The organism is Candidatus Binatota bacterium (genome assembly GCA_012960245.1).
GTDB lineage: Bacteria > Desulfobacterota > Binatia > UBA1149 > UBA1149 > UBA1149.
Map to the genome: position 1 here is coordinate 1 of DUBO01000036.1, position 57362 is coordinate 57362.

56 protein-coding genes, 4 tRNA genes, 2 rRNA genes and 1 pseudogene (1 of these 63 running past the window's edge) are annotated in these 57362 nt (G+C 59.9%); 48 read left to right on the forward strand and 15 right to left on the reverse strand.

Annotation, left to right across the window (positions count from 1 at the left end; translation table 11 throughout):
* The 7 genes from EYQ35_05720 to EYQ35_05750 all read left to right on the forward strand — a co-directional run.
* Positions 1-376, forward strand: a 23S ribosomal RNA gene (locus tag EYQ35_05720); the annotation flags it as partial.
* Between the two features lie 169 nt (positions 377-545).
* Positions 546-659, forward strand: a 5S ribosomal RNA gene (gene rrf / locus EYQ35_05725).
* Between the two features lie 223 nt (positions 660-882).
* A complete protein-coding gene (locus EYQ35_05730) occupies positions 883-2649 on the forward strand; it encodes a hypothetical protein (protein ID HIF63636.1) in 1767 nt (588 codons plus the stop codon).
* A 71-nt stretch (positions 2650-2720) separates the two neighbouring features.
* Entirely contained in the window at positions 2721-5021 is a 2301-nt protein-coding gene (locus EYQ35_05735; protein ID HIF63637.1) for a nitrite/sulfite reductase, read from the forward strand.
* 11 nt (positions 5022-5032) lie between these two features.
* Complete coding sequence (locus tag EYQ35_05740; protein HIF63638.1) at positions 5033-5614, forward strand: hypothetical protein; 582 nt, start codon at positions 5033-5035, stop codon at positions 5612-5614.
* 96 nt (positions 5615-5710) lie between these two features.
* On the forward strand, positions 5711-6886 hold the full coding sequence (locus tag EYQ35_05745; GenBank protein ID HIF63639.1) for an acyl-CoA dehydrogenase: 1176 nt from the start codon (positions 5711-5713) through the stop codon (positions 6884-6886).
* A gap of 10 nt (positions 6887-6896) precedes the next feature.
* Complete coding sequence (locus EYQ35_05750) at positions 6897-8009, forward strand: acyl-CoA dehydrogenase (GenBank protein HIF63640.1); 1113 nt, start codon at positions 6897-6899, stop codon at positions 8007-8009.
* Positions 8010-8020: 11 nt separating this feature from the next.
* On the opposite strand, the gene EYQ35_05755 is transcribed toward EYQ35_05750, so the two are convergent.
* The 6 genes from EYQ35_05755 to EYQ35_05780 form a co-directional block, all read right to left on the reverse strand.
* The gene (locus EYQ35_05755; protein ID HIF63641.1) at positions 8021-8653 is read right to left on the reverse strand and encodes an SCO family protein; all 633 of its coding nucleotides are present in this window, start codon (positions 8651-8653) and stop codon (positions 8021-8023) included.
* Positions 8654-8657: 4 nt separating this feature from the next.
* Positions 8658-9446, reverse strand: a complete 789-nt coding sequence (locus EYQ35_05760) for a multidrug ABC transporter permease (GenBank protein ID HIF63642.1) — start codon at positions 9444-9446, stop codon at positions 8658-8660.
* Positions 9443-10474, reverse strand: coding sequence for an ABC transporter ATP-binding protein (locus tag EYQ35_05765; protein HIF63643.1), 1032 nt, complete (start codon positions 10472-10474; stop codon positions 9443-9445). Before EYQ35_05765 ends, EYQ35_05760 begins: the two co-directional genes overlap by 4 nt.
* Positions 10411-11319: a protoheme IX farnesyltransferase gene (cyoE, locus tag EYQ35_05770; GenBank protein ID HIF63644.1), complete on the reverse strand. Its 909-nt coding sequence runs from the start codon at positions 11317-11319 to the stop codon at positions 10411-10413. Before cyoE ends, EYQ35_05765 begins: the two co-directional genes overlap by 64 nt.
* Positions 11319-12245: a hypothetical protein gene (locus EYQ35_05775; protein ID HIF63645.1), complete on the reverse strand. Its 927-nt coding sequence runs from the start codon at positions 12243-12245 to the stop codon at positions 11319-11321. Before EYQ35_05775 ends, cyoE begins: the two co-directional genes overlap by 1 nt.
* A gap of 244 nt (positions 12246-12489) precedes the next feature.
* Positions 12490-13437 (reverse strand): TonB-dependent receptor, encoded by a 948-nt coding sequence (locus tag EYQ35_05780; protein ID HIF63646.1) that lies wholly within the window; start codon positions 13435-13437, stop codon positions 12490-12492.
* Positions 13438-13480: 43 nt separating this feature from the next.
* On the opposite strand from EYQ35_05780, the gene EYQ35_05785 reads away from it, so the two are divergent.
* Together EYQ35_05785 and EYQ35_05790 are read left to right on the forward strand one after the other, a co-directional pair.
* Complete coding sequence (locus EYQ35_05785) at positions 13481-14779, forward strand: glutamine synthetase (protein ID HIF63647.1); 1299 nt, start codon at positions 13481-13483, stop codon at positions 14777-14779.
* A gap of 17 nt (positions 14780-14796) precedes the next feature.
* On the forward strand, positions 14797-15573 hold the full coding sequence (locus EYQ35_05790; protein ID HIF63648.1) for an SDR family oxidoreductase: 777 nt from the start codon (positions 14797-14799) through the stop codon (positions 15571-15573).
* 15 nt (positions 15574-15588) lie between these two features.
* Here the strand turns inward: EYQ35_05790 and cysC are convergent, their stop codons facing one another.
* The 5 genes from cysC to EYQ35_05815 form a co-directional block, all read right to left on the reverse strand.
* Positions 15589-16200, reverse strand: coding sequence for an adenylyl-sulfate kinase (gene cysC, locus EYQ35_05795; protein HIF63649.1), 612 nt, complete (start codon positions 16198-16200; stop codon positions 15589-15591).
* A gap of 121 nt (positions 16201-16321) precedes the next feature.
* Positions 16322-16504, reverse strand: a complete 183-nt coding sequence (locus EYQ35_05800; GenBank protein ID HIF63650.1) for a hypothetical protein — start codon at positions 16502-16504, stop codon at positions 16322-16324.
* A 250-nt stretch (positions 16505-16754) separates the two neighbouring features.
* Entirely contained in the window at positions 16755-16952 is a 198-nt protein-coding gene (gene rpsU / locus EYQ35_05805) for a 30S ribosomal protein S21 (GenBank protein HIF63651.1), read from the reverse strand.
* A 119-nt stretch (positions 16953-17071) separates the two neighbouring features.
* Positions 17072-17147 (reverse strand) — tRNA-Arg (locus EYQ35_05810).
* A gap of 37 nt (positions 17148-17184) precedes the next feature.
* Positions 17185-17970, reverse strand: coding sequence for an inositol monophosphatase (locus EYQ35_05815; GenBank protein ID HIF63652.1), 786 nt, complete (start codon positions 17968-17970; stop codon positions 17185-17187).
* On the opposite strand from EYQ35_05815, the gene ispE reads away from it, so the two are divergent.
* The 9 genes from ispE (at position 17955) to EYQ35_05860 (ending at position 25336) form a co-directional block, all read left to right on the forward strand.
* Positions 17955-18905, forward strand: a complete 951-nt coding sequence (gene ispE / locus EYQ35_05820; GenBank protein HIF63653.1) for a 4-(cytidine 5'-diphospho)-2-C-methyl-D-erythritol kinase — start codon at positions 17955-17957, stop codon at positions 18903-18905. The genes EYQ35_05815 and ispE overlap by 16 nt on opposite strands.
* A tRNA-Gln gene (locus tag EYQ35_05825) sits at positions 18906-18979 on the forward strand. It abuts the gene before it with no gap.
* 94 nt (positions 18980-19073) lie between these two features.
* Positions 19074-20021, forward strand: a complete 948-nt coding sequence (locus tag EYQ35_05830) for a ribose-phosphate pyrophosphokinase (GenBank protein ID HIF63654.1) — start codon at positions 19074-19076, stop codon at positions 20019-20021.
* A gap of 12 nt (positions 20022-20033) precedes the next feature.
* Positions 20034-20708 carry a 50S ribosomal protein L25 gene (locus tag EYQ35_05835; protein HIF63655.1) on the forward strand — a complete coding sequence of 225 codons (675 nt, stop codon included), beginning with the start codon at positions 20034-20036 and terminating at the stop codon, positions 20706-20708.
* A gap of 24 nt (positions 20709-20732) precedes the next feature.
* On the forward strand, positions 20733-21326 hold the full coding sequence (locus EYQ35_05840) for an aminoacyl-tRNA hydrolase (GenBank protein ID HIF63656.1): 594 nt from the start codon (positions 20733-20735) through the stop codon (positions 21324-21326).
* Between the two features lie 97 nt (positions 21327-21423).
* Positions 21424-23478 carry a sodium-translocating pyrophosphatase gene (locus EYQ35_05845; GenBank protein ID HIF63657.1) on the forward strand — a complete coding sequence of 685 codons (2055 nt, stop codon included), beginning with the start codon at positions 21424-21426 and terminating at the stop codon, positions 23476-23478.
* A 10-nt stretch (positions 23479-23488) separates the two neighbouring features.
* Entirely contained in the window at positions 23489-24112 is a 624-nt protein-coding gene (gene rpsF / locus EYQ35_05850; GenBank protein ID HIF63658.1) for a 30S ribosomal protein S6, read from the forward strand.
* 1 nt (position 24113) lies between these two features.
* A complete protein-coding gene (gene rpsR / locus EYQ35_05855) occupies positions 24114-24692 on the forward strand; it encodes a 30S ribosomal protein S18 (GenBank protein ID HIF63659.1) in 579 nt (192 codons plus the stop codon).
* On the forward strand, positions 24692-25336 hold the full coding sequence (locus EYQ35_05860; protein HIF63660.1) for a 50S ribosomal protein L9: 645 nt from the start codon (positions 24692-24694) through the stop codon (positions 25334-25336). Before rpsR ends, EYQ35_05860 begins: the two co-directional genes overlap by 1 nt.
* Here EYQ35_05860 and EYQ35_05865 read toward each other — a convergent pair whose 3' ends face one another.
* Entirely contained in the window at positions 25337-26401 is a 1065-nt protein-coding gene (locus tag EYQ35_05865) for an AI-2E family transporter (protein ID HIF63661.1), read from the reverse strand.
* A gap of 185 nt (positions 26402-26586) precedes the next feature.
* On the opposite strand from EYQ35_05865, the gene EYQ35_05870 reads away from it, so the two are divergent.
* The 9 genes from EYQ35_05870 (at position 26587) to EYQ35_05910 (ending at position 34062) form a co-directional block, all read left to right on the forward strand.
* Positions 26587-26661: transfer RNA gene (locus EYQ35_05870), tRNA-Val, on the forward strand.
* 78 nt (positions 26662-26739) lie between these two features.
* Entirely contained in the window at positions 26740-28707 is a 1968-nt protein-coding gene (gene thrS, locus EYQ35_05875) for a threonine--tRNA ligase (GenBank protein ID HIF63662.1), read from the forward strand.
* On the forward strand, positions 28704-29225 hold the full coding sequence (locus EYQ35_05880; protein HIF63663.1) for a translation initiation factor IF-3: 522 nt from the start codon (positions 28704-28706) through the stop codon (positions 29223-29225). Before thrS ends, EYQ35_05880 begins: the two co-directional genes overlap by 4 nt.
* Positions 29226-29241: 16 nt before the next feature.
* Positions 29242-29439, forward strand: a complete 198-nt coding sequence (rpmI, locus tag EYQ35_05885) for a 50S ribosomal protein L35 (GenBank protein ID HIF63664.1) — start codon at positions 29242-29244, stop codon at positions 29437-29439.
* Between the two features lie 60 nt (positions 29440-29499).
* On the forward strand, positions 29500-29856 hold the full coding sequence (gene rplT, locus EYQ35_05890) for a 50S ribosomal protein L20 (protein ID HIF63665.1): 357 nt from the start codon (positions 29500-29502) through the stop codon (positions 29854-29856).
* Between the two features lie 8 nt (positions 29857-29864).
* A complete protein-coding gene (pheS, locus tag EYQ35_05895; GenBank protein HIF63666.1) occupies positions 29865-30911 on the forward strand; it encodes a phenylalanine--tRNA ligase subunit alpha in 1047 nt (348 codons plus the stop codon).
* A gap of 9 nt (positions 30912-30920) precedes the next feature.
* The gene (locus tag EYQ35_05900) at positions 30921-33350 is read left to right on the forward strand and encodes a phenylalanine--tRNA ligase subunit beta (protein HIF63667.1); all 2430 of its coding nucleotides are present in this window, start codon (positions 30921-30923) and stop codon (positions 33348-33350) included.
* Between the two features lie 34 nt (positions 33351-33384).
* A complete protein-coding gene (locus EYQ35_05905) occupies positions 33385-33669 on the forward strand; it encodes an integration host factor subunit alpha (GenBank protein ID HIF63668.1) in 285 nt (94 codons plus the stop codon).
* 57 nt (positions 33670-33726) lie between these two features.
* Positions 33727-34062, forward strand: coding sequence for a MerR family transcriptional regulator (locus EYQ35_05910; GenBank protein ID HIF63669.1), 336 nt, complete (start codon positions 33727-33729; stop codon positions 34060-34062).
* On the opposite strand, the gene EYQ35_05915 is transcribed toward EYQ35_05910, so the two are convergent.
* Entirely contained in the window at positions 34001-34393 is a 393-nt protein-coding gene (locus EYQ35_05915; protein HIF63670.1) for a hypothetical protein, read from the reverse strand. The genes EYQ35_05910 and EYQ35_05915 overlap by 62 nt on opposite strands.
* A 291-nt stretch (positions 34394-34684) precedes the next feature.
* Here EYQ35_05915 and EYQ35_05920 point away from each other — a divergent pair, with 291 nt between their 5' ends.
* From EYQ35_05920 to EYQ35_06010, 19 genes and pseudogenes are all read left to right on the forward strand, one after another.
* Complete coding sequence (locus tag EYQ35_05920; protein HIF63671.1) at positions 34685-35902, forward strand: ammonium transporter; 1218 nt, start codon at positions 34685-34687, stop codon at positions 35900-35902.
* A 68-nt stretch (positions 35903-35970) separates the two neighbouring features.
* A tRNA-Pro gene (locus EYQ35_05925) sits at positions 35971-36047 on the forward strand.
* Between the two features lie 74 nt (positions 36048-36121).
* Positions 36122-36868: a 5'/3'-nucleotidase SurE gene (gene surE, locus EYQ35_05930; protein ID HIF63672.1), complete on the forward strand. Its 747-nt coding sequence runs from the start codon at positions 36122-36124 to the stop codon at positions 36866-36868.
* A 36-nt stretch (positions 36869-36904) separates the two neighbouring features.
* Positions 36905-37390 carry a hypothetical protein gene (locus EYQ35_05935; GenBank protein HIF63673.1) on the forward strand — a complete coding sequence of 162 codons (486 nt, stop codon included), beginning with the start codon at positions 36905-36907 and terminating at the stop codon, positions 37388-37390.
* A complete protein-coding gene (locus tag EYQ35_05940) occupies positions 37387-38208 on the forward strand; it encodes a M23 family metallopeptidase (GenBank protein ID HIF63674.1) in 822 nt (273 codons plus the stop codon). The genes EYQ35_05935 and EYQ35_05940 overlap by 4 nt, the downstream gene beginning before the upstream one ends.
* A gap of 1 nt (position 38209) precedes the next feature.
* On the forward strand, positions 38210-38725 hold the full coding sequence (locus EYQ35_05945) for an adenine phosphoribosyltransferase (GenBank protein HIF63675.1): 516 nt from the start codon (positions 38210-38212) through the stop codon (positions 38723-38725).
* A 55-nt stretch (positions 38726-38780) separates the two neighbouring features.
* Positions 38781-40330 (forward strand): annotated as a pseudogene (locus tag EYQ35_05950) (fumarate hydratase).
* 21 nt (positions 40331-40351) lie between these two features.
* Positions 40352-41533: a hypothetical protein gene (locus tag EYQ35_05955; protein ID HIF63676.1), complete on the forward strand. Its 1182-nt coding sequence runs from the start codon at positions 40352-40354 to the stop codon at positions 41531-41533.
* Between the two features lie 153 nt (positions 41534-41686).
* The gene (locus tag EYQ35_05960; GenBank protein HIF63677.1) at positions 41687-45598 is read left to right on the forward strand and encodes a hypothetical protein; all 3912 of its coding nucleotides are present in this window, start codon (positions 41687-41689) and stop codon (positions 45596-45598) included.
* A gap of 124 nt (positions 45599-45722) precedes the next feature.
* The gene (locus EYQ35_05965; GenBank protein ID HIF63678.1) at positions 45723-47021 is read left to right on the forward strand and encodes a hypothetical protein; all 1299 of its coding nucleotides are present in this window, start codon (positions 45723-45725) and stop codon (positions 47019-47021) included.
* Complete coding sequence (locus EYQ35_05970) at positions 46879-48351, forward strand: DUF1329 domain-containing protein (protein HIF63679.1); 1473 nt, start codon at positions 46879-46881, stop codon at positions 48349-48351. Before EYQ35_05965 ends, EYQ35_05970 begins: the two co-directional genes overlap by 143 nt.
* Before the next feature lie 4 nt (positions 48352-48355).
* Positions 48356-49084, forward strand: a complete 729-nt coding sequence (locus EYQ35_05975) for a ribonuclease HII (protein HIF63680.1) — start codon at positions 48356-48358, stop codon at positions 49082-49084.
* The gene (locus tag EYQ35_05980; GenBank protein ID HIF63681.1) at positions 49081-50295 is read left to right on the forward strand and encodes a dicarboxylate/amino acid:cation symporter; all 1215 of its coding nucleotides are present in this window, start codon (positions 49081-49083) and stop codon (positions 50293-50295) included. The genes EYQ35_05975 and EYQ35_05980 overlap by 4 nt, the downstream gene beginning before the upstream one ends.
* A 37-nt stretch (positions 50296-50332) precedes the next feature.
* A complete protein-coding gene (locus EYQ35_05985; protein ID HIF63682.1) occupies positions 50333-50938 on the forward strand; it encodes a glutathione S-transferase family protein in 606 nt (201 codons plus the stop codon).
* A 49-nt stretch (positions 50939-50987) separates the two neighbouring features.
* Positions 50988-51581: a 4Fe-4S dicluster domain-containing protein gene (locus tag EYQ35_05990; GenBank protein HIF63683.1), complete on the forward strand. Its 594-nt coding sequence runs from the start codon at positions 50988-50990 to the stop codon at positions 51579-51581.
* Between the two features lie 131 nt (positions 51582-51712).
* Entirely contained in the window at positions 51713-52912 is a 1200-nt protein-coding gene (gene moeB / locus EYQ35_05995) for a molybdopterin-synthase adenylyltransferase MoeB (GenBank protein HIF63684.1), read from the forward strand.
* On the forward strand, positions 52902-53549 hold the full coding sequence (locus EYQ35_06000; protein ID HIF63685.1) for a histidine phosphatase family protein: 648 nt from the start codon (positions 52902-52904) through the stop codon (positions 53547-53549). Before moeB ends, EYQ35_06000 begins: the two co-directional genes overlap by 11 nt.
* A 63-nt stretch (positions 53550-53612) precedes the next feature.
* Positions 53613-54446: a transketolase gene (locus tag EYQ35_06005; protein HIF63686.1), complete on the forward strand. Its 834-nt coding sequence runs from the start codon at positions 53613-53615 to the stop codon at positions 54444-54446.
* On the forward strand, positions 54439-55395 hold the full coding sequence (locus EYQ35_06010) for a transketolase family protein (protein ID HIF63687.1): 957 nt from the start codon (positions 54439-54441) through the stop codon (positions 55393-55395). Before EYQ35_06005 ends, EYQ35_06010 begins: the two co-directional genes overlap by 8 nt.
* An 18-nt stretch (positions 55396-55413) precedes the next feature.
* Here EYQ35_06010 and EYQ35_06015 read toward each other — a convergent pair whose 3' ends face one another.
* Positions 55414-56022 (reverse strand): hypothetical protein, encoded by a 609-nt coding sequence (locus EYQ35_06015; protein ID HIF63688.1) that lies wholly within the window; start codon positions 56020-56022, stop codon positions 55414-55416.
* 15 nt (positions 56023-56037) lie between these two features.
* Positions 56038-56520: a hypothetical protein gene (locus EYQ35_06020; GenBank protein ID HIF63689.1), complete on the reverse strand. Its 483-nt coding sequence runs from the start codon at positions 56518-56520 to the stop codon at positions 56038-56040.
* A 122-nt stretch (positions 56521-56642) separates the two neighbouring features.
* On the opposite strand from EYQ35_06020, the gene EYQ35_06025 reads away from it, so the two are divergent.
* Together EYQ35_06025 and nuoF are read left to right on the forward strand one after the other, a co-directional pair.
* Positions 56643-57149, forward strand: a complete 507-nt coding sequence (locus tag EYQ35_06025) for an NADH-quinone oxidoreductase subunit B (protein ID HIF63690.1) — start codon at positions 56643-56645, stop codon at positions 57147-57149.
* Positions 57150-57167: 18 nt separating this feature from the next.
* On the forward strand, positions 57168-57362 hold the 5' end (the start) of the coding sequence (gene nuoF / locus EYQ35_06030; GenBank protein ID HIF63691.1) for an NADH-quinone oxidoreductase subunit NuoF. The gene runs 1080 nt beyond the window's last position; the window shows 195 of its 1275 coding nt (coding positions 1-195); its start codon is at positions 57168-57170; the stop codon falls past the right edge of the window.

Sequence of the window (57362 nt, forward strand, 5' to 3'; positions counted from 1 at the left end):
AGGTCCCAAGGGTTCGGCTGTTCGCCGATTAAAGTGGCACGCGAGCTGGGTTCAGAACGTCGTGAGACAGTTCGGTCCCTATCCGCTGTGGGCGTAGGATACTTGAAAGGAGCTGTCCCTAGTACGAGAGGACCGGGATGGACACACCTCTGGTGTTCCGGTTGTCACGCCAGTGGCATTGCCGGGTAGCTACGTGTGGACGGGATAACCGCTGAAAGCATATAAGCGGGAAGCCCCCCTTGAGATTAGGTATCCCTGGGCTTTAGAGCCCCTGAAGACCCCTCGTAGACGACGAGGTTGATAGGCCGGGTGTGGAAGCGCAGCAATGCGTGGAGCTAACCGGTACTAATCGGTCGTGAGGCTTGATCTTCTTTTTTTGTTGATCAGCCGCTGTAACGAGCAGTAAGCTCGCTTGATATAAAATGCGCTTTGTCGCGCTGTCTGTGTCGCGGATTGTCTCCGCGCCGGTCGTCTGATGACGACCCTGTCTCCAGGGATTCACCTCCCGAGGGACTTGGTCTTTGAGGAAACCGGCGCGGTAGTTTTCCGGTGGCTATAGCGGAGGGGTCTCACCCGTTTCCATCCCGAACACGGAAGTTAAGCCCTCCTGCGCCGATGGTACTGCACTGCGCGTGTGGGAGAGTAGGACGCTGCCGGAATTTACTTGAGGCCCGGGTGTCATCTTCGACGCCCGGGCCTTTTTGCGTCTAGCATTTCATTCCCGGCCACTTTAATTCTCTTGATGCCCACCCATTCGGGGGGGTATTGGGCGCGGTAAGTGAGTTTTCTCTTGACGAGAGCATGGCTGAATTTCTATAGTAGCCGGAGCAGTCTGCCTGCGGGCAGTTCGGCCAGGGGCCTGTTGGCCCGGGGAGAAAAGTCATGCCGTCAATAATTCGAATAGCTTGTGCCCTTTTGGTCTCGACTTCGGTCATCGCTTTGCCGGTGCAAGCCCAGAACGGCCCTTACGATCTCCCGGACAACTATCTCTGCTACAAGAGCAAGGTTTCCAAGTTCAACCCCTCGGTGAAAAAAACCGGGCTCACTACAGCCCTCGTCGACCAGTTCGATAACTCTGATTATGGTGTGCTCAAAGAGCGCGGGCTCTGTCTGCCGGCCAGCGTTGACGGTGTTGCTGCTGAAGACGCGGTTACTCACCTGACCCCTTACCAGGTCAAAACCACCAAGGGCGCGGCCAAGCATAATAAGCAGACAGGGGTGGTGGTCGTTTCCGAATTCGGAACTGTGACGTTGGACACCAAAAAGGAAGACCGACTGCTGATACCTGCCGCGTTGAATCCTTCGGGTGGGGCGCTGCCCGCCCCGCTTTTTGGACTGCACGGCGTTGACCACTACAAGTGTTACAAGGCCAAGGAGACCAAGGGTACTCCGAACTTTTCGCCGGCGGCGGCCGCGGTGTCGGATCAATTCGAGAGCTCACGCAACTTTGGGATGAAAAAAGTGAAGTTGCTGTGCCTGGCCGTGGACAAAGATGGGGCCGGAGTGAAATCAGCTGACGGCCATTTGCTCTGCCTGCAAGCCAAGCCCGATAAGGGCGAACCCAAGCACACCAAGCGGATCTTTGTTTATACCAATGACTCGCTGATCGGGCACTTCCAGGATACCAAGAAAGAAGATATTCTCTGCGTGCCAGCCTTGGTTAATCCACCTGCCGAGTTCTGTGGCGACGGCTCCGTAAATCAAGCCGAGACTTGCGAGGCCGACGTCGACTGCGTTGGTGCCGGGGAGGTGTGCGTGGCTTGCGCGTGCAGCCAGTGTGGCAATGGCGTAGTCGATATTGGCGAGACCTGCGAGACAGATGGTGACTGCGCCATCAACGAGGAGTGCTCCGGTTGTAATTGCGCGGCGCGAGCAGCGCTGGGAACGAGGGTTTTTTCGCTCGGACCCGCTGGTGGTATGTACTCTTCGCTGGCTGGTGGAGCCAAGTTTTCTACCCCGACTGGATCGCTGACGCTTGAGGGCGGGCTTATGGACGGGGTGGGTGATGTTGCCTTGTCGTTGGCCGCGGGTGCACCGTATTTTTCCACGGTCTACGTACAACCCATCGATGAGACTCTTTGCACCGAGTACAGTTCCTGTTCCGGGACGCTCCACTGCGGTGGTGGTGTAAACGTCGATATCATAGTTGGACTCGATAGCCTCGCTCCCGCCGCAGGTGCTTGTGTGCAGGACGGCAGCGGCAACTGCCCTGGTGGTCCGGGCGACGTGTGTTGCAGTAACGCGTGTGAAGGCGTTGGTGTTGGCAGCGGAAACAGCGAGGTGGTCACAACCGGAGTCAACGTCAGCGACAGTGGCGTGGGAGCCGCTTTGCTCAGCTGCACTGCCAGGGTGACTACCGTGGCCGGCGACGGTGTAGATTGCTCGGCCGCCGACTACTCAAGTGAGGCGATCACCACACAGGTGTTTACCACTGGGGCAGCGACCACCCAGATAACCAACCACTGCGCCGGAACCGCAGCGCCGGCGGATTCAGTACCCGAATTTGCGAAACCGGGTGAGGTTTTCGATTGCTCAAACTTTAATCTCGAGGACCACGTAGGGGCGCTTGCCACGGTCCAGACAGCCGAGGAGCCCTCGGGAATTATAACGGGAGATGGGGCCCAGGCCATAGTTCTTGATGACGACTGAGTTTCGGGGGCCGGACCTGACTTGTTGAGTCGGCCTGCGGCAGCTACCATGCCTGGATTGATGGTGTGGACGTGGCCGCGGAGAAAAAGGTTAAATGGAAGGACGCGCTTGCGGGGCGGCTCGACGCGGCCCTTGCCGACGAGATAGACGCGTTTGAGACCCAGCTTGAGCTGCGCCGGCAGGACAAGGTGGACGAGAAAGTCTTCGCCGAAACCCGCTTGCGTCGCGGCGTCTACGGCCAGCGCTATGATAACGGACAACGCCATGACGGTGTGGCGGTTCGTGCCATCGAGTTTCCGTCGGCTTCCCTGACCAAGGGCCCCGACACCGCCTGGGATGCCCCAGGGATGCAGCGCATCAAGATTCCTTTCGGTGGAGTGACCCCCGAACAGCTCGAAGTGCTCGCCGATCTCGCCGAGGAATACTCGGATGGTATTCTGCACGTTACTACGCGGCAGGATTTTCAGCTTCATTTTATTCACATAGAAGACACACCGGACCTGATGCGCAGGCTGGGTGCCGTCGGCATCACCAGCAGGGAAGCCTGCGGTAACACGGTGAGGAACATCACTGCCTGTCCCATTGCCGGCGTGTGCAGTGACGAGACCTTTGACGTTACTCCATACTCGTTGGCCATGGCCGATTTCCTCCTCGGTCACCCCGACGCCCAGGATTTTGGTCGTAAGTTCAAGGTCGCTTTCTCGGGATGCGCAGGCAAGGCCTGCGGCCTGGTTAACATGCATGACCTTGGCTTCATCGCCAGGGAACGGAGCGACGAGAATGGAACCCGACGTGGGTTTGAAGCGTGGGTCGGGGGTGGCCTCGGCACGATTCCCTACGACGCCAAGCTGTTCGAAGAGTTCGTTCCCGTCGAAGAGATTCTGCCGCTGTCGCAAGCCATCGTCAGGGTCTTTGCGCGGCTGGGCGAAAAACGTAACCGCGCCAGGGCTCGCATCAAGTTTCTAATAGCCAGGATTGGCCTCGAGGAGTTCAAGCGGCTCGTAGAAGAGGAGCGCGCTGTTCTTCGCGAGGATGAAAGCTGGTCCAACTGGGTAGATGGGGCGACCGCGGAGTTCGAAGCCGAGCCAGCTGGGCCCCGCGGCGAAGTCGGGGCGGTGACGGATGTCGGGGCCGTGACGGATGTCGGCGCGGAGTACGGACGCTGGGCGAGAGACAACGTGCAGGGCCAACGCCAGCACGGCTACAGCGTGGTGACCGTCATGCTGCCGCTGGGCGATATGACTTCGCGGCAGGCCCGCCAGCTGGCCGATCTCGGTAGCGAGTACGCGAATGGTCGATTGAGAACAACCGTGGAGCAGAACGTTGTCCTGCGCTGGGTACGAGATGACGAGCTGCCGGCCCTGTACCTCGGGCTGGTGGCGGCTGGCCTGGCGACAGCCGGGGCTGGGACCATAAGCGATATTACCGTTTGCCCGGGCACGGATACCTGCAAGCTGGGAATCGCTTCTTCTAGAGGCTTGACAGCTGAACTTTCACGGCGACTTCGCGAAGCCGATGACAAGCTCGACGAGTCGATCCGGGGCTTGCACATAAAGGTCAGTGGCTGTTTCAACTCCTGCGGACAACACCACGTTGCCGATATCGGTTTCTACGGTGTCAGTCGCAAGGTGGCCGGTACCACGGTACCTCACTTTCAGGTCGTACTGGGCGGCCAGTGGGAATCCAACGGGGGTTCTTACGGCCTCGCCGTCGGCGCCGTTCCTTCGCGGGCCATTCCCTTGGTGGTCGAGCGCTTGTCGGACGCCTATCTGGCCGAGCGGGACGGTGCCCGGACTTTCAACGAGTTCATAGAAAGCATCGGCAAGAAGAAGGCCCGCGGCTTGTTGGAAGACCTCATGCCCGTACCTGCTTACGAGGACGGGCCGGAATTTTACTCGGACTGGGGCGATCCCCGGGAGTTTACGATGTCGGACCTGGGAGTCGGCGAGTGCGCCGGTGAGGTGGTCGCCCAGACTGATTTTGATCTCGCCGAGGCTGAGCGCCAGGTCTTTGATGCCCAGGTGTTGCTCGACGATAAGGACTTTGATGGCGCAGACCAGACGGCGCTGCGATCGATGCTCGAAGCCGCCAAGGGCCTCGTGCGTCTCGAGAACCCGGACCCGGGACAGGATCCCGACTCGATAGTGAGCGAGTTCCGTAGCAGGTTCTACGATACCGAGCTTTTCTTTGATCGGTTTGCTGGCGGCAAGTTCGCTCAGTATCTCTTTCACCGTTACGAGCAGGGCAGTGGTGATTCAACCGGCGAGCAAGCGCGTCGCGTGGTGGAAGAGGCCCGACTGTTTATCGAGGCTGCGCATGCCTGCCACGGTCGCATGCTCGAAAAGAAGGCGGCCGAAAGCCAGGCCAGCTGAGCTATTTCGACATGCAGTCCCTCCAGAAAATCGCGATAAAGCTACACGCTCGTGCCGGGACCGAGTTTGCGCCGGCTGAGCTGATTCCGCTGCTGCACGGCTGGATCCAGAAACGAAGCGTCGAGGGTACTCTCATCGACGTCGCCGACTATTCGCACGTACCCGACGGTCCCGGCCTGATGCTGATCGCCCACGAGGGAGTATATTCCTTTGAGGCCGGTAGTGGAGCCCCCGGGCTGGTTTACTCCAACAGCAGGGGATTGGAGGAGGGCGTCCTCGGCTCGCGCATCAAGGGCATCATGCGACTGGCGCTGGCGGCCTGCGAGCAGTACGGGCAGGACGCCGAGGCGTCTGACGGGGGAGTGTTTCCCGGCTCGTCTTGGGAGCTGATAGCCAACGATCGCTTGCTCGCCCCTGCGACCGACGCGACCTACGACGAACTCGAGCCTGTTTTGAGCAAGGTTTGCAAAGAGTTGTACGGTGAGACGAAGTTTCGCTTTGCGCGACTGGGGGGCGGCCGTGAGCGTGCCGCCTTGCGCGTGGATGTGGACGAGCCCTTTTCACCCTCCCAGTTGCTTGCGAGACTTGCTTAAACTTAACCCGGCCCTTGTCTGGGCTCTTGAAGGCAGCGACAATGCGGCAGGCGTGCGATTCGATACGCCCAGGGGTTCCTGGCTGGTCCTTGAAGCATGAAGATAACACTGGATGAAAAACAGTCGGCCTTGCGCGAAGAACTCAGGGAGTACTTTGCACGCCTGGTTGACGATGAGCTCATCGACGAGATCTCGGTCGGCGAGGGCGGTGGCCCCCTCTACCGTAAGGCTCTCGAGCAAATGGGGTCTGATGGTTGGATCGGCATCGGTTGGCCCAGGGAGTACGGTGGCCAGGAGCGATCCCCACTCGACCAGTTCCTGTTCGCCGATGAATGCCAGAGAGCCGGGTTTCCGTTGCCGTTTCTTACTATCAATTCTGTCGGTCCTACCATCATGGAGTACGGTACCGAGAGTCAGAAAAAGGACTACCTCCCTCGCATTACAGCGGGTAAGATCCACTTCGCAATCGGCTATTCGGAGGCCGACGCGGGCACCGACCTCGCCTCGCTTAAAACAAGTGCAGTGCGCGATGGTGACGAGTGGGTAATCAACGGGCAGAAAATGTGGACCAGCCTCGCCGATTATTCGGAGTACGTGTGGCTGGCTGCCCGAACAGACCCTGACGCCGAAAAGCACGCCGGCATTTCTATCTTCATCGTGGACGTACGCTCGCCGGGTTTCAGCATTACCCCCATCGAGACCATAGGGAAGATCAAGACCAACGTGACTTACTATGACAACGTCAGGGTTCCAGCCGACGCGCTCGTGGGCGAGCCGGGTATGGGTTGGACCCTCATCGTCAACCAGCTTAACCACGAGAGAGTGTCGCTGTTTACCTCTGGAACCCCGGAGCGGATCTACCTTGAGACTCTGGAGTGGGCCAGGTCTACTCGGCGGCCTTCGGGTGGGCGGGTGGTTGATGTCCCCTGGGTCCAATCGACCCTGGCACGGGTGAAGTGTCGCGTTGATGTACTGAAACTTTTCAACTGGAGACAGGCCTGGAACATGGGGCAGGGCACTTTTCGTTTCGACGAGGCGTCGACGGTAAAGGTTTACGGTAGTGAATCTTATATCCAGATTTACAGGGATCTCCTGCAGGTGACCGGCTTAACCGGCAGCTTGCCGGCGGGTAGCCCCGGCTTTATTCTTCGGGGGCGACTCGAGCGTATGTACCGAGCCATGCTCATCCTGACCTTCGGGGGGGGCACCAACGAAGTGCAGCGGGACATCATAGCCATGGCGGGGCTGGGCATGCCGCGTAGCTTGCGCTGAGAAGAACGCAGTGGATTTTTCGCTAACAGAAGAACAACAGGCTGTCGAAAAGCTGGCGGAGGAGATATTTACCGATTTCTGCGAGCCCGAGAAGCTCAAGTTGCTCGAACAGCAGCGGTGTTGGTTTGACCAGGCTCTCTGGTCGGCACTGGCCGATGCCGGGCTGCTGGGCCTGGCTATCCCCGAAAAATACGGTGGCCAGGGCCTGGGAATAATCGAAACCTGCGTGCTCCTGGAACGGCAGGGCTGGGCAGTGGCGCCAGTGCCCTTGCTCGACACCCTGGCATCGGGTGTCTTGACGCTGCTTGCGCACGCAGAAGAGGACGTGCTCGCTGATTTTCTCCCTGCTGTTGCCAAAGGCGAATTGGTGCTGAGCGCAGCCCTGTCGGAAACCTGCAGCGATGACCCCTGCGATACAGGGGTTACGGCCATCAAGGATGGTAAAAACTGGAGGCTGGACGGCAACAAGCAGCTGGTAGGCGCCGGTCAGCACGCCGCGCGAATCCTGGTACCGGCCCGCGTTGACGGCCAGGGACTGGGCTTGTTCCTGCTTGACCCGGCCGGTAGCGGAGTGGTCCTGGGCGACCAGGAAGCCACCAGTGGCGAAATTCGCAGCAGCCTGGATCTCTCTGGTGCCGTGGTCGACAACCGGTCCGCACTCGGCCCTGCGGACGGCAAGGCGGTGGCCGACCTGGTCCGCTTCTCAATGGCGGGTCTCTGCGCTACCGAGGCGGGGGTGGTCGCGAGGGCAGTTCGTATGACGGCAGATTATACTTCCACACGCGAGCAGTTCGGTAAGCCGGTGGCCTCTTTCCAGGCCGTGGCACAGAGGGCAGCCGACGCGTTCGTGGACCTCGAGGCCATAAAGCTCGCGACCTGGTACGCTGTGGGTTGCCTGGACCGAGGCGAAGCAGCCGACGAGGCGCTGGCAGTGGCCAAGTACTGGGCTTCAGAGGGCGGACACAGCGCCGTCTACGCCTGCCAGCACCTGCACGGCGGTACTGGGGTAGACAACGACTACCCGTTGCACCGCTACTACCTGTGGTCCAAGCAGATTGAGCTCACACTGGGTGGCGCCGAATTTCACCTGGCCTCGCTCGGAAAGATGCTGGCCGCGGGCTGACCACCGAACGGTCAGTGATTGCGCAACAACAGCGGCACGTCTCCTTTTAAACGCCGCATGGCCGTTTCGTCGGTGGTGTCGTAGATTCCCCGCAGGCGTGAATCTCCGTCCACGAGAAATACGTGCAGGCTATGGGCGATCGGGCCCAGCAGGTCGACTTCGTCGTCATCGAGGTCGGTGATCTCGGTGGCTGCCTCCACGAGGAAGGCCTGGCGAATGAACGGGAAGAGGCCACTTTCGTCGGCTGTGAGCAGAGCCCAGCGACCAGTGTCGATGTCGTGGGCCGTTGCATAATCGGACAGGACGCCAGGACTGTCGCGCGACGGGTCAACAGTGAAAGAAACAAAACGAAGCTGGTCGTGCTTTTTCCAGCTGTTCATCAACCTTCCCAGTTGGCCTACGAGACGTGGGCAGGGCCCGGGGCAGGTGGTGTAGAGCAGGCTTGCTAGCCAGACTTTACCCTCGAGCTCCGTGCTGCCATAGACGGCCCCGGCCTGGTCGGTGAATTCAAAAGCGGGCACCGCATTGATTACCGGAAGCTCGGGGGCGTCGGCGAGCTTGTTGCGGGCGATGAATACCAACAGGCCTAGCGCTACTAGCGCGATCAGCGTACGGCGAACTACGATAGAAGCACTCGTGGGCATGGATTTAACTGTCAGGCCCCGCGGGGCGACGGTGGGCAAGGGCAGTAGCCAACGTTACGCTTCCCAGGGCGAAAAGCCCCAGGGCTGCAGCAGAGACAGGAAGCGAGGGCAGGTTGGCGAGAGCGGGGCTGCCGGGTTCGTAAAGAGCGTAACGGAAAGTAGCCAGTCCGTAAGTCAGTGGGTTCACGGCCAGCATCGCTGCGAGCCAGGAAGGGAGACCGTTGGCAGGAAAAAAGGCGCCCGAAAGAAACCACATGGGCATGAGGAAAGCCGTCATGATTGCGTGAAAGCCCTGCGTAGAACTCATGTTCCAGGCAATCGATATTCCAACACCGGTCAACGCAATGGCTATGAAAGCCAGTACCAGCATGGCGGCGACGACCTGGCCGAGGTCTAATGGGAGGCCTGCCAGGGGCGCCAGCGCCAGCATTATCCCGCCCTGCATGAGCGCCAGGATCGTAGTACCGACCACCTTACCGGCTACCACGCTGCCTATACCGACCGGGGCTACCAGCACACCTTGGAGAAAACCCTCATTGCGGTCCTCTATGATCGAGATCGTCGAGAAGATCGACGTGAACAGAAGTACCAGCACTACCGTGCCCGGGTAAAAGTACTCGTTGTAGCCCTGACCAGCCGAGACTCCAGGGGAAAAGGATGCGCTCAGGCCCGCTCCGAAAATAATCCAGAACAGTACAGGCTGTGCGAGCGCACCGAAGACCCTGTTCTTCTGCCTGACAAAACGAACGACTTCGCGCAGCGCGAGGGTGTATACCGCCAACAATCGGTTCACGACGGGTCGACTCCCTGCTCAGACTTCCAGAAGGTGTGGCCGGTTTCGTGCACGAACACGTCGGCCAGGGTGGGCCGCTCCATGCTGAGGCCGAGTATCTTGTCGCCATGGTCCAGCAACAGGCGGGGGATCAGGGTTTCGGGCGAAATATTCTCAAGCCGCAACTGGCCCTCGACAATTAAGGGCTGCACCTTGTATTCGCGGGAGACCACTGCCGCGAAACTCTCAGGGTCCTCGCAGCGCAGCGAGAGTATTCGTTCGCCGATTCTTGAGCGCAGGCCCTGAGGTGTGCCGATGGCCACGAAACGACCGTGGTCGATGATCGCCAATCGATCGCAGGATTCGGCTTCTTCCATCAGGTGAGTCGTCAGGATCACGGTGGTTCCCTGTTCTTTTCTCAAGTCCTTGAGGTAGCGCCACAGGTCGAGACGGGCGCCTGGGTCCAGTCCGGTCGACGGTTCGTCCAGTAGCAGCAGCGGCGGTTTGTTGAGCAAGCCCTTGGCGAGCTCAACCCGCCTTGCCAGACCACCCGACAGGGTGTCGACCCTGTCATTGGATCGCTCAGTAACCCCCAGGCGTTCCAGGGCAGACTCGCTGGCTTCGGCTAGTTTTGCCCCTCGCATGCCGAGCAGGTGACCGTGGTGTTTGAGGTTTTCCTTGACAGTGAGGTTGCGATCAAGGCTGGGGTTCTGGAAGACCACACCGAGGGCTGAGCGTGCAGCCAGGCTGTCCTCTTGTATGGACCTGCCCCTGATGCAGGCGTCGCCGGTCTGTATGCGAAACAGCGTCGAGAGAATTTTAAACAGCGTCGTCTTACCGCCGCCGTTAGGCCCGAGCAGGCCGAATATCTCCCCCGGCTGTACGGTGAAGGATACATCGTCGAGGGCTACCGTGTCTCCGTATGAATAGGACAGGTTTTTAACTTCGAGCAACGGGTTTTCTTCAGTGTCGTGTGAAGGCGGCGTCACGTTGCTACCCTGTCTAACAGGTAGGACGCCAGCAGCAAGGGCAAGTAGGCCACCGAGCATAGAAGCAGGCGCCTGGCTTCCAGCTGGCTGGGGTTTTTTGCCGCGGACACCGAAGCCGCCAGGTAGGCCAGGCCGAAGACCAGGGCACAGATAAAGAAAACAGGCCCCGAGTAGCCAGCGCTTCCCACTGCCAGCGTCACTGGCAGAAGGGCCGCGGAGTAAAGAACCATCTGCCGTCCCGATGCACTCCCGTCGCTGTCGATGCCCTGCAAGGTGGGAAACCCAGCGGCTCTGTAATCGTCTCGGTGGAGAAGTCCGATGGCAAGAAAGTGGGGAACTTGCCAGAGAAAAAGAATTGAAAAAAGAAGAAGGGATTCCCGACCCAGCGCGTCGCCCGCTGCTGCGCAGCCGATCACGGGCGGAAGCGCACCCGGGATCGCGCCGATCAGGGTCGACAGGCTCGAGGATTTTTTCAACGGCGTGTAGATCGCGAGGTAAGAACCCAGGGTGATGGTGTTAACCAGTGCCGCTGCCGGGTTAACGAAGGCCAGCAGGTAACCCACGCCGACAATCGAGGTGACGAGGCCGAAAGCCATTCCGGATTTTTCGCTTATCAGCTGGGCGGGCAGTGGCCGAAAGCGGGTCCTCGCCATGAGCCCGTCACTGCTTCGCTCGAGGTACTGGTTGAGAGCGCCTGCGCCCGAGCAGGACAGACAGGTGCCGATAATTACGTGAAGCAGCGCGGCGATCTCGAAGTCGTGGAGTCCGGTGACCGCGAGGTAGCCGACCAGCACGGTCAAAACCACCATCGTGACGATGCGAGGCTTGATCAGCTCAAGGTACACCGAACCGCGGCCGCGCTCGGGGCCGGCAGACGATCCTTCTACGGCTGCTACGTTGGTCATCAGTTGATATCCGCCACCAGCCGCTCACCCCGCTGTAAAGGGAGCCTGTAGGCGTACAGCAGCCCGGTGACCGCCAGCCCCAGGGCGCCGGCACCTACCGCGACGTGCAAGGTTGGGAGCCACGAGAGTGCGAGCCCTGCGCTTCCTTGCTGACCGCCCAGCTGCAGCAGCGTGGCGGTAGCGAGACCGAGGCCAACCTGTAACCAGAGTAGCCCGCATAGTCGCCGGGTCGTTCGCCCAGCCGCTCCGCCTGTTTGGCTTGCCTGCTTGGCCAATCTGAACGAAGCGAAGAGTACGCACAGACCGATAAGCAGGTGCAGGTAAAACAAAGGATGTGCCAGCACGCCCTCCGAACCGGGCATGTGGCGAAGAGAGACCCCGATGGCCAACTGGAGGCCTATCAGGCTCAACATGATGATACCCGGAAGTTGCAGGGGGGTGTGGTCTTCCATCGCTTCATCGTTCACCCAGGAGGGGGAAGTGACCGTGACAATGGCAGCCAGAATTCCGAAGAAGGCCTGTCCAAACCAACCGTGAACCATGGCCAGGTCCAGTGACAGCCAGATTACTCTCAACCCTCCCATCAGCGCCTGGGCCAGTACGGCGGCTATGGCGGCCAGGCCGAGAATACGGGCGTATTTGCGCGTGTCGTTGCGGTACAGGGACATCCCGAGCAGGCAGGTCACGACGGCCACGGAGGCGGCAATCAAGCGATGCCCGTGCTCGGTGCGTACGTTGTCGATTTCGTACCAGCGGGGCGGGTTGACGCCGCCGTAGGAAAGCGGCCAGTCGGGCACGGCCAGGCCCGCGTCCCGGCTGGTTACCAGTCCACCCGCGACAACGAGAACAAAGGCCATCAGCAGGGCGGTTACCGCGAGTACGCGAATTTTACGGTCGGGAAGGTTGCCTGTCGATAACTCGCTCACCTTGGCCCTAACGCGCTTGGAACATCAGCGCGACGATGAGGACGATCAACACGGGGCTCAGTGTCCACGCTAGTTGCGATGGGATCTCGGGAGTGCCGGGCCTGAGTATCCGGGTCAGTATCGTGGCGGTGAGTAGCAGGAAAGCGACACAGCTGAGCGAAAAGACGGCGGTCACTTCAGCCGGCCCCGATCCACCGCGCGGTAACCCGGGCCGACCGTGGGCCGGACCGGGCTACGAGCAGGGTCAGTTCGCCCTCGCGAAGCTGAAGTCCGAACCAGCGCTTCCGCCCTCGGAAACAGTGACGCTCGCAGTGCGGGTCCCAAATTTCTCGTGCCAGGCTTCGACGGTGTAGGTTCCAGCGGGTACGTTCGCGATGGTAAAAGTACCGTCGGCTGCAGAGATCGCGAAGAATGGGTGATCTAGTACGCCGACCCAGGCAGCCATCCACGGGTGCACGTCGCACTTTACTCGCACCATGATCTCGGGCGCGGTAAATCTTTTCTTGATTTTCATCCCCTTGATCGGCATCGCGTTGTTGAACTGTTTGCTCTCTTTGGGCATTGAGTGAACGTTGTGGAGAGTCGAGTCGCTGTTGGTGATTTCGATCGTCTGCCCGACCATTGTTCCCACTATCCGCGGCGCGTACATGCAGCCATTCTGGTCGATCTTGACCATTTCGGTGGGCTTTTCGAAGGTGCCGCTCACGCCTTCTTTCAGGTAGACGAAAACGTTCTGTAGCTTGCCGTCGGCAATCAGTATCGCATCGCCGAGTCGCCCGTCGGGGTTGGCAGCATCACAGGTGGGGTCAGCAGACATCCTGATAGGCCTTCTGGAGGGGGCGTCTCCTTCAAAGCTCACGGTGCCGGTAATCGAGCCCCCGGCATCGGCGATATGCACGCCCCCGGCCAACAGCATGGCTGTTGTCACGGCAGTCACGGCTATGCTCTTAAGCAGTAAATTCATCATCTTTTCCTCTCCTGGATACTGTGGATTGCGGTTTGCGTGCCTCGCCGGACATTGCAGGCGCGGATGGCTTGCCGCGGCACCCTGATTAGCAGTTGCGGCAGTATAATCAAGCCGCTCGAGGGCTTGCAATCGCCGCGCTGACGGGCGAATAAGCCTTGTGGGCGAAACTGAAAAAGGCTGGTCAGTTGGCAGCGCTTTGAGCATAGAGACGCTTACGGGGCTCATAGAGAATGGTAGCGTAGACACGGTGCTCACGGTCTTTCCGGATATGTACGGAAGGCTGGTCGGCAAGCGCAATACCGGGCATTTTTTCCTCTCCGATATTCTCCAGGGAGGCCTTCATGCCTGCGATTACTTGTTTGCCTGTGACATGGAGATGGACCCCGTCGCGGGCTACGAGTGGTCGTCCTGGGACAAAGGGTACGGTGACGTTCACGCCACTGTGGACCTTTCGACCCTGAGGCTGGCCGCGTGGCAGGATCGCACGGCCCTGGTGTTGTGTGACCTCGCGAGTCCCGCCGACGAAGCGCCCGTGGAGATCTCGCCGCGCCGCATACTCTCAAGGCAGATAGGGCTCGCCCGCGAACTTGGCTATGACCCCCGTGCGGGTTCGGAGCTGGAGTTCTTTCTCTTGCGTGAAAGCTACGACGAGGCTGAGGCGCGGGACTTCGGTGAACCGCGTACTTCCGGCTGGTACGTGGAGGACTATCACACCATGCACGCTACCCGCGAGGAGCCGGTCATCGGAGCGATACGACGTGCAATGGACGCGTCCGGTGTGCCGGTCGAATCGAGCAAGGGGGAGTGGGGCCCGGGGCAGCACGAGATCAACCTTCGCTACACCGGTATGCTCGAAATGGCCGACAGGCACTCGATATTCAAACAAGCTGCCAAGGAAATCGCCGCATCGCAGGATGTCTCGGTTACTTTCATGGCCAAGCTCCACGAAAATCTCGCTGGCAACAGCATGCACCTGCATTCGAGCCTCTGGTCGGTCGACACTGGTGAGGCACTCTTCAGTGGTGATAACGAGTTGCCGGGAACACCGGCTCGTTGCTCCGACCTGTTCCGCTGGTATATCGGCGGCCTCGTGGCACACGCCCGCGAATGCGCGTTGTGGTACGCCCCTAACACCAACTCTTACCGTCGCTTCGTAGCGGGAACGTTTGCGCCGACCGGTGTTGGCTGGTCCTGGGATAACCGGACGGCTGGTTATCGCCTGGTGGGCAGTGGCGACGCGCTGCGCGTCGAGTGCCGGGTCCCGGGTGGAGATGCCAATCCCTACCTCGTGATGGCGGTGACCCTGGCCGCGGGCCTGGACGGCATCAGAAACCGTATCGAGCCGCCCTCGGCCCTCAGTGGGGACCTGTACCAGTCGGCCGACCACGCGACCCTGCCACTTTGCCTGGAGGATGCCATGAAAGAGTTTGCCGACAGTGCTTTTATCCTGTCTTCTTTCGGTGCGGAGGTCAGGGATCACTACCTTCGTTTTGCCGAGGTCGAACTTGAGAAGTCGAGGCCGGTGGTTCCTAACTGGGAGCGTCGCCGCTTCCTTGAACGCGGCTGACAAAAGGCAAAGAGAGTATGCAACTGGAAGGCAAGGCTTGTGTCGTAACCGGTGCGGCGGGCGGTATCGGCCGCGAAACCGTGTTGGAGTTCTGCGCCCGTGGCGCAAGGGTGGTGGCTGCCGATCTGCGGCCCGATGGCCTCGAAGAAATCGTCGCGCTTGCCGTCGAAAAGGGAGGCACTGCGATTGCGAGCCAGTTGGACGTGACCGTGGCGGCACAGGTCAAAAACACCATAGACCTCTGCGAGCAGACCTGGGGCAGGGTGGATGTTGTTTTTAACAACGCCGGGATCTTCCCCGGCGACGATGGCTCGGTGCTTGAAACCAGCGAAGAGACCTGGGCCCACGTGATGGACGTCAACCTCAAGGGAGTTTTCCTGGGTTGCAGGTACGCGGTAGCGGCGATGCTGAGATGCGGCGGCGGATCGATCATTAACACCGCGTCGTTTGTTGCGCTGATGGGCGCAGCTACTTCGCAAAGCGCCTACACGGCAAGCAAGGGCGGGGTGCTTGCCCTGACGCGTGAGATTGCGGTTGAATATGCACGCAAGGGCATCAGGGCCAACGCCTTGTGCCCGGGGCCGGTCAACACGCCCCTGCTGGCTGAGCTGTTACGCGACCCCGAAGCGAGGCAACGCCGCCTGGTTCATATCCCGGCGGGTCGCTTGGCCGAACCTGGCGAAATAGCCAGGGCAGTTGTTTTCCTGGCTTCGGACGATTCGAGTTTTGTGACGGGTACCGAGTTCACCGTAGACGGCGGAATAACCGCCGCCTACGTGACTCCGGAGTCCTGACGAGCGCTGGGCCGGTCAGGCAGCCAGGTAACCTTTTTCTTCGAGGTAGGAGAGCAGGGCCTGGAGGCAGTCTTCCTCACTCTGCGAGGTCGTGTCGACGATCAACTCGGCTTTGTCAGGCTCTTCGTAAGGCGCTGAAATTCCAGTGAATTCCGGTATCTCCCCGGCGCGGGCCTTCTTGTACAGGCCCTTGGGATCGCGTTTCTCGCATTCGTCGAGGTCGCATTTAACGTACACTTCTACAAAATCACCGTCGGACATGATCTCGCGAACCTTGTCCCGGTCTCCTTTGTAGGGCGAAATGAAGGCGGTGACATTGATGATTCCGGCCTCGGTGAAGAGGGCGGCGACTTCGCCTATACGCCGGATGTTTTCTGCACGATCTTCGGGAGAAAAGCCCAGGTCCTTGTTCAAGCCGTGGCGGACGTTGTCGCCGTCGAGCACGTAGGCACGCGCTCCGCGCTCCCAGAGCGCTTTTTCGAGCAGGTTTGCAAGGGTGGACTTGCCGGAGCCCGACAGCCCGGTGAGCCAGACGGTACAACCGCGATGGCCCGAGATCTTTTCTCGCTCGGTTTTTGAGACTGTAGTTTCGTGCCAGACAATGTTCTCGGACTTAGGCTGCGTCATGCTTGTTTTTTATCTCCGGCGTTCCGATTTTTCGGCATCGCTCACTCTGTAAGACTGCCTGCGGCGAGGCGGTCAGTTTTTATTCGAAAATCCCGATAAACGCCTGGCGGCGCTTCCGGGGCTACCTGGGACTCTCGATCTTGCGACCGAAGGTAACCTGTCCCTTATCGACCCGGATCGAGAAACCGCAGTCGGGGTTGATGCAGACCCACGCCTTATACATGACAGACGCGCCTTCAGTTCCGTAGTCGGAGAGCGGGACGAGGAGTCCGTTCTCACACTTCTTACAACTGGGCAGTTCCATCACCACATCCTCTCCGCTACCGCTGTCAGCTCCGAACATGGAACCAACTGCAGGGGTTTCGCCGAACAACAATGCCCGGCGTTTTCTCGCGTACCGTTTTCAGTCGATATTGCGCGTACTTAACGCATGTGAGCTGCCGGGTCAAGCGGTGCGGGCAGCAGGCCCGGGCAGGAGCGGGGGGCCTTTGCGGGAGGCATTGGGGGGGCTGGAGCTGTACTGCGACGCGAGGTGCTGCGAGGACGGGGTACGATCAGCGCCGAGTGCGTTGGGCGCGTCGCATGGCCTTGCGGCGCTTGCGCTCCGCTTCTTCGCGCTTTCTTTTTCGCTTGACGCTGGGCTTTTCGTAGAAAGAACGCAGCTTCATTTCCTTGAAGACACCTTCGGATGCCATCTTCTTCTTAAGGATCTTTATTGCTCGCTCCAGCGAGCCTTCGACTTGAACTTCCATAATAAGCGCTGCCCTCCCGGCGCCAGAACAGTTGAGAGTAGTCTGGAAAGGGGGATCTTGTCAACTTTCGACCAACAGCGGCAGTCCCGGGGGGGCTGGTGTCCGGGGGGCCCGGTGAGTGGTGCCCTCGACAGGACTCGAACCTGTGCAACCGGCTTCGGAGGCCGGTGCTCTATCCACCTGAGCTACGAGGGCGTTGGTCGCCTGGGGCCTGCTTTACAACGTCCGCCGGCTAACTGCCAGCAGCAATTCTGCCCATATGGGCTATGAACTCCTGCTCGATCAGTCCGTTACTGGCCAGCACGCGTGGGCTCCACGGGTCATACGCGTCGCCGTTGAAGTCGGTTACGGTACCTCCAGCTTCGGTAACAACAAGCCACCCGGCTGCCGTGTCCCAGGGTTGTAATTTCCATTCCCAGAAACCGTCAAAGCGGCCGCAGGCCAGGTAGCAGAGGTCCAGTGCGGCGGATCCGAAGCGCCTGACGTCCCTGGCATTGACCAGAAAGTGCTCGAAATAGGGCAGGTATAGACCCAGGTTTTCGCGACGGTCGTAGGGGAACCCGGTAACCAGCAGCGAGTCTTCCAGCGCTGCGGTGGGAGACACCGCTACGGGGCTGTCGTTGAGAAAGGCGCCCGCACCAGCCCGGGCATGGTACATCTCGTCTCTGAAAGGATCGTATACGGCCGACGCAACGGGTGCGCCCCGGTGCAGTAGCGCGATTGATACCGAGCAGTGTGGGATGCCGTGGACGTAGTTGATGGTGCCGTCGAGTGGGTCTACGTACCAGCACCAGTCATGGTCGGAGCGATCAAAGTGGTTTTCTTCCGCGACTATTGCGTGATCGGGAAAAGCCCGGGCTATGCCCTCGACGATGATTTTCTCGGCCTTGAGGTCAACGTTGGTAACCAGGTCCACGGCCGCTTTATGTGAGATTTCTTTTTTCAGGGGCAGCGAATCACGGATGATTTTTCCGGCTTCTCGCGCCAGCTGCCGCGCGAGTTCTGTCTGTTCAGGCATGGCGCTTGTTGTCACGGCGGCCCGAGGCGGTCAAGTTGGGGCTGGTGTCGGGGGAATCAGCAGTGAGCAGGGCGGTGAGGGCGCCTGCGAAGGTGAATCTCAGCCTGCGGGTGGTGGGCAGGCGCAGTGACGGCTACCACGAGCTCGAGTCCCTCATGGTACCCGTGGCCATATACGACGACGTCCACGTTGAGGTGCGCCCGAGCGTAAACATCGAGGTTTGCTGTACGGTGAGCGGAGACCAGGGGGTGCCGGGGGGCGCTGCCAACATCGCGGCAAGAGCTGCACAAGCTGTGCTCGAGCACCTGGATGAAACAGCGGCGGTGAGTATCCGGCTGGTAAAACGAATTCCCAGCCAGGCGGGGCTGGGCGGTGGAAGCAGTGATGCCGCTGCGGTCCTGCGGGTGTTGCCGGGGTTGCTGGGTAGGAAGTTGGCCGCGCCCACTGTAGCCCGGCTGGCGCTGGAACTGGGCGCTGACGTTCCGTTTTTTGTCTCCAGCCGGCCTGCGATGGCCAGGGGGGTGGGAGAGCGGCTCAGCTTCATAGACCTGCCTTACCGGGGCAGCCTGCTGGTGGTGGTTCCGCCGCTGGGAGTAGACACAGCGTGGGCCTTCTCCAACGCCGTGAAAAGCTTGACTTCAAGGGGGGCTGGAACTAGGCTCCTGCGTTCACTCAAGCGCGGTGCCGCGCTTGAGGGGCTGCTGGTTAATGACCTTCAAGAGGGAGTCTGCGACAGCTTTCCGGAGGTCTCCAGGTCCGTTGATTTGTTGATGGCGGTTGGCGCTTCGGCAGCGGTTATGTCGGGCTCAGGGTCAGCCGTGGTCGGCTTGTTCAGGGACGGCAGGGCCGCGCGGCGGGCCGCGTGTACTTTTGCTCGGCCTGTGAGGGTGTTTGTAACGAGGATCCTCAGACGTTCGCCGGGAGGACGTCCTTAGTGGGCGGTAGCCAAGCTGGTTAAGGCACCGGATTTTGGGTCCGGCATGCGAAGGTTCGAATCCTTCCCGCCCAGCATTGTTTTTGACCGGACCGTTTCAGACTGGACCGTAGCGCCGCGAGGCGATGGATGGATGATTTGTTTATAGAGAGGAATACCATTGGCTTCGCTGGCTAGAGACGAACTGCTTATTTTTTCTGGTAACGCCAGTCTTGGTCTGGCGTCGAGTGTTGCCGAGAAGCTGGGCACCCAGGTCGGGAACGCCGACGTGCGCCGTTTCAGCGACGGCGAAGTCCTCATCGAAATAAACGACAACGTTCGCGGTGGTGACGTCTTCGTCATCCAGTCTACCTCTACTCCCGGCAACGATCACATCATGGAGTTGCTGTTGATGCTGGACGCCTTGAAGCGCGCTTCGGCAAAGCGGGTTACGGCGGTTATCCCTTATTACGGCTACGCGAGGCAGGACCGCAAGGTTGCCCCGCGGGTACCCATAAGCGCCAAGCTCATAGCCGATCTCGTTGTCACGGCCGGGGCTTCACGTGTGATGACGATGGAGCTGCACGCCGGCCAGATACAGGGGTTTTTTGACGTCCCGGTGGACAACCTCTACGCCGCCCCGGTACTTCAGCCCGAGATCATGTCGCTGGTCGGCGACAGGCCAATCGTCGTGGTTTCTCCCGATGCCGGGGGCGTGGAGCGGGCCAGGGCTTTCGCCAAGCGCCTGGACGCTGGGCTTGCCATCATTGATAAACGCCGCGTGAGGGCCAACCAGGTCGAAGAAATGCGGCTGATCGGTGACGTTGAGGGCAGTGTGGCAGTGATCGTGGACGACATGATCGACACGGCTGGAACGGTCTGCAAAGCTGCCGACGCGATCAAGGAAGCTGGCGCTGTCGGTGTATTGGCTTGCTGTACTCACGGTGTGCTTTCGGGCGAGGCCGTGGAGAGAATTGCCTCGTCGGCACTCGAACAGCTGGTGACAACCGACACCATAGCGGCGACCGAATCAGTGCAGGGGTGTGATCGAATACGGGTCGTGTCGGTAGCGGGCCTGATCGCCGAAGCTATCCGAAGAACCCACGACGAGGAATCTATAAGCTCGCTTTTCGAGTAGACAGGAGAGGATATGCGAACCGTACAATTGGAAGTTAAACGACGCGAGGGCTCCATAAAATCGCGGCTGCTTCGGCGCGATGGCTTGATCCCAGCGGTTTTTTACGGCCAGGGCGAAAGCGAGATATCGGTGCAGGTCAACGCCAGGGAGTTCGACCGCAGCGGGCTGGCTTCGAAGGGGGCCCATCTAATCCGCTTCAACTCGGCGGACTCCAGCCTCAACGAGTCCATCGTGCTCATCAAGGAAAGTCAGCACCATCCGGTTACCGGTGAGACTTTGCACGTTGATTTTCTACGCGTTGATCTGGCTGCTCCGATCACTGCGAACGTGGCGCTGAGTTTTGCCGGCAAACCGGTTGGAGTCGTCAACGGGGGCATCCTGCAGCCGGTTGTCAGGGAAGTTGAGGTAAGGGCGTTGCCTGCAGTTCTTCCTGAATCTATAGAAGTCGACGTGAGCGCGCTGGACATTCACGACGTCCTGCACGCAGAGGACCTGGTTGTCGGCGAAGGCGTTGAGCTGCTTTTTACGGATAATTTCACCGTCGTGACCGTAAGTCCTCCCATTGCAGAAGAAGTGGTCGAAGAGGAAGCAGCGGAGCTCGGCGAAGGCGAGGGCGAAGGCGAGGGCGAAGCCGAGGGAGACGCGGCTGCCGCCGGCGAAGGCGGCGAGAAGGCCGACGATTCCTGAGGCAGGACGGGTTGGTGACGGCATATGTACTGCATCGCTGGACTTGGCAACCCGGGAGAGGAATACAAGGACACAAGGCATAACCTGGGATTCCAGGTAGTCGACACGTTCGCAGAACGTTTGTCGGCGAGCATCCGGCGCCAAAGATACGAGGCGCTGACGGTTTCCGCGAAGTCGGGCCGTACCGAGGTGTTGATCATGAAGCCCCAGACCTTCATGAATCTCTGTGGCAGGAGCGTAAGCGCAGGCTGCCACGAACTCGGTATAGCTGAAGAAAACGTGGTGGTCGTTTATGACGACGCGGACCTTCCGCTCGGCCGGTTACGGTTGCGTCAGGGAGGTGGCAGTGGTGGTCACCGGGGTGTGGAGTCGGTGATAGAGGAGCTGGGGACGACGGATTTTGGCAGGGTTAAAGTAGGCGTTGGAAAACCGGGAGACAGCGAATTGAGCGATTACCTGCTGAGCGATTTTGACGAGAGCGAGAAGGCTCTTGTGAAAAAAATCGCGGGTGTTGCTGCTGATGCGCTGTCGGTTGCCCTCGGGGCGGGCTTTGTTGTCGCCATGAACCGTTTCAACAGCGTGGACCTGGGTGGTAAGGGGAGCGATACGGGCGATTGAAATCGGCCGTTGCAGTAGAAAGTCGAACGAGAGATCGCCGGGCCAAATACCGGTGGTACGGAGTTCGACGGGAAAATGACAGGAGGAAATACTGGTAATGAATCTTTTGATTGATCTGGCATGGCTGGCGGGGGTACTGGGCCTTGGAGTGGCGGGCGTATTGTTTTTCGCCGTCAAGAAAGAAAGCCCCGGCAACGAAAAAATGGTTGAGATCGCCCAGGCGATCAAGGAAGGCTCGATCACCTTCATCAAGCGCGAATACCAGATCCTGGTTGTCTTTGAACTGGCTGTTTTTGCACTTCTATACTGGAAGCTCGGCCCCGACACGGCCTATGCCTTTGTTGCTGGCGCTGGCTGCTCGATGGTAGCGGGCCTGGCAGGAATGGCCTCGGCCACCAACGCTAACGTGCGTACGTCCCAGGCTGCCCGGGATGGCGGCCAGGACAAGGCACTGCTGGTAGCTTTTAATGGAGGGGCCGTCATGGGACTGGCTGTCGCTAGCCTGGGCCTGATAGGCGTCGGTGTGTTGTTCAGCTTCTACGGCAACCCTGAGAACGCAGCGGTGATCAACGGCTTCGCGATGGGCGCCAGTTCAATTGCGCTTTTTGCCCGGGTCGGAGGTGGCATTTACACCAAGGCAGCCGACGTAGGCAGCGACCTCGTAGGTAAGGTCGAAGCCGGTATTCCCGAAGACGACCCGCGCAACCCCGGTGTAATCGCCGATAATGTGGGTGACAACGTCGGAGACGTGGCGGGAATGGGGGCTGATATCTTTGAATCCTACGTTGGTTCGATGATAGCGACCCTGGCGATCGCGGCGACCCTATCCGCCGCCGGGGTGCTCGATATCGCTCGTGGCGCAGCCAGTGAAGAGGCCGCGAGGACTCATTTGATGATGTTTCCCCTTGCGCTGGCAGTGCTGGGACTGGCGGCTTCGGTGGTCGGTATCTTTTCGATGAGGGTGCTCAAGAGCATCGGTCCGGCGGCGGCACTGCGCTACTCCACCTTCATATCGGCGGGCCTGCTGTTGCTGGGCGCTTTTATGCTCGTCAACAGCAGTAACATCGCCACCGGGGTCTGGCTTGCCGTCGTCGTTGGATCGGTAGGCGGTATCCTTATCGGCCTGATCACCGAGTACTACACCGCGGGCCCGCCAGTGCGGCGCATCGCCGATGCGTCGAAAACCGGTGCGGCCACGAACATCATCAACGGCCTGGCGATCGGGCTGGAAAGCTGCGCTCTCCCCGTTGTGGTCATCTGCATCACCATTTATGTGGCCAACGATTTTGCCGGACTGTACGGTATCGGAATCGCGGCGGTAGGAATGTTGGCGACGGTTGGCGTGACCATGACCGTAGACGCTTACGGCCCGGTGGCTGATAATGCCGGCGGTATTTCGGAAATGGCCGGACTTGGCCCGGACGTACGAGCGATAACCGACAGCCTCGACGCCATAGGCAACACTACAGCTGCTATCGGAAAAGGTTTTGCTATTGGTTCGGCTGCGCTTACGGCGTTGGCGCTGTTTTCGGCTTACTCGATGGCTGTCAACCACGTGAGGGCGGCCCAGGGCATCGAGCCGATGTTGATCGTGATAACCGAGCCCACCGTGGTCATCGGTCTGTTCATCGGCGGTGTGCTGCCGTTCTTCGTTGCAGCCCTGACGATGACTTCGGTCGGCAAGGCGGCGGCGCAGATGGTTGAGGAGATTCGCCGTCAGTTTCGCGAAATCCCGGGCCTGCTTGAGGGCAAGGAAGGCGTCAAGCCCGACTCGGCCCGTTGTGTTGATATATCGACCCGCGCCGCGCTCAAGGAAATGGTCCTGCCGGGCGTTGTGGCGGTGGTTGCACCGGTCGCTGTGGGTTTTATCCTGGGGGCCGAGGCGCTGGGTGGAATGCTCGCCGGTGCCACTCTGGCAGGAGTGCTGTTGGCGCTGATGATGGCCAACGCCGGTGGTGCTTGGGACAACGCCAAGAAGGCAATTGAAACCGGTGCCATTGAAGGCGAACATAAAGGAACCCCCGCGCACCATGCGGCGGTCGTTGGAGATACTGTGGGCGACCCGTTTAAGGACACGTCGGGCCCGTCGATGAACATCCTCATCAAGTTGATGTCAATAGTGTCGTTGGTTATCGCACCACTGCTGGTGTGAGAGAGGAAGCATGAGAGCCTACGAAACCATGATCGTTATTTCTACCCTGCTCGGTGACGAGGCCACAGCCTTGCGCGAGCGCTTTGTTTCGGTTGTCAAGGACAACGGAGGCACCGTCGATACGGAACTCGACTGGGGAGTGCGCAAGTTGGCCTACCCGATCCAGGACCAGACCGACGGCCGCTACCTGTTGCTCGAGTACCAGGCCGAACCGGCTGTGGTGGCTGAGTTGGAGCGCACCCTGCGTATTGCTGACGGCGTGCTGCGCTATATCAGCGTACAGCAGGATCACACAGGGCTGCCCAAGGAGAGACCGGCAGAACCCCCCCGCGACCGGGATTACAGGGACGATCGCCGAGGCCGTGATGACAGGCGAAGCCCCCGCGGCGGTGATTCCTCCCCTCGTGGAGGTGAGGCTACAGCTTCAACTGCTGCCGCCCCCGAAAAAAAGAAAGCAGGGGGTGAGGCCGCCAGCAATGCTCCAGCGGCGCAGGCCGACCCTGCTCCAGCGGCGCAGGCCGACCCTGCTCCAGCGGCGCAGGCCGACCCCGCTCCAGCGGCGCAGGCCGACCCTGCTCCAGCGGCCGATGGAGAAAACGTTGAAAGCGGCGATAAAGAAGTGAGAGGCGACTGAAATGTCAGACGAGAAAAAAGAAGAAGAAGCCAAAACAAGCCCTGCCGAAGGTTCCGCGCCGAAAGCCGCAGCGCCGAAAGCCGCAGCGCCGAAAGCCGCAGCGCCTGAAGCAGCAGCGCCTGAAGCAGCAGCTCCGCCCAAAGTAACTCAGTCTGAAAAAGCCTCGGCAGAATCTGCAAGCCCCGGAAGTGGGTCCTCGGGTGGAGATCGCTCGGGTGGAGATCGCTCGGGTGGAGATCGCTCGGGTGGAGACAGGCGCGGCGGTGACAGTCGTGGCGGTGACAGTCGTGGTGGCCCCCCTTCGCGTGGTGGACGTGCCAAGGGCAGGGGCGGAAGATTTCGAAGAGGACGGCGTCATTGTATTTTCTGCGCGGACAAGGAGCTGCAGATTGATTACAAGTTCGTCGACGTACTCGAAGAGTTTGTCAGCGAAAGAGGCAAGATAGTGCCCCGACGTAGTACGGGCACCTGTGCCAAGCACCAGCGACCATTGGCCCTGTCGATAAAGCGGGCGCGTAACGCGGCCCTGTTGTCGTACACCGGCTCGGGCCTTCAACAGCGTGGGGAGGGAGATCGCTAATGGAAGTAATCCTCAGAGAAGACGTGCCCCAGCTCGGGGTGATAGGCGACGTTGTCAAGGTAAAGGCAGGCTACGCCCGCAATTACTTGCTGCCTAAGGGTAAAGCCGTTACGGCGGACCGTCGCAGCCTGCGCAGCCTTGAGCACGAGAAGGCCCTCATCCAGCTCAAGAAAGAAAATGAGATGGGCGATGTCGACACCCGGCAGAAAGCTTTTGACGGTGTGGCGGTCGAAATCGAAGCCCGCGCTGCAAAGAGTGGCCACTTGTTCGGCTCGGTTACCGCTTCCGATGTGTCCCGGCTTCTCGAAGAGCGGGGCCTGGTCATAAACAAACACGATGTTCAGCTCGTCACCCCGATTAAGGAAGCAGGAACTCACGAGGTCCCGGTACACGTAGGCCATGGTGTCGTTGCAAACATCAAGGTCTCGGTGATTGCCATCGGCGGTGGCGAAGATGATGCAGGCGAGGAAGGCGCGGTGCCCGAAGAGGCGGTGGTCGATGAGCTTTCGGCCGCGACGGACGAAGTAGAAACAACATCTTCCGGGTCAGATGAGGATTCGGTAGATAGCGAATCGGTCGAAGAAGTAGCGGAGGGAGATTCTTCGGAATCCACCGACGCCGACGAGGAAGAGCCCCAGGCGTGATCAGCTGGGCGATTCGGCGTAGAGCTCGCGAAACGTACGCATCAGTTCGGCAAAAGTTGCCAGCAGGGCGGGGCCAAGAAACAGCCCTATGAAGCCGAAGGCTCTCAGGCCGCAGATGATTCCGAAAAACAGTAGCGGCGTTGACAACCGGGCCTGGCTGCTGATCAGGTACGGACGCAGGAGGTTGTCTACAGACGAGACGACCAGCAGGCCCCAGGCGATGAGTGCGCCGGCGGCGACGAGCTGACTAGACAGTGCTAGCGCCACTGCTGCTGGTACCCAAACCAGGGCTGCGCCACCCACCGGCAGGAAGGCGCAAAGGCAGGCCACCGCACCCAGCAGCAGGCTGAATGGTACACCGACTGCCCACAGGGCCAGTCCGACCAGCACTCCCTGGGCCAGGGCGGTCAGCGTAAGGCCCTGCACGACCGCGAGCACGGTTCGTTTGAAACTGTCAAAAATTCTATCGCGGTCAGCAGCCATCATCGGGATACTGCGGCGAAGCGATTCGACGGTCGTCTCGCCATCGCGAAAAAGGAAGAACAGCGTGAAGGTCATGATCCCGGTCGCTATGGCAAACTCAAAAACGTTGCGCGCGATGGCCGTGGCCCTCGTCGCCGCAAACTCGCTTACCCACTTAACCCCTGAAAGAGCGAAACCGGTCGCGTCGACGTTGCCCGAAGCCATGCGCTCACGGAGCCATTGCCAGATAGGCTCAATGAACCACGCTTCGCTAAGGCGGTTGAGTACGGTCAGGTTACCCTCGGCTGCATAACTAGAGAGCGTGCGATAGCCTTCAACTGCTTCCCGTGCCAAGGCCCCGGTGAGTAACAAGCCGGGGACTACCGCGACGGCAAAGACCAGTATCGTCATCAGTCCGGCAGCCAGATTGTCCCAACGCCTCAGGGCGCGCCGTAGCAACTTGAACAGGGGAAAGAAGACCATGGCCAGTACAACTGCCCACATGACCGGCTCGAGGTAAGGCAGCAGTATCGAAAGCAGGACGTAGCCCAGGCCGCCCAGCGCGAGAAAAAGGAACAGGGTTATGATCTGCTGCCGTTTCATCCTGCCTTCATGCTACAAGCGGAGCAGCCGGTGGGCAATAAAACTGCGTGCTTCAATTTGGCGGAGCCGCTGGCGGAGGTCTGCAACGGCGCCCGGAGGGGCCGGCCGGGGAGGGCTGGCCGCCGGGAACGGGTTGACTGCTTCGCGTGAGATTGGTAGTTGGGACAGTTGCGCTACCACTACAGAGGCACGTAGCTCAGTGGAAGAGCACCTCCCTGACACGGAGGGGGTCGGCGGTTCGATCCCGCCCGTGCCTACCAGTGTAGCTGCAAGAAGGTAGTTCAGAGAGTTGAGAAGGAGGACCGGGTAAGCGTAAAAATCAGTCGAGCGGGGTTAAAATGCCGAGGCTTCCCGCCGATAATGAGCGCACGAGACGGATAGAACAGCAGGTGCCTGATAATATCACCGTAACGGTGGGACGAGGGGAGCCCCTTACGATCGAAAAAGGATCGATGGCTCGCGAGGTCCTGCCGAGCCGAGTAGCAGAACGTGCTGTCTGTGTACTCGTGGAAGGGGTCGCGACCGATCTTTCGTCGCCGCTGCTCAATGACTGCTCGTTAGAGCCCGTCATGGCCGAGTCCGGTCCCGGTCTGGAAGTACTTCGACACAGCACCGCCCACCTCCTTGCCCACGCGGTGAAACGCCTTTATCCCTCTGCCCAGGTAACCATCGGCCCCGTCATCGAGGATGGGTTTTACTACGACTTTGCTTACCCCGCCGGTTTCGGACCCGAAGACCTCGAGAAGATAGAGGCAGAGATGTCCCGTATCATCGCCGAGGACCATCCAGTCTCACGCGAGGAACTGCATCAAGACAGCGCCCGGGCGCTCTTTGCCGATAAGGGGGAGGAGTACAAGGCCGAGATCATCGACGACCTCGACGAGCCCACTGTCAGCTTGTATCGTCAGGGTGATTTCGTAGATCTGTGTCGTGGCCCGCACGTCCCATCTACCGGCCAGCTGGGAGTCTTCAAGCTCACCCACGTGGCCGGCGCCTACTGGAGAGGTGACGAGAAGCGTCCGATGCTGCAGCGGATCTACGGGACCGCCTTCGCGAAAAAGAAAGAGCTGTCTTCTCACCTCGCCCGAATAGAAGAAGCCAGGAAACGCGACCATCGTAAGATTGGCAAGGATCTCGGCCTTTTCAGCTTTCACCCCGAAGCCCCGGCGTCACCGTTTTTTCACCCCGACGGAGCTGCCCTCTACAACCAGCTGGTGAGCTACATTCGCGGCCTGTACACCGAGTACGGGTACGAAGAGGTCATCACTCCGCAGATCCTGGACGTGGACCTGTGGCACCGTTCGGGTCACTACGACAACTACGTCGACAACATGTACTTCACGACCGTCGACGACAAGGAATTTGCGGTTAAGCCCATGAATTGCCCGACTCACTGCCTGATGTTCAGCGAGGGCAAAAAGTCATACAGGGATTTGCCGATCAGGATGGCGGATTTCGGCCGTCTGCACCGTTACGAACGCTCGGGTGTCGTACACGGCCTGGCCCGGGTGCGCTCCTTCTGCCAGGACGACGCCCATATCTTCTGTCGCCCTGAAGACATCGAATCTGAAATATCAGCTGTCCTGCATATGATAAACCGTACGCACAGGGCTTTTGGCTTCGAAGAATCAAAGGTCTATCTGTCCACGCGCCCGGCCAAGTCCATCGGGAGTGCCCAGATGTGGGAGCAGGCCGAGGCCACGCTCCGCGCTGTTCTCGAAAAGGAAGCACCAGGCTTCATCGAAAACCCCGGCGACGGGGCCTTCTACGGGCCCAAGATAGATTTTGCGGTAATCGACGCGATGAAGCGGGAGTGGCAGCTTAGTACCGTCCAGCTCGACTTTTCGATGCCTGAGCGTTTTTCGCTGGGCTACGTTGACAGCGATGGCGGCGAACGCTGTCCGGTGATGATTCATCGGGCTGTGCTTGGCTCGCTTGAGCGCTTCATGGCAATCCTGCTTGAGCACACCGGCGGCGCGCTGCCCTTGTGGCTCGCGCCCTGCCAGGTGCGCTTCGTGACAGTGACCGACCGCCAGAACGAATACGCAGCGGCGTCGGTAGAAAAGCTCAAGGCCGCGGGCATCAGGGCCCGGGCCGACCTTCGTAACGAGAAGCTTGGGTTTAAGATAAGGGAAGCCCAGAAACAGAAGGTGCCGGTGATTGCCGTGGTCGGAGATCGAGAGGTCGAAGACGGGACGGTTGCGCCCCGACTCCACGGAGACAGCCAGCTCGAAGCAATGAGTCTCGCGGATTTCAGCGCGTGGCTTATCGAACGTAATGACCCGGAACACGGAGGTGCGTCATAGCGAAAAACGAAGAAACAACAAGGATCAACAAGGCGATACGAGCGAGAGAATTGCGATTGATCGATAGCGACGGGGGCCAGCTCGGTATCGTCACTCTCGACAAGGCCAGGCGTGTGGCCGAGGAGAGAGGGCTCGATCTCGTAGAGGTGGCAGGCACCGCGGACCCGCCGGTCTGTCGGATAATGGATTTTCACAAGTATCGCTACGAGCAGAAGAAGCGAACCCAGGAGACCAAGAAGAAATCGGTGGCCTCGGCGATGAAAGAGGTAAAAATCCGGTCGCGAACCGAAGCCCACGACATCGAGTTCAAGAAGGGCCACATACTCAGGTTTCTCCAGAAGGGGCATCGGGTGAAGATTTCGGTGTTTTTCAAGGGGCGGGAGATAACGAGGCCGGATCTCGGGAGAAACACTTTGGATAAGATGCTTGAATCAATAGCGGAGCACGCAACCCCGGAGGGGGATCCGCGGATGGAGGGACGCCACATGTCGGTCGTGGTTGTTCCAGTCAAAAACTGAGGAGCGGTAGAGAAAAATGCCTAAGGTAAAAACAAGACGTGGTGCGGCGAAGCGCTTCCGGTTCACCGGTAGCGGCAAAATACGAAGGAACAAGGCGTATCTTCGTCACATACTTGCTCACAAATCAGCGACACAGAAACGCAACCTACGAAAAGCGGGAACTGTTTCGAGTGCGGATGAAAAATCGGTCAGGCGGCTGCTGCCCAACGGGTAGTGCCCCTGCGGCGTTCGGCCCCGACGGGCACGAAGCTGCAGACTACGGAGGAAAACAGGAATGTCGAGGGTAACAAAGGGAGTTAAGGGCAGGCGGCGGCGCAACCGCATACTTGCACGAACCAAGGGCTACACGGGCGGCCGCAAGCTGTACCGGCAGGGGCGCGAGACGGTCGAAAAAGGGTTGGTTTACGCGTACCGCGATCGCAAGGTCCGCAAGCGTGAATTCAGACGGCTGTGGATTATCCGCATCAACGCCGCGTGCAAGGAGCTGGGTTTGAGCTATTCACAGCTGATCCACGGGCTGAAGCTGGCCGGCGTTGAAGTTGATCGTAAATCGCTCGCCGAAATGGCGGTCAACGAGAAGGAGGCTTTCGCGGCCGTGGTGAGTGCTGCAAAGGCCGAGTCGGCGGTGTGACCGACGAGATCCCAGGCGGGCTGGAAGACAGCCTCCTGGCGCTGGAGCGTGACGCTTCGGGGCTCGTGGATAAGGCAGGTGATAAAGCGGAGCTCGAAACCGCTCGCGTTGCCCTGTTCGGCCGCCGCGGTTCAGTAACGGCCCTGGGTAAACAACTCGCCGGGCTTAGTGCCGATCAGAAGCGAGCAGCGGGTAAGCGCATCAACAGTCTTAGGTCTTCGTTGACGGAGCAACTGCAGAATCGCAGTGACTCGCTGGATGCGCAGGCCCAGGCCCGCGAACTCGAAGGACCCGCGCTTGACTACACTTTGCCCGCCTATGCTTCGGAGCCCGGGCATCCGCATCCTCTGGCGAGTTCGATGGAGGAAGTGCGTTCGATTCTGGAATCGATGGGTTTCGCCACAGCGGAGGGGCCCCAGGTCGAGGATGAGTACCATAATTTCGAAGCGCTGAATATTCCCGCTGATCATCCCGCCCGGGATATGCAGGATACTTTTTTTACCAAGGACGGCCACCTGCTGCGCACGCATACGTCGCCGGTTCAGATTCGCATCATGGAAAAATCGTCCCCCCCCGTTGCTGTCATAGCGCCGGGCGCGGTTTATCGTCAGGACGATGACATTACCCACTCGCCGATGTTTCACCAGGTCGAAGGCCTGCTCGTGGATAAGGGCGTACACTTTGGTCATCTGAAGGGCGTGCTCACCGAGTTCCTACGGGCGTTATTCGACGAAGACCTTGGCGTGCGTTTCCGTCCGAGTTATTTTCCCTTCACCGAACCGAGTGCCGAGGTCGATATTTCCTGTGTCATCTGCTCGGGGAGTGGGGCAGTGGACAACAGTCGATGCCGAGTGTGTTCGGGTACTGCCTGGGTTGAAATTCTCGGCGCGGGAATGGTGCACCCGGCGGTGTTCGAAGCGGTCGGCTACGACCCCGGAGTATTCAGTGGCTTTGCCTTCGGCGTGGGGATCGAGAGAGTAGCGATGCTTCGCTTCGGGATTGCGGACATCCGCCATTTTTACTCGCAGGACCTTCGGTTTCTTCAACAGTTCTGAGGACCATAGATGCTTATTCCCTATAGCTGGCTGGCCGAATACATTGGCAACCTGCCCGACGCTGCCCAACTTGCAGACAGCTTCACCATGGGCGGACTCGAGGTAGAAGGGCTTGCTGCACCGGCTCCCGGGCTGGCGGGACAGCTTGTTGTTGCGCGGATTGATTCTATCGAGCGGCATCCTGACGCCGACCGGCTCGTGGTCTGCCGGCTTGACGACGGAGACACTGGGCGTGAGGTCGTGTGCGGGGCCAGTAACATGCGGGCCGGTGACCTGGTGATACTGGCCCTGCCCGGTGCCCGCTTGCCGGGTGGCCTTAAGATTAAGAAATCCCGTATCAGGGGTAAGGAGTCTGCCGGCATGCTCTGCGCGGCAAACGAGCTTGGGCTCGCTGAGGCTGGCGACGGCATAATCGTGTTGGCTGCTGACACCGCCGTGGAAGGGGTGGTATCCCCGGGCGACGACGCTGCCGCGCTGCTCGGTCTCGATGACCCGGTGTTTGAGCTTTCGATTACCCCTAATCGCGGCGATTGCCTGAGCGTGAACGGTCTTGTTCGAGAGCTGGGCGTGCTCCTGGGAGTGCCTGTGGTGGGGCCGGGAACTAAGCTACGCCTACCTGAGGGATTCGACCCAACGGCCGATGTCCCTGTTGTCGTTGACCATGGCGATGCCTCTTTCTGTCCAGCCTACAGGGCCCTGCAGCTCGCCGACCTGACCGTTGGTCCTTCACCTGACTATATCAGGCAGCGCCTGGCCGCCTGCGGTTACAGGTCGGTCAACAACATTGTCGATATAACGAACTACGTGATGCTCGAATTGGGCCAGCCCATGCACGCTTTTGACCGAGATCTTCTCCATGGCTCAACAATCACTGTTGGAGAGATCACGACAGCCGAGGAGTTGGAAACACTCGATGGCAACACGAACCAGCTCGAAGCGGGTGACCTCGTAATTCGAGATGAGCGGGGAGTTGTAGCACTGGCGGGTGTCATGGGTGGGCAGCGCAGCGCGATCAGTGACGGCAGTACCCGGGTGCTGCTCGAGAGCGCATTGTTTGATCCCTCGCGCGTACGGCGCACCGCTCGACGCTTAGGCCTCGGGTCGGAATCGTCGTATCGCTTTGAACGCGGGGTCGATGCGGGGCAGGTCGAGGCCGCGCTCTTGCGGGCCGCCAGCCTGCTGGTCAAGCACGCAGGCGCCAGGGTAGAGGGAGGCATGGCAACTTCGGGCGAACTGCCGGCCGAGGGGCGCAGCATCGCTTTGAGCGTCGCTGGCGTCGCGAGCTTGCTGGGCCGAGACGTAGCCGCGGTTCGCTGTCGAGAAATCCTCAAGGCCATAGGGTGCACGGTCACGGGTAGGGGCGATAAACTCAAGGTCGATTCACCGGTCTATCGCAGCGACATAAGCCGAGACGTTGACCTCGTGGAGGAGATCGCACGGGTGGAGGGCTACGACCTCGTGCCGGCGTCCCTTCCTGTTATGGAGATGAACAGCCGGGGCTTCTCGACGCTGGCTGATTTTGAGGGCCGCTCGCGCACGGTGCTGCGCGCGATGGGGTTCACCGAATCGGTGGCGCTTGCGTTTGCCGGAAGTGAAGCGAACCAATCTTTCAGGGGCTTGTTTGGCCGTGAGGGTGCTGCGGTAGAGTTGTTGAACCCGCTGCGCGCGACCGAAACCGAGCTGCGGCGGAGCCTGTTACCGGGCTTGCTCGACGGCTGGCTGGTCAACCATCGAAACGGTTTCGACAGGATAGATCTTTTTTCTATCGGCCGCTGTTTTCAGCTCCTAGATGGGCAGCCGGAGGAATTAGATATCGTCGCGGGAATGCTTTCGGGGCCCCGCCGTGCACGCGGTCCGGGGGATGCGGGACCGCCCACATTGTGGGATGCTAAGGCTGCGGTTGTGGCCCTGGCAGACCTGGTCGGCTGCGCGGATGAAATAAGCTGGACGGCTGTCGAGGACGCGGCGGGTGCGTTGCATCCGAGGGCCAGTGCCAGGGCTTGGATTGGGGACAAGGCGTTGGGCGTCATCACGTCTCTGCATCCCGAACAAAAACGCCGTCGTGAAATAACCTCCGAAATTTGGCTTTTTGAGATTGACAGCCGTGTGCTGGTTGAGTATCGTCCCAGTGCGACAGGGGTTCTTCCGCTGGCTCGGTTTCCATCGTCGGCTCGGGACCTTTCCCTGCTGGTGCCGATGGATTTGCTTGCGGGAGAAGTCGTTCGTGCGGCCGGAGAGCTGGGCGAGCCCCTGCTCAACGGAGTGAGTGTGTTTGATGACTACAGAGGCAAGGGCGTGAAAGAAGGCTACAAGGCTTTGGCGTTTTCCTTTGAGTATCGCTCACCCGATCGGACGCTCACCGATGAAGAGGTTGCCGCCCTTCACTCGCGCGTCGTAGAAATGCTCCTGGCGATGCCAGGTGTTGAACTCAGGGCATGAATATTTTCGAAAGGGAGACCGTGCGCATATGACCATGACCAAGGCGGATATTATCGAACGCATTCATGAAAGGGTTGGGTTTTCAAAGAAAGAGGCATCCGAGGTTGTCGAGTCGGTGTTCGAGGTCATGAAGAATAGGCTTGAAGACGGTGATACCGTCAAGCTTTCGGGCTTCGGCAAGTTTGTCATCAACGATAAAGTCCCGCGCAAGGGACGCAATCCGCAATCGGGCGAAGAGATCGTGATCACCGGACGCCGCGTGCTGAGTTTCAAGCCGAGCCAGGTTCTCAAGAAAACAATCAATTCGGCTTGGCGGTGACCGTAGCGCGGGTGACTGGTGTCGACCGTGATCGATGACCAACAACCGGCAGACGGGATTCCCTCGGACAAACTCTATTTTCGAATCGGCGAAGTCGCGCGCATCGTCGGAGTCAAACCTTATGTTCTCCGCTATTGGGAGTCCGAGTTCTCAGGAGTCCGGCCAGGCAAGTCACGTTCCAACCAGAGGCTCTATCGACGCAAGGACGTAGAGAAGCTGCTCAAGATAAAGGACCTGTTGCACACGCGGCGCTACACGATGGAAGGTGCCCGGCAATACCTCAAGGTCCAGGAAGAACCCGGTGACGAAGAGTTACTGTCCCCGAGGCAACTCAAACGCTTGAGACAGGTGCGCGAGACTCTTGTTGATCTGAAGAAGAAGCTCGAATCTTGATCGCTGGTTTTTTCGGGGCCTGTTTTACCAACAGCAGCTGTTCTCGTAACCAGGCGTAGCCGAATCCCAGCTGATCACAGACATTCACGAACGAGAACGGCGAATCCGTGTCGGTGGACATGATCCAGAACTCGGCCTGTCGCTGCAGTATGTGGGGGTTTGCGCGGTCGTGCTGGGGGGCTGCAAGATAGCAGCGTACCCCGTCCATCAATACCGCTTCGAGCAGGGGAATCTCGGTGGCGGCGAATGAACGGGCCGCCGAACCGGGGTCTACGTCGCCGCAATGTCCCTCCAGGTTTTCGTTTATCGTCCCAGGTTTCTGTGTAGGCATGCGGTGTCAGCAGCAACGGCCGTGCCAGTCTTGAAACCCGCAGCGGGGGCCTCGTCGAGGCCCTGAGGCAGGCCCCGGGCGGCGGAATTTTGTTGATAAGCAGGCTGAATATTGCCACTCCCAGCCTGCTGCCGCCGCGCATGCCTTGCCTTGTGCTGTAATCCGGGCAAGAAAACAGGCCATGTTGTGTCAGCGTTGCATCAAGGCGACGCAAAAAAGGGGTGGCCTGTGTTGAAAATTATACTCTCTCTGTTCGTGGTCCTGCTGCTCCCGGAAACGGCGAGGGCTGAAATCAATTCCGGCGACACGGCGTGGATGCTCACGTCGTCGGCCCTTGTGCTGCTCATGACCCCCGGCCTCGCACTTTTTTACGGCGGCATGGTTCGATCGAAGAACGTGCTCTCTACCCTCATGCATAGTTTTTTTGCGATGGGTATTATGAGTATCCAGTGGGTAGTCATCGGTTACTCACTGTCGTTTGCCGAGGGCAATTCTTTCATCGGCGGTCTCGACTACGTGTTGCTCAACGGCGTTGATTCCAGCCCCGGGCCCTACGCCGACAATATCCCCCACAACGTTTTTATGATTTTCCAGATGATGTTTGCCATCATCACCCCCGCTCTTATCTCGGGTGCGTTCGCGGAGCGCATCAAGTTCAGTGGCTACGTTTTGTTCTCTCTTCTGTGGGCCACCCTGGTCTACGATCCTGTTTGCCATTGGGTCTGGGGTAGCGGTGGTTGGCTGGGCGGCCTCGGCGCGCTGGATTTTGCTGGTGGTACGGTGGTGCACATAAACTCGGGAGTGGCCGCGCTGGCCGTCGTGCTGGTGCTCGGACGCCGGGTGGGCTACCCGCAACAGGCGATGAAACCCCACAACCTCGGGTTGACGGTGCTTGGCGCCGGCATGCTCTGGTTTGGCTGGTTTGGTTTTAACGGGGGCAGCGCCCTTGCCGCCGACGGCTCAGCCGCCAACGCTTTCGTGGTAACCCATATCGCGGCCGCTGTTGCCGCGGTCACCTGGGCGCTGATCGAATCGATGCAGAAGGGCAAAGCCAGTGCGCTTGGTGTCGCCTCCGGCGCAGTGGCTGGCCTGGTTGCCATAACTCCAGCCTGCGGTTTCGTTGGCGTCGGCGGCGCGATTCTCATCGGTGTTGGGGCGGGCGGCCTCTGCTACGCCGCCATCATGGCGAAGTCTCGTTTTGGATACGACGATTCGCTCGACGTTCTCGGTGTTCACGGAATTGGCGGTGCCTGGGGTGCCCTGGCCACCGGCGTTTTTGCCGTGGCCGCGATAGGCGGGACAGCGGGCCTGCTGGAGAGCGGAAATCTCGGGCAGCTGGGCATACAGGCCACCAGCGTACTGGCCACGGCTGTGTACTCTTTCGTTGTTACTTTTCTCATAGCTCGTTTTGTTGATGCGACGGTGGGCTTGAGAGTGAATGAAGAACAGGAAATGACCGGCCTGGATCTGAGCGAACACGGGGAAGTCGGCTACCACTTTTCGGATTGATCATGGGTTGGCCTGCCCACGGGCTGGTTGCCTTGCTGACCGGGCGTGGGTATCTTTGCCGTTGTTGACGGGGCGTGGCGCAGCCTGGTAGCGCACTCGCTTGGGGTGTGAGAGGTCGCTGGTTCAAATCCAGTCGCCCCGACCATTGTCAGCCGGGGGTGCGATGGTCACCCCCGGTCTGGCAACCGGTGTATCGGAGCAAAACCCTGACGGGCGGTCATGATACTTGTCTGCAATGACGACGGCGTGCACGCGCCCGGCCTGGCTGCTCTGGCCGCTGCACTCGCTCCGCTCGACCGTGTCTTCGTGGTCGCTCCGGATCGAGAACAATCTGCGGCTGGCCACGCGATCACTCTTTCGCGCCCGCTAAGAGCCGAGCTGCTACGGGAAGGGTGGATGGCCGTGGACGGTACGCCTACCGATTGCGTCAACCTTGCGGTGAACGGGTTGCTCGACGAGCGTCCGTGGTTGGTTGTATCGGGCATAAACCGCGGCGCGAATCTTGGCGACGACATAACTTATTCGGGTACAGTTTCGGCTGCGATGGAGGCCGTGCTCCTGGGAATTCCAGCTATTGCTGTTTCCCAGGCGGGGAAATCGAACTTTGATTACGGCGCGGCAGCCTGCTTTACCGCAAATCTCTGCCGGGTGGTCAAGCATTCAGGCCTGCCGGATGATACACTGCTGAATGTGAACGTGCCTGAGAATCGCAAGCGTGAGGGCTTCGTTGTGACGCGGCAGGGCCGCCGCCGCTACGGTGACGCCATTGTTGAGAAGACGGATCCGCGTGGCCGAAAGTACTACTGGATCGGCGGCGACGACCTGGGGTTCGATGACGAACCCGGTACAGATCTCGCCGCGGTACATGCCGGGCTGGTTTCGGTGACACCCTTGCATCTCGACCTTACCAATCACGGCTCGCTCGGTTTTCTCGACGACATCCAGAAGACCTGGGCACCGGACTGATCGCAGCGACATCTCGCCAAAACGTTCCACCTGCAAATGCTTACCCAGCTCGCACTACTGGTTGCCATCACTTTTGTTCCCGCCCTGGAGCTGCGTGCGTCTATCCCTTATGGCTACCTCGAATCATCGATGCCCTTCGGTCTCGCGGTAGCTGTCTGCTTGCTTGCCAACGTGGCACTGGCGCCGGTAGTTTGGATTTTTCTGGATCGTGCGGTTCACCTGCTGCTGCGCTTTGACTGGATACGCGTGATCTACGAAAAAATGGTCGTCCGTACCCAGCGCAACGTGGAGCCTTGGGTCAACAAGTGGGGGGTGCTCGGGCTCGGCCTGTTCATCGGCATACCGTTGCCGGGGTCGGGAGTTTACTCGGGTGCGTTGGGCGCCTACCTGCTGGGGTTTCGATTCAGGGACTTCATGGCGGCTTCTGTAATAGGAGTGCTGATGGCCGGAGGCATTGTCAGCCTGGTCATGGTGTCGGGTAGCAGTGCTTTTGACCTGCTCCTGGCAAGGGGTGCGCGGTGAACAAGGCAAGAGTGCTGGCTCCCGTCGTCGCGACGCTCGTCGCTTCGTTGGCCATTGGGTGTTCGACCGGTGTTATTCACACGGTGCGAACCGGCGAGAACCTGTACCGCATCGGCAAGGCCTACGGGGTTCCGTACCTTCAGTTGGGTAAGGTTAATGGGCTGGACAAGCCTTTTACTCTGCAGCCGGGAGACAGGATTTTTGTGCCCGAGGCCTCTCGGGTTCTACCGGTCGGGGTTATCACGCCGCGTTCTATTCGCAGTTCTCCGCCAAGGACCGTGAGCCCGCGACCGGCGCGAAAAACGCCGGTCGCTCGAACGACAGTCAAGAAAAGTGGAGGAGCCCAGGCTGCCGCCAGGATTAAAGAACCGGCCCCGGCTGAAACGGCAGCTGTCAAGAAACCCTCGACTGCTTCGGGACTGTTCGGCTGGCCGACGGAAGGCAAACTGACTTCGAGTTTCGGACCCCGGGGGGCATCTCATCATGATGGGATCGATATTGCCGGTGAAGCTGGCAGCGCCGTGATTGCGGCGCGAGCCGGCAAGGTCATATTCAGCGACCAGCTGCCAGGCTACGGTTGGATGATAATACTGGAACACGACAGGGGCTTCAGTACGCTCTACGCTCACAACAGTAGCAACCGGGTAGCAGTGCGCGACCAGGTATCCCGAGGGCAGCGCATTGCCGACCTCGGTTCATCGGGCCGTACGGCCAAGCCGCACCTTCACTTTGAAATCCGTCGGCGAAATGTGGTACGGGACCCCATGTACTACCTTTCAGAATCCGGGCAGCAAAGATTAGCCGGTCGCAGTAACTGAAGTGGATCTCCGGGAACTCGTCCGCACGATACACGACTTTCCCAAACCTGGTATAGCGTACCGGGACATCACCCCGCTGCTTTCTGACGCGGCCGCTCTTCGCGCCGTGGTCGATAGCATCGCCGATCGCTTTCGCGGCGAGGTAGACACGGTCGTGGGTATCGAATCGAGGGGCTTTATCATCGGCGCGCCGGTGGCCTACGCCCTTGGGACGGGCCTGACCCTGGTTCGAAAGGCTGGCAAGTTGCCGTCGAAGATCGTGTCCGAGGACTACGAACTTGAGTACGGCAGCGATTCTCTGGAGATCCACAGCGATGCCCTGGCCACGGGGGTACGCACGCTCCTGGTCGACGATCTCCTTGCTACCGGGGGCACTGCCGCGGCGACTGGGAAGCTGGTAGAAGGACTCGGCGCAAAGGTGATCGCATGCGCCTTCGTCATAGAGCTCGAGGCGCTGGGGGGGCGCGCGCGGCTTGCCCCTCACTCCACTTTTTCCCTTATCCAGTACAGCGATTGATGGCGCTTGCGTTGATACACATTACAAAGCGCGATATGGCTGCGTTCAAGTAGTCATGAGCGATCCATTAACAGATCTCTACGAGCCCCTGCTCGAACTCATACGGCGGACGTCTACTGACCTGCCGCGGGATATCGACGAGGCCATGACCGCCGCCCGCGAAAAGGAAGAACCCGGTTCGGCAGGGGAGAACGTTTTTAATATTCTCCTGCAGAACATCGAGATGTCACGTGCCGGTACCAGTCCGCTTTGCCAGGACACCGGCATGATTTCTTTCTACGTCCAACACCCCTGCGGAATGTCGCAGTTGGCGTTCAAGCGGGTCGCCGAACGGGCGGTTGCAGCTGCTACCGCGGAGAACCGTTTGCGTCCCAATTCGGTCGATTCACTGAGCGGCGAGAGCGTGGCCGACAACCTTGGCGCGGGGATGCCGGTTTTTCACTTCGAAGAGTGGGAGAGCGACGAGATAGACGTTCACCTGCTGCTCAAGGGAGGTGGCTGCGAAAACGTTGGTGCTCAATTCTCGCTTCCCGACGTGGGGCTGGGTGCGGACAGGGATCTCGCGGGTGTAAAGAGATGCGTTCTTGAGGCCGTTCACCTCGCTCAGGGGCGCGGCTGCGCGCCGGGTATCCTCGGTGTCGGAATTGGCGGAGACCGCATGGGATCCTACGAGTTGGCCAAGGTGCAACTGCTGCGCTCGCTCACCGATACCAACCCGGACAGAGTGTTGGCTGATTTTGAAGAAGAAATGTTCGAGCGCTGCAACGAACTGGGCATCGGGCCCATGGGTTTCGGTGGCAAGACGACGTTACTTGGCATCAAGGCTGGTGTTCGTAACCGCATACCCGCCTCCTACTTCGTGTCAGTGGCTTATGCCTGCTGGGCCCACCGGCATCGTCGCCTGGTTGTTTCGAAGGGCAAGACGGAAATCATCTGAAGGGGAGGTGGACAATCATGATAAACCTCCAGGTACCCATTGATGAGAAAATGGTCAGGTCGCTGCGGGTCGGTGACCAGGTTTCGCTGTCCGGAGGCGTGATCACCGCCCGCGACCGCGCGCACAAGTACCTCGTTGAGGAGTTCGTTGAGGCTTCGCGGCCCAAAGAGGATGAACGCGAGAACCTACTCCGAATCGAGCAGCGATTGAAGGATGGGGTCATCTACCATTGTGGCCCCGTCGTTAAAGAGCACGCTGACGGACGTGTAGAATTTGTCTCGGCTGGCCCTACTACGAGCATCAGGGAAGAAGGTGTCGAGGCCGAGGTCATCGAGCGTTTTGGAGTAAGGGCAGTTATCGGCAAGGGCGGCATGGGTGCGAGAACGCTTTCGGCGCTCAAGGAGCACGGCGCTGTTTATCTCCACGCCATCGGTGGAGCGGCAACCTTTCTCGCTCGTAACGTGGAGCGGGTGGATGGGGTGGTCCATCGCGATTTCGGTGTCCCCGAGGCCATGTGGGAAATCGAGTTGAAAGACTTCGTTGCCGTGGTAACGATGGATTCGCACGGGGGGAGTCTCCACGACGAGGTTCGCGAGGCGTCGGCTTCGAACCTGTCGGGGGTGCTGGCTTCGATGGGGCAGGCGCCGGTCGATAAGCGGCAGCGTTAGCTCCCCAGCGCTCCGGGTAAGATGCACAGCTTCAAGGACATGATGAACGACGTGGTGAACTACGGGTCTTGCTGCGAGTGTGGAACCTGCGTCCTGGTCTGTCCACACAACATCATCGAATATATCGATGGCAAGCCCAAGCAGACGGCCAAGGCTTCTGCCGCCCACGACTTCTGCGGCATCAGCGAGGGCATCGGCTGTGATGTTTGCGCGCAGGTCTGCCCACGAATAGGGGACAGGGAGTTTCACCTGCACGACAGCGTGTTTGCTGAGCAGAAAGCTCAGACCTTTGACGGTGGTTTCGGTAAGTACCAGGAGATCTTCGTCGCTCGTGCGGTTGACCAGGCTGTGCTCGACATCGGCCAGGACGGTGGAGTGGTGACGACGATCCTGCTGCACTGCCTTGAGCAAGGGCTCATCGACGGGGCGGTCGTGTCGGCACCCGATCCCGAAAAACCCTGTTCGCCGAAACCCGTATGCGCTACGACGGCCGACGAGATACGCGACGCTGCCGGTTCCTGGTACACGTACTGTCCCAACGGCCTTGCGATGGAACAGGCGGCGGAAAAGGAATGCGAAAGCGTGGCCTTCGTTGGCGTCCCTTGCCAGGTGACTCCTCTTCGAAAAGCGGAGCTGTTTGATCCCGGCCTGCTTGTCAACGAGCGCAAGAAACCCAAGCATCTCGAGCGACAGGCGGCGAGTATCAAGGGGCCTGCCGACCGGGTAACGCTCAGTATCGGGTTGCTCTGTTCCGAGGTGTTCGATTTTGCAGGCTTGATGGAGGGCAAGATACAGGGCGAGCTTGGTATTCCCCTGTCGACGGTCCGCAAGTTCAATGTAAAGGGCAAGGTCCTGGTCTACCCCGAAGAGGGCGAGGTCGTCGAGATCGAGCTGAAGGATGCGCAGCAATATGCTCGCGAGGCCTGTGAACACTGCGGTGATTTCTCGGCGGAGCTCGCCGACATCTCCTGTGGCGGCGTGGGCGCCATGGACTGGACCATAACTGTTGTGCGAACTGACCGAGGCCGCGAAATCATGGACGGGGTCGTGGCGGCAGGTTTGGTTGAAAGGCGTCCGATTGAAGAGTTCGAGGGCTCGTTGAAAACTATGTTGCGGCTTGCTCGCCGTCAGCACCAACGAGTACCGGCGGAAATAGTTCTACCTGCGGCTGTTCATCCGCCCCATTTTTCTAAGCCTGGCTGAGGCTTAAGAGTGCACTGCCCCCCCGAGCGGGGGGCAATTACCCTTGACACTCGTGGGTCTACGGTTCTATTGTCACAGGGTTCACCCTCGACCTCAGGAACCCCATTTTTTCTGCGGTCACTTTACGGTGTCCCGTTTGTACCAGGAGGTACCATGAAAGATTTTCTCCGGCTTGTCGTATCCCGTCTCTCTGTGATGCTCTTCCTCGCGTTCCTGGGCCTTGCGGCCAGTGGCCAAGTGGCTGATGCGGCTTGCATAGGCGCCGGCGTTGTCGACGACATCAACGACTGCGTCGCCGTCAACAAGGGTAGCAAGGACTGCCTGCTTGGCTTTTCGATTGACGGTGACGGACTGGGTAATCCGCCCATCGACCCGAAAAAGGGTGTGCCGGCCACCAAGATAGACTGCGAGGATGGGGCGGCCTGCGACCGTGACGGGCACGTCAACGGGCGCTGCACCTTTCACGTGGGAATGTGTATCAACATGGGCAGCTGCTCGAGCTCACTCGGCACGCTGACCGTGAAGAAGCCATCGGCCAAGGACGCCAAGGACGCGATAAAAAAGGAGGCCGAATATTCACAACGCCTGCTGCTGGTGGACGGCATAGGCAGCATGCTTCCCGATACGGCTGAGGTCTGCACCGAGTCTGACCTGGAGTTCGTGGTGCACCTGAAAAGCAAGGGTGGCTTCTGCGCCAGTCCGTCGGGACAGAAATGCAGCAACGACCAGGACTGTGATGACTACTGCGTGCGGACTTACAAGAAAGGCAAGGGTAAAGTGAAGGCGCAGGTTGACGATGGCGGATCGGAAAAGGATGCCGACGCCCTCAAGTTCACCTGCTTGCCGGGGACGCCGGGATCGGCTGCGGGCGCCGAGGGCCTACAGGTTGCCGACGCGGCCGACCTCATTGGCGGACCGCTTGCCATGGGTCGCACTGGCGACTGGTTGTTGCGCAACAGCGATGTGAGGGTGGTGGTGCGCGATTCGGGACGCTTGCACTCGTTTATGTTGACCCAGGGTGGGCACATTATCGACGCGGACCTCGTCAGGGACGATCCCTCCGAAGACCGAGACAACTTTCAGGGCATGCAGGCACTGATCAACCTCGAGGCTACCCAGGCCACCACTGCAGTGTCTGTGCTCAACGACGGTACGGACGGGAACCCGGCTATAATTCGCACCACCGGGCCCGATGACCTTCTTGACGTGATCACCCCCCACCTCGCGATATTCCAGGCGGGCAACACGCTGACCGTGGGGCCGGAAACCATAGACACCGATTTGCCGCTGGCCCTGCAGACCGACTACATTCTGCGCGCCGACAGCAATTACGTTCAGATTGCCACCACAGTTGAGAACCTGGGAGCCACCGACCTGAGAATCCCAATGGGTGATTATCTGAACGGCGGTGGCGCACTTGAAATGTTTGCTCCCGGGCTCGGTTACGGGGAGGCCTTGCTGCGCCTCGGCGGCGACGGCGGGTCGGTCGCTCCCCAGGGCCTGGACTACATCGCCTACCAGGGCGCGGGTGTGGGCCTGGGCGTTACCTACGGGGTAGTTTTCCCACGATCGCTAGCGACCGTGGGGATCAACAAGTACAAGGACGGCACTTTTTATACCGGCGCTTTTATCCAGTCAGGAGTCGGCGCGTGGATTCACAGGCAGAACCTCGTCGGCTATCTCAATGGCCCCTACCTGACTAAGCCCGAAGCGCCGTTCGAGGTACTGGCCGGTGGTACCAACACCCTCAGGCGCTGGTTTGTCGTTGGCGAGACCGTGGCCGACGTGACAAGGGCCAGGGAAGAACTGTTCGGCAACGCGCTGGGTGCCATACAGGGAACAATTTCGGTAAACGGAGTACCGGTCGCTAACGCTCGCGTGGCCTTCACCAAGTTGCCTGGCAACAGATGCGGATTTGCGGCGCCCGGCCTCAACTGCGCCAACGTTTATTCTGCTACCCTGACCGACGAGAACGGTTTCTACCGGGCATACGTCGTGCCTGATAACTACGATGTGCAGGTACGCGTCGACGGCGTCCCCTACGAGGCTAGTGCCAGCGAACCGGCGGCCCATCCGGTTACGGTCAAAAAGAAGAAAACGGAGGTGGTCGACATCGACTTTCCCCAGTCTTCTGCGATACAGGTCAACGTGGTCGACCAGAACGGATCCCCGCTGGCGGCCAAGGTCAGCATCGTGGGGTTCGAGGCCAGCCCCGACCCACTTAACATGGACAGCGTAGCTGGGCTGATCGAGAACCCGGGCCGCTATTTTGGAGAGCCCTACGAGGACAAGGACGCAGACATCTACGGGATAGTAGACGTCCTTTTTGCCGGTATTACCGGCACCTTGCCCACGACTGCCCTTGAGCCGGGCAACTACCACGTGGTGGTTTCTCACGGTGGCGAATACGACGTGTATGATCAGGCCGTGACCCTGGTCGCCGGCGCCACTACTGTTGTAAACGCGACCGTGAACCGCGTGGTCGACACGACTGGTTTCGTTTCAATAGACACCCACGTGCACATGATCAACAGCGCCGACAGCGCCATGAGCCGGGAGAGGAGAATTCTCTCCATGTTGGCCGAGGGCGTGGATTTTTTCTCCAATACCGACCATGACTTCGTGCACGACCTCAGCGCCGAAGTTTCAAGTATGGGGGCTGACGCCCTGGTGAAAACGGCACCCGGCGACGAGGTGACGAGCTTCGTTTATGGTCACTTCAATACCTGGCCGCTGGTCGTCGACACGGGCTCGCCCATTGGCGGTGCTTTTGACTGGGGTAGGGCCGGCACCGTTCCGGGCGCGGGGTATCCTTCGGTAGGCAGTTACGACCTGTTGCCCTCGGAGATAATGGCCGGATTCAATCCCGCCACTCAGGTCATCCAGATCAATCACTTCAACAGCCTGGGGCTAGGTTATTTCAATAACCTGGGAATCGACACTGAAGCCGTGCCTCCAGTGAGTAGCTCGTTGGTGTACGTTTGTACGGCCGGCTGGCGAATGGGTTTGCCATGTGAGCCCGAGATCTGTCGCGGCGGTGCCAACGACGGTCTTGATTGCGTCGACAACACGGATTGTCCAGACGGTGTCTGTAACGAGCAGGGGTTAGGTCGCGATTGCCCAGCTGGCGGGGGTGTCTGCGCACCATCGCCCGACAACCTGTCCTCCTTCATTCGCCTGGATCCGGCGGTGGCCAACTTGTACGACGACGGTTACACGGCTCTCGAGGTCTGGATCGAAGGTGGACGTTCGCAGACCAATCTCATGCGACACGATAACATGGGCGACTGGGCGGGCCTCTTGAACCAGGGCGCTTTCAAGACCGGCATTGCCGATTCGGATACTCATCACGCGGCAGTTGTACCAGCCGGTTCACCTCGCACCTTTGTTGCGTCTTCCACCGACGATCCGGGTCTCATCAACCCTTCCGAGCTCGCTCTCAACGTGAACGCCGGTCGTGCCATGGGCTCGAATGGACTGTTCTTGCGGGTAGGCCTGGTAGGGGACGCGGCTGCTACAGCCGGGCACGGTCTGGCCGATTCGTTGACGGTACCTGCCACCGGCGGGAGCGGTTCGATCGAGGTCCACGTGGAAGCACCGACCTGGGCCGAGTTCGATACCATCGATGTATACATGAACACGGCTCCGGAATGTGAGACCGGGATCACCTTCATGGGTGTGGCCGACCGGCGTTGCGACGCGACACCGACAGCCACTTATAACGCTGGCGTCGATTTCACGATCAACACCACTGTTGGGGTGAGCGGTTCGGGTCAGCGGCTTGAGACTGACTTGAGCATTCCGGTTACCGTGAGCGAAGATACCTGGGTCATAATCGTTGCCAGGGCCACCGACGGAGTGTCGAAGCCCCTGTTTCCCGTGATCCCTGTGGACCTCCAGCACACGACCTTTGTGAACGCGACCCTCGGGCAGCTCACCGATTCGGCGAGTTCGCCGCCCTGGAACCTGGGTGAAGAGGGTGTGCTGGCCACCGCGTTCAGCAACCCGTTGTTCTTTGATTTTGAGAACGACAGTTTGTGCAACGGCGGCAGTAGCTGCCCCTGATTGTAAGGGTTTCTACCGGTCGATTTCGCTCGACCGTTCAGCTTGATAGAATGACGGGTCCCGTAAGGGGCCCGTTTTTTTTCGTGAGATTTTGACCTGTTTCTGTAGAATACCAGGGGAATTAATGTTGATAAGCAGTCGAAAATTGGCCGCGTTACTGTTCTTTGTCGCGCTGGGGACCGGCGCCTTGGCGACCGTCGCCCAGGCGGCGGAGCCGAAGACCTTTTTTGACCATTTAGAATCTTCCTGGGCCGTGGGGCGGATTCAACTCAGCGATCCACTGATTTTCCGGGATGGCATGCTGTTGGCTTTTCCGGGGCAGATAAAAGAGCTCGTTCACTCCAGGCAGGGTAAGCCGCGTTCTATCCTGCTCGTTTTTGAGATTCGCGACGTCGACGGATCGGTTCCCTTTGCTTCCGGAGACGAGCTTTTCGGGCCTATTTCACTGGTGCCTCGTTACACCTACTGGCGTGATAACCTTCCCCATGGCCCACACCACCAAGTGCCTGGCGGGCGACGCTACATTTTTACGGGAGGCGACATCGCCCCCGCGATGGTAGCTGCGCGGTCCTACGCCGCGGCGATGAAACTCGACATGCCGGAACGCGCGCGGCTGAAAATTTCTTCGTTGGTGACGGCGCTCGATAGTAGCCTGGACGTGATCGCCTCGGATGCTGCCAGGGAGTTGACGGCTTATCCGGTTCTGGAACGAGACCTCGACGAAGAAAGCCAGGAAGCACTCGGCGCGTGGTTGGATTCGGATGCCGATATCGATCGCCGCGCGAGACTTATCAGTGCGCTGGGCGCGCGCTCGGTCAACAAGATGGCCGCGGCTCTCGAATCTCTCTCGACCAGGGATGACGACACCGGTGCGGCCTCATTGCTTGCGCTCGACACCATGGCCAGGCCCCGGACTACGGCGCTGCTGCTGGGCCTGCTCGACGCGAAAGCGGAGTCGGTAAGGGCTTTCGCCGCCGGTAGCCTCGGGCTGAGGGCCAGGACGGACGCCGCGGCCAAGAAAAGTGCCTTGGCGCTGCTCAGGTCCGACCAGTCGGCCGTGGTTCGTTCGTCGGCGGCGCTCGGGCTTGGTGCGGCCGGGGAGACCGACAGCCTCGATGGCCTGCAGGCTATGCTGATGGCCGGAGACGAGGCCAGTCGTGCGGCCGCAAAGGCTCTTGCGAACCTGGGCGGCGAAAAAGCCATCGCTGCTCTCAAGGAAGCCATTACAGGCGGGCCGAACGAGGCCATGGTGGGTGGCGTGCTGGCCATCGTTGAAACGGATGAGTGTTCGGACTGCATGGAGTTTCTGCTGTATCAGCATGAAAACCACCCAGAGAAGGCTGTCCGTGACCTTGTCGGTGTTTTACTCGAAATTGATCAGGGGGGACATGGTCACGACAACGATCAGAGCACTTTTCACTGATCCGCAGGGAGTTCCCACGCGCGTCGCACCGGCGATGATGGTCCTTCCGGCTGCCGCGGGGCGAGGCTGCCTGTTCGCGCTGTTCGCGCTGTTCGTAGCCGTGCTCTGGCTTCCATTACGACCAGCGAGCGCCGACGTTGCGGCAGGCGACCTGGTAGACAAGGACAACATAGAGGAGGCGATAGAGTTTCTGCACCCCGGGCTCGAGTGGTGCGTAAGGCGCGGGCTGGTGATGGAGATCGTCGAGACCGGCAACAATAGCTATCCAGCGGTCTACGATAAAGCGACGGAGAAATACCAGGCCCAGGTCGAGATGGCCGCCGATGGCCGCACCTTGATCAATTACGTCGCCGGCCAGCCCTTCCCGTTACTCGACCCCAATGATCCCGAGATAGCTCGCAAGATCATGTGGAACTACTACTACAACCCCTTTCTGACCGACGATTTTACCATCAAGTACTTTGACGCCGACACCGGGCCCATCACGCCGCGCGGCATGGTGATAGAGCGGCATTTTGTCATCGAACAACTGCGCAGGCTCATGTACAACGGTCGTGTACACGTCGACCCGAAGCCCGAGTTCCTGCCCAACCTCGAGAAGTACCGTCACCAGGAATCCCTGCACCCCATCATTGAACCATTCGACCTCAAGGGCATCGGTTCGTCGACAGCGCGCTATATGAATCCGGATCGTTCGGACGACACCTGGTTGTACATACCGCAACTGCGCAGGGTCAGGCGCTTGTCGTCTGCCCAGCGCAGCGACGCGCTGTTCGGGCAGGACATCGACATGGACAGTTACGGGGGCTACTCGGGAAACCCGGCCTGGTTTGACTGGCGGTTTCTCGGCGAAAAAACGATCCTGGGCGCGGTGCACGGCAAGCGTTGGCCGGCCCACTGGTGCGAAGGCGGCGGCGATTTCGTTTTCTGTGACACCTGGGAAAAGCGAGACGTCTGGGTCATAGAGGGGCGTGCCCACATGCCGACCTACGCTTACGGCAAGCGCGTACTTTTTGTCGACAAATTCGCGTTCTACACGCCGTCCACCGACATCTACGACAGGGGCTTACAGCTCTGGAAAATCTGGATCAACGGCATTAACGTGGGCAGGCGCCCGTTTCCGGAGGCCAAGGTTTCTGTGTACGATTACGACACGGGCTTTATACCGAATATCACCATGGTGGACATGCAGCTCGAGCACGCCACCAGGGCGGCACTGCCCAGCCACCAGTTTCCCGAAGAGGAAGGCTGGTACTGGAACATGGGGCCTAAGGTCGGCCTGCATCCTGATTTTTTTACCGTGGCCGAACTCATCCGCACAGGGCGCTAAGAGTATGGCCGCAACCGCTCGCAGCCGGCGGTATTCTCCGGAAGAAATGATTCGCCTCGAGCGGTTACTCTGGGACACGGGCTACTGCCACGTGGCGGGGGTGGACGAAGTCGGGGTAGGGCCGCTGGCCGGTCCCCTGGTGGCCGCCGCCGTGGTCTACCCGCCGGGTAGTGAACCGCTTGCGGTAGCCGATTCCAAGGTGTTGAGCGCCGCGCGGCGGGTGGAGCTCGATGGGCAGATCCGTGCCGGTGCTGAGAGCATTGGGATAGGCCGGGTCGAAGAGGCTCGTCTCGATGAAATTGGTGTGTACCAGGCAGGGCTGGAAGCAATGCGGCTTGCAGTGGAACAACTACTCCCGCTGGCCGACTACCTGCTCGTGGACGCCCGCAGGATACCCGGTGTTGAGCAGGGGCAGTCGGCTTACAAGAAGGGGGATACGTTTATCTATTCGGTGGCCTCGGCCTCTATCGTAGCCAAGGTATACCGTGACGCACTGATGCTCGATGCCGGGAAGCGATTCCCCGGGTACGGATTTGAGCGTCACATGGGTTATGGAACCGCCGAGCACATGACGGCGCTCGGTGAATTGGGGCCTTGCAGCATTCATCGTCGTTCGTTCGAGCCGGTGAGGAAAGCCCTCGCTAGCATGGCTACGGTCGCTGATTCTTCACCTGTCGAGGCCGGTTGCTTGGGAACTACTGACATTTCCGAGCCCAACGAGGAAGCGCTATGAAAGAAAAATACCTGCTACCGGCTATGGCGGTCGGTGTGTTTGTGGGGACGGCCTGGGGCTGGGTAGGTGGCGAGGCTGCGCTCTCTACCGCGTGGATCGGGGATCTCTTTCTCGACCTGCTCCGGGTGCTGGTTCTACCGTTGATCTTCTGTTCGATGGTCGACGCCGTGGCCGGACTGTACCGCATGGGCAGCTTCAATCGTATCGTCGGGCTGACTTTTTCCTGGTACTTGGCGACCACCGTGATCGCGGTTACTACGGGCCTGGTGGTCGTGAGTATCTTTGAACCCGGTGTCGGTGTCTCGTTGGGAAGCAGTTCGGCTCCGAGCGTTCAGGCCACGAGTGTGCAGAATATAGTCGGTAGTCTTTTCACAGACAACCTTTTCGAAGCCGCCGTGTCGTTCAAAGTTCTACCGGTGATGCTGTTTGCGCTGGTCTTCGGCCTGGCACTGTCTTCGGCGGGAGAGCGTGCGGAGTCCGTGAGGAACTTTTTCGGCGCCAGTACCGCGGCCCTGCTGCGCATGGTTCACTGGCTGATGTTTGTCGCTCCGCTGGGTATTGCCGCCCTGCTGGCCGCGCACCTGGGCAAGGCGGGTGGCGGCGCTGCTTTTTTTGCCGAGGTGGCAGCCATCGGCAAGTATTGTTTCTGCGTAGTGCTGGGACTGGGAATACATGGCTTCATCGTATTGCCGGTTCTACTCAAGCTGCTAACCGGGAGATCCCCTTTTCGCTACGCCTATAACCTGGGCGAAGCGCTGCTGACGGCTTTCTCGACAGCCTCGAGCTCGGCAACCCTGGCGCTGACAATGGACCTCTCCGAAAAACGAAATAGCATCCGTTCTGATACGGCCAGCTTCGTTCTGCCGCTGGGCGCGACCGTCAACATGGACGGAACCGCTCTCTACGAGGCAGTTGCCGTGATGTTCATCGCCCAGGCCACGGGCATCGAGGTGTCTTTTGGAGGACAGGTGCTGATCGTTGTCACGGCGACGCTGGCATCGGTCGGCGCGGCGGGTATTCCGCAGGCAGGGTTGGTGACCATGGTGCTTGTACTGGAGGCCGTGGGGCTGCCGGCGGACGGGATATCCGCAATTTTGGCTGTTGATTGGCTGCTTGACCGATTTCGGACAACGGTTAACGTCTGGGGAGACGCCGTCGGAGCGGGGGTGGTTGACGCCCAATCAGAGGGTGTTTTGCACGGCCCCGTGTAATGGGGTAGCTTCCCGGGTTGAGGTAAAGAAAAGCTCCATGACACTTTATGACCATCCCAACTGCCCGTTCGCACAAAAAGTGCGGATTGTACTGGCAGAAAAAGAACTTTCTTACGAGACCGAGACCGTGGACCTTGCTGCGGGTGCCCAGCGCAGCCCTGAGTTCAGGCGTTTGAATCCCTTCGGGCAGGTTCCAGTCCTGGTCGACGAGGAGGTCGTTGTCTATGAGTCCAGCCTCATAAACGAGTACCTCAACGACGAGTACCCTTTTCCTAATCTCCTGCCCGAGGATTCGGCCGACAGGGCCAAGGCCCGCATGCTCGAAGATTACGCAGACAAGGTTTTTACCCTTCCGGGTATGTCCCTGAGGTGGGAGCTCACGGTAGCGGCTGGGGATCGTAACGAGAAGAAGTGTGACACGGCCCGCAACGCAATCAGGTCCGGCCTGGCCATGCTCAACGGGATGCTCAAAGACAAGGAATACATAGTCGGTTATTTCTCGATCGCTGACGTGTCGTTTGCGCCACTGGTCCTGGACCTGGCTTCCCTTGAAATGGAACTTGATCTCAAGCCACCGGTAGCCGAGTGGATAGCCCGCCTCAAGAGCCGCCGCAGTGTAGAGTCGCTGCGCCTGGTGGCCTGAATTATCTACCCTGGTCTCGATCACGACGTCAGGGGAGTTGGAGATCTGAATGCGTAGACCTGAGGAGCTCGGGTTTCGGGAGCGAATCTATCTTCCCGCCATCGTCGGGGGCCTGTTCGTCACCGGCAGGCGCTTCTGGCGCAACCTGCTGGGGCACGTCCTCCAGCAGCTGGGCCTTCATGGCGGCTCACCCTCGGTTACAATTCAGTATCCCGATGCCCAGCTAAATTACGGGGAGGGGTATCGCGGTGCCCACCGACTTACCCTCAAAGATGACGGTGCGGTTAACTGCACGGCTTGCTTTCTCTGCGCCACCGCCTGTCCCGCTCGTTGCATTAATATCGAAGCTGGGGAACACCCGGACAACGCCGTTGAGAAATATCCAGTGCGATATGAGATCGACACTTTGCGCTGTATCTACTGCGGTTACTGCGTAGAGGCTTGTCCCTGCGATGCTATACGAATGGATACCGCCGTTCACCCGGGAGTGCCCGGTTACAGCAGGGTCGATTTCATCGAAGACAAGGGCCAGCTGATGGGCCGATCCCGGGTTATTGAGAACGAAGGCCGAGCGGCCCTGATGAAAGAACATGCCGAGCAATCCGCGGGTGACCAGCCCCGCAGTGCTTCGTATTCAAGCTGAGCCCGAGTCCAGCCTTCGTACGGCCGCCCCTCCGCTTTTGTCCTTTAACCGGTCAAACTACCAACTAACGCTGGTTCGAGCTAAACTGGCCGCTCGACCGAGCCGCGCCGCCGCGGTCTGGAGGAACCGACATGGCCAGTACCTACGATGAAATCCTAGCTGACGCGCGCCGCGAAATACCCGAGGTCACCGCGGATGAAGCCGAAAAACTGCTGGCTGCCGCGGACGGCCACGTCGCGGTCGACGTGCGCGAAAAAGAAGAATTTCGCGAAGGCCATGTCCCCGGCGCCTTGAGCCTGCCCCGGGGGTTTCTCGAAATGCAGGTCGAAACCAAGGTTGCCGATCACGACACTCCGCTGGTTGTTTACTGCCAGAGTGGGGTGCGGTCCATGCTGGCGGCTCGTCAACTCAAAACCATGGGTTACAGCAGTGTCTGCTCGATGGCCGGGGGCTACGGGGCCTGGAAGGGCGCCGGGCACGAGTGGGAGAAGGATTTCGCTTTCACACCCGAACAACTCGAGAGGTATAGCCGCCATTTTCTCCTGCCCGAGGTCGGCGAGGAAGGGCAGGCCAAGCTGCTCAAGGCCAGGGTGCTTTGCCTTGGCGCGGGCGGTCTCGGCTCGCCGGCGGCTTATTACCTCGCGGCTGCGGGCGTAGGCACCATAGGCATAGTCGATGATGATGTCGTCGATATGTCCAACCTTCAACGACAGATATTGCACGCCAACGACAGGGTGGGCATGGCCAAGACCGAGTCGGCGGCTATCACCCTCAACGGGCTGAACCCGGACATCAACGTCGTGCAGCACCGCATGAGACTCGACTCGAGCAACATCATGGATATTCTCAAGGATTACGATCTCGTGGTCGATGGCTGCGATAATTTTCCTACCCGTTACCTGGTCAACGATGCCTGCGTGATGACCGGCACACCCAACGTGCACGGCAGTATCTTCCAGTTCGAGGGGCAGGCGACCGTTTTTCATCCCGGTGAAGGGCCCTGCTACCGCTGCCTTTTTCCCGAGCCGCCGCCACCGGGCATGGCTCCGAGTTGCCAGGAAGCAGGCGTACTGGGCGTGTTGCCGGGACTGGTCGGATGCATACAGGCGCTGGAGGCCATGAAGTTGATCCTGGGTGCGGGCAAGCCCCTCATCGGCAGACTCGCCCACATAGAAACGTTGGGCATGGAGATCCGCCTGATGAAGCTGCGCCGTGACCCCGCCTGCCCGATGTGCGGCGACAATCCCTCGATAAGCGAGCTTATCGACTACGAGGAGTTCTGCAGCCTGGCGGGTGGAGGCGAGGCCGACAGCAGCGCTGATGCCGCCTGAAGCTACGGAGCACGCCTCGGTGCTGCTCATGCGGCACGGCGAGACCGATTGGAATATCCAGCGGCGGATAATGGGGCAGGCAGCCGTACCGCTCAACGCCAAGGGCGTTGAGCAGGCTCGCGTCGCGGCCGGGGCGTTGGCGCAATTGGGAGTAGAATCCATCATAGCGAGTCCGCTTCTGCGCGCCGTACAAACAGCCGACATAGTGGCTGAAGAAAGCGGCGCACGGGTTGTGACCGACGCCCGCCTCGGCGAGGTGAAGTTCGGCCGCTGGCAGGGGATGACCTTTGAGGAGATCCGCGAAGACCCCGATTACGCGGCCTTTCTCGAAGACCCGATCCGTCGCCCGACTCCCGGTGGCGAAACAATCGAAATGGTGCAACTGCGGGCACTTGCCGTGGTCGAAGAATTGCCTCCCGGGAGTAGAGCCCTGCTCATTTCGCACGGAGACATCCTGCGTTCTACCCTTTGCCATTACCTGGGCCTCGCGCTCGAGGAATTCAGGCGTATCCGCGTGGATAATTGTGCAATCAGTTTGATAGGCAAAGGCTTTAGGGGGCCGGAGGTCAAATTTGTGAATGTTGTCGTGGACGAGGGCAGGGCCTGGAATTCCAGCCACTGGCAGCAGCCAACCTGAGCCGTGCGCGCGGCGCCGTGGCTGTTGACACCCCGGCTTTTCAAGGGCAACTTCGTGGGCGTGTTGTCTACAGAAGAACTCTCAGGTCTGGCGCAGGAATTGCGTGCGGATAGCCTGAAAATGATTGCCACCGCCGTTTCCGGACACCCCGGCGGCTCTCTTTCGGCGGCAGAAATAATGGCCACCCTTTATTTCAAGGAGCTGGCCTTTCGCGCCCAGGAACCGTCATGGCCGGGACGTGACCGCTTCATCCTGTCCAAGGGCCACGCGGTGCCGGTGCTCTACGCGGCACTGTGCCGGGCAGGTTGCATAGAGGAAGAAGAACTCTCGACCCTGCGCAGTATTGACAGCCGCCTGCAGGGGCATCCTGACCACGTGCGCCTGCCCTGGATAGAGGCCGCGACCGGGTCCCTCGGGCAGGGCTTGTCGGTATCGGTGGGTATGGCGCTGGCCGAAAAACTCGACAATGAAAACAACTTTCGTACTTACTGCCTGATGGGTGACGGCGAGATACAGGCGGGGCAGGTTTGGGAAGCGGCTATGTCTGCCGGAAAGTTCGGGCTGGCCAAGCTCACGGGTATAGTCGACTACAATAAAGTCCAACTCGATGGTCGGGTTGCCAATATCATGGACCTCGAGCCGCTGGCTGATAAGTGGCAGGCTTTTGGTTGGGACGTGGTCGACGTGGATGGACACGACGTAGACTCGTTGCTTGCAGCTTACGACAGCGCCAGGGCGAACGATCAAAAACCCACTGTGATTATTGCCCAGACCATCAAGGGTAAGGGCGTGTCTTTCATGGAAGATACACACGCGTGGCATGGCAAGGCCCCCGACGACAATGAGCTCGAGCAAGCGCTGCTGGAACTCGGTGTTGGCGCCGCGAAGGATAACTGAAATGGCAAAAGCTACCAGGGTTGCTTTCGGAGAAGCGTTGGCGCGCTTGGGCGCGACACACGAAAACGTGGTCGTGGTCGATGGTGACCTTTCGTGTTCGACTAACACGAGGAAGTTCTCGGAACAGTTTCCCGACCGCTTCATCCAGCTGGGTATCGCCGAGGGCAACATGGTCGGCGTGGCGGCCGGGCTGGCGATGGCCGGCAAAGTGCCTTTCGTTTCCAGTTTCGCGTGTTTTCTCGCTGGTCGCTTCGAGCAGATTCGTATGTCGGTGGGTTACAACAACGCCAACGTGCGGCTCGTGGGTACCCACGCGGGCGTGGGCCCCGGTGAAGACGGTTACAGCCAGATGGGGCTCGAGGACGTGGCCCTCATGCGTTCGCTGCCCAACATGGTCGTGCTGCAGCCAGCCGACGCGGTAGAAGCCGAGCGCGCGACCGAGTTCCTGGCCGATTACGTGGGGCCCGCTTATCTGCGCCTCACCAGGCAGGCGCTACCCGATATCTTTGACGCGGATTACAGCTTCGAGTTTGGAAAAGGCATACGGCTGCGCGAGGGCAAGGACCTGGTGCTGGTTGCTTCCGGCGGCGTGGTCGCAAACTGCCTCGAAGCCGCGGAGCTGCTCGCTGCTGACGGCGTGGAAACGGGCGTAGTCAACATTCACACCATAAAGCCGCTGGACGAACAGCTCCTCAGAGAAGTCGCTTCGAACAGTAGCCGGGTATTGACGGTAGAAGATCACGGCGTGGTCGGCGGTCTCGGCAGCGCCGTAGTTGAGGCCCTGTCGGAGATGCCAGACGTAGTCGTACGCAGGCACGGAGTGCTGGGCTACGGTGAATCCGGTACTCAGGTTGATCTCTACGCCCGCCACATGCTCGATGCGGCCGGCATCGCAGAGGCCGCACGACGTTTCCTGGCCCCCGAGATCGAAGCAGTGGCCACCGGCTGATCGAGCTCGCGTCGCTTCTCAAGCAACGCCGCCACGAACAAAGACAGTCTCGTGCAGCTCGCGCCCCTGCCTGCGGTATTTTGTTTCGTAGGCCGAGCAGGTCGGCTCGGCGGATTTTTCAGCAGGACCTGCTGACCGGCGTCTACCGGGACGCTGCACCAAGCCCGCTTCCAGCAATCCATCCAGCGCGCTCTCGTACATCACTCGCACGTCGGTAACGAGCCTCAGCTCGCCGCCGGCGTTGAGGCTTCGTGCGACTCCGCGACAGAACTCGCCGGTGAATAAGCGGCGCTTGTGGTGGCGCTTCTTCCACCAGGGATCGGGGAAGTAAACATGGAAGGTGTCGATGCTTTCGGGCGCAAGTAGACAGGAAGTAACCCAACGTCCATCCAGCCCGTAGAGCAGCGCGTTGGGCGGCCGATCGGCTGTCGCTTCAAACGCTTTTACGAGGCCGACGCGAATCTCGAAGCCTGCGTACAGTGTTGAAGGGGTGCGGCGGGCGGCCTCCAATAGGAAGCCGCAGGAGCCAGCTCCGATCTCGAGCTCTACCCGCTCAACTGAGGGCGCTTGTTCGAGCCACCAGCTGCGTGGTAGGGGAGAGTCGGGGTCGAAAAGGGCGAAATTCACCGTCCGAGGTCAGTGCTACGCGGACGTCATGTGCAGGGCCACCCACAGCGTGTAAGCGGTTGCGATGATAGTCATCCATAAGCCGACCGTGATTCTCATCAGAAGCTTGTCCAGTGCCGGGTCGGTGACTGGCAGGCCTCCCTGTTCGGCCCTGACCATGCGCAGGCCCATACCGATGGCGACCCAGGTAGCCAGCATGATGACCAGGAAGGCCATCGTCAGTTTCCAGGCCAGGGCAGCGCCGACAAGTTCGAAGTAGTCACTCCCGAGGTTCTGCTTGTAGGAGGTCACCTGGTAGGCGCCGGTGATCAACACGACCCCCAGGGAGCCGATCGACAGGGGGCCGTAGACCTTGAGCAACACCACGTAACGCGATCGCCGTCTCACCGCGTCGGCGGTTCCTGTTGCTGCCGAGGGCAGGAGCAAGGCCATGAAAACCGAGGTCCCCAGGAAGATGGATGAGGCCAGGAGATGAACAAACGGCAACAGATCGGGCATGGGCCGCGCTTGTAACGAGCGGTGCGTGTGATTGCAACAAACGTTGTTTTTTCGCCCTCCAGCCGCTACCTATAATTTAAGTGGCTAGGCCCCTCCAGACTGATGACAACAGGCTTCCTACCCTGGCCGGTACCCGGGGTGACGAGGCCGTGCTCGCTGAAACTGCAGTCCTGACGTCGCTTGACGCGGCCCTGGGCTGGGCGCGCAAATACTCGATATTTCCGTACCCCTTCGCTACCGCCTGCTGCGCCATGGAGTACATGTCACTGTCCATGGCTCCATACGATATCGACCGCTTCGGAGCCCTGCTTCCCCGGTTTACACCGAGGCAGGCCGATCTGCTCATGGTCATCGGTACCGTTACTTGTCGCCAGGCACCGATCCTGAAGCGGGTGTATGAGCAGATGGCAGAGCCGCGCTGGGTAATGGCCTTCGGCGCCTGCGCGTCGACCGGCGGCTTCTATGACAATTACACTACCGTCCCTGGTATCGATCGCGTAATACCGGTGGACGTGTACGTCCCCGGCTGTCCCCCCAGGCCCGAGGGTGTTCTCGATGGCCTGATGGCGCTGCAGCGAAAGATCCAGGGACAGAAACAGCGCAGCGCGTTTTCGGGCGCGGTCAGCTGAAGCCCCCAGGCTATCCCTATGACAGAGAGCGCGAACCCCGAACGAGTGCTGCTTCACTACCTGGACCAGGGAAGTGACCTCTGCGAGATAGAGAATTACGTGGCCGACGGAGGCTACGCTACTGCCAGGCGAGTCCTGGGCGAGATGAGCCCTGTCGAGGTAATCGATACCGTCAAGGAATCGGGATTGCGGGGCAGGGGCGGCGCTGGTTTT

Coding starts and splice junctions, on each gene's coding strand:
- rpsU (HIF63651.1), bottom strand. CDS start 16,952: ATGGAAGTTCAAGTCGAAGGCTCGCTGGAGCGAGCAATAAAGATCCTT.
- EYQ35_05935 (HIF63673.1), top strand. CDS start 36,905: ATGCTTACCCAGCTCGCACTACTGGTTGCCATCACTTTTGTTCCCGCC.
- rpmI (HIF63664.1), top strand. CDS start 29,242: ATGCCTAAGGTAAAAACAAGACGTGGTGCGGCGAAGCGCTTCCGGTTC.
- EYQ35_05840 (HIF63656.1), top strand. CDS start 20,733: ATGTACTGCATCGCTGGACTTGGCAACCCGGGAGAGGAATACAAGGAC.
- EYQ35_05845 (HIF63657.1), top strand. CDS start 21,424: ATGAATCTTTTGATTGATCTGGCATGGCTGGCGGGGGTACTGGGCCTT.
- EYQ35_05745 (HIF63639.1), top strand. CDS start 5,711: ATGAAGATAACACTGGATGAAAAACAGTCGGCCTTGCGCGAAGAACTC.
- moeB (HIF63684.1), top strand. CDS start 51,713: ATGGCCAGTACCTACGATGAAATCCTAGCTGACGCGCGCCGCGAAATA.
- rpsF (HIF63658.1), top strand. CDS start 23,489: ATGAGAGCCTACGAAACCATGATCGTTATTTCTACCCTGCTCGGTGAC.
- EYQ35_05765 (HIF63643.1), bottom strand. CDS start 10,474: ATGCTCGGTGGCCTACTTGCCCTTGCTGCTGGCGTCCTACCTGTTAGA.
- rplT (HIF63665.1), top strand. CDS start 29,500: ATGTCGAGGGTAACAAAGGGAGTTAAGGGCAGGCGGCGGCGCAACCGC.
- EYQ35_05980 (HIF63681.1), top strand. CDS start 49,081: ATGAAAGAAAAATACCTGCTACCGGCTATGGCGGTCGGTGTGTTTGTG.
- EYQ35_05865 (HIF63661.1), bottom strand. CDS start 26,401: ATGAAACGGCAGCAGATCATAACCCTGTTCCTTTTTCTCGCGCTGGGC.
- EYQ35_05955 (HIF63676.1), top strand. CDS start 40,352: ATGCACAGCTTCAAGGACATGATGAACGACGTGGTGAACTACGGGTCT.
- EYQ35_05970 (HIF63679.1), top strand. CDS start 46,879: ATGAGTGTTCGGACTGCATGGAGTTTCTGCTGTATCAGCATGAAAACC.
- EYQ35_05835 (HIF63655.1), top strand. CDS start 20,034: ATGCGAACCGTACAATTGGAAGTTAAACGACGCGAGGGCTCCATAAAA.
- EYQ35_05740 (HIF63638.1), top strand. CDS start 5,033: ATGCAGTCCCTCCAGAAAATCGCGATAAAGCTACACGCTCGTGCCGGG.
- EYQ35_05985 (HIF63682.1), top strand. CDS start 50,333: ATGACACTTTATGACCATCCCAACTGCCCGTTCGCACAAAAAGTGCGG.
- EYQ35_05990 (HIF63683.1), top strand. CDS start 50,988: ATGCGTAGACCTGAGGAGCTCGGGTTTCGGGAGCGAATCTATCTTCCC.
- EYQ35_05780 (HIF63646.1), bottom strand. CDS start 13,437: ATGAGCCCCGTAAGCGTCTCTATGCTCAAAGCGCTGCCAACTGACCAG.
- thrS (HIF63662.1), top strand. CDS start 26,740: ATGCCGAGGCTTCCCGCCGATAATGAGCGCACGAGACGGATAGAACAG.
- EYQ35_05755 (HIF63641.1), bottom strand. CDS start 8,653: ATGCCCACGAGTGCTTCTATCGTAGTTCGCCGTACGCTGATCGCGCTA.
- surE (HIF63672.1), top strand. CDS start 36,122: ATGATACTTGTCTGCAATGACGACGGCGTGCACGCGCCCGGCCTGGCT.
- EYQ35_06020 (HIF63689.1), bottom strand. CDS start 56,520: ATGCCCGATCTGTTGCCGTTTGTTCATCTCCTGGCCTCATCCATCTTC.
- EYQ35_05730 (HIF63636.1), top strand. CDS start 883: ATGCCGTCAATAATTCGAATAGCTTGTGCCCTTTTGGTCTCGACTTCG.
- EYQ35_05785 (HIF63647.1), top strand. CDS start 13,481: ATGTACGGAAGGCTGGTCGGCAAGCGCAATACCGGGCATTTTTTCCTC.
- EYQ35_05800 (HIF63650.1), bottom strand. CDS start 16,504: ATGGAACTGCCCAGTTGTAAGAAGTGTGAGAACGGACTCCTCGTCCCG.
- cysC (HIF63649.1), bottom strand. CDS start 16,200: ATGACGCAGCCTAAGTCCGAGAACATTGTCTGGCACGAAACTACAGTC.
- EYQ35_05975 (HIF63680.1), top strand. CDS start 48,356: ATGGCCGCAACCGCTCGCAGCCGGCGGTATTCTCCGGAAGAAATGATT.
- EYQ35_05905 (HIF63668.1), top strand. CDS start 33,385: ATGACCAAGGCGGATATTATCGAACGCATTCATGAAAGGGTTGGGTTT.
- EYQ35_05860 (HIF63660.1), top strand. CDS start 24,692: ATGGAAGTAATCCTCAGAGAAGACGTGCCCCAGCTCGGGGTGATAGGC.
- EYQ35_05815 (HIF63652.1), bottom strand. CDS start 17,970: ATGCCTGAACAGACAGAACTCGCGCGGCAGCTGGCGCGAGAAGCCGGA.
- cyoE (HIF63644.1), bottom strand. CDS start 11,319: ATGACCAACGTAGCAGCCGTAGAAGGATCGTCTGCCGGCCCCGAGCGC.
- EYQ35_05915 (HIF63670.1), bottom strand. CDS start 34,393: ATGCCTACACAGAAACCTGGGACGATAAACGAAAACCTGGAGGGACAT.
- EYQ35_05790 (HIF63648.1), top strand. CDS start 14,797: ATGCAACTGGAAGGCAAGGCTTGTGTCGTAACCGGTGCGGCGGGCGGT.
- EYQ35_06000 (HIF63685.1), top strand. CDS start 52,902: ATGCCGCCTGAAGCTACGGAGCACGCCTCGGTGCTGCTCATGCGGCAC.
- EYQ35_05900 (HIF63667.1), top strand. CDS start 30,921: ATGCTTATTCCCTATAGCTGGCTGGCCGAATACATTGGCAACCTGCCC.
- EYQ35_05965 (HIF63678.1), top strand. CDS start 45,723: ATGTTGATAAGCAGTCGAAAATTGGCCGCGTTACTGTTCTTTGTCGCG.
- EYQ35_05960 (HIF63677.1), top strand. CDS start 41,687: ATGAAAGATTTTCTCCGGCTTGTCGTATCCCGTCTCTCTGTGATGCTC.
- rpsR (HIF63659.1), top strand. CDS start 24,114: ATGTCAGACGAGAAAAAAGAAGAAGAAGCCAAAACAAGCCCTGCCGAA.